Raw genomic sequence first — 57,671 nt, 5'->3', positions numbered from 1 at the left:
ATTGGTAAATGACCCGAATATAGACGCGGTATATATTGGAACGCCACATCCTTTTCACAAAGAAAATGCATTATTGGCGCTACGTGCAGGCAAAGCTGTCCTATGTGAGAAGCCTTTTACCGTGAATAGCGGAGAATTGGAAGAAGTGGTGGCCTACGCTAGAGATCATAAGCTGTTCCTGATGGAGGCCATGTGGAGTCGTTACATCCCGGCGATTGTGAAGGTTAGAGAATGGATCGCCGAGGGTAGAATCGGTGAAGTTCGCTTGGTGAAGGCAGACTTAGGATTTCGCACCGACTGGAATCCGGAAAGCAGATTGCTGAATCCGAAGCTGGGCGGAGGTGCGCTGCTGGATGTTGGGATTTATCCGGTTTCTTTTGCCTCGATGGTGTTTGGACCTCATCCTGAATCTATCTCCAGTACGGTGCATATTGGTGAGACTGGAGTGGACGAGCATTTCTCCATGCTGCTGAATTATGGCAATGGAAAAACCGCTTCGTTGAACGGTGGTATTCGTCTTAATACGCTGGAGGAAGCGCATGTGTTTGGAACAGAGGGCCGTATAATTGTTGAAGGGACATTAGTGAACCCGAAATCTGCTTCGCTTTATATAGGGGATGAGAAGGTAGAGAGCTTTGTGGATGATCGAGCTTCTATTGGATATTGTTTTGAAGCAGAGGAAGTAGGACGTTGTCTACAAGCAGGGCTAACAGAAAGCCCAGTTATGTCACTGGATGAATCGTTAGCGATTCTGAAACTGCTGGATCAAATACGTGCGCAGTGGGGTCTTAAGTATCCTGGAGAGTAAATTTTAAAAATAGTAATACCCCTCGGTTTATGTGCTACTAAGGTAGCTCCGAGGGGTGTTTGCTATATCGATCGAAGGTGGGCGTCTAGTTCTGACTATTGGCGTTTTTACTTTTGCCTGCTTGGACCCAGCCGGCCACTTCAACGGTGCGCTTCGCTTGATGAAAAACAGCATCACGGATCCGATCCTGCTCTTCGATCATTTTACCGTCTCCATCTACACTGACACTTGTTCCGTAAGGGTTACCTCCCGCACCGAATGTGACGGGATCAGTATAACCAGGTGCAGCGACAATCGCTCCCCAGTGATACATCGATGTGTAGAGTGCTAAAATCGTAGCTTCCTGTCCACCGTGTGGATTCTGTGCTGAGCTCATGGCGCTGACGACTTTGTTTACGGTTAGTCCCTTGCCCCAAATTCCTCCGGTCGTATCAAGGAACTGCTTCATTTGAGAAGCGATGTTACCGTAACGGGTTGGAGAACTGAAAATAATCGCATCGGCCTCCACAATATCATCAGGTGTTGCAACGGGGATATCTTTTGTCTTCTCAGCCAGAGCTTTCATGGCCGGATTGGCCGCGATTTTATCCTCGGGAACCAGCTCCTGCACCTTCAGCAGTTTTACCTCTACTCCCGCTTTCTCGGCGCTTTCCGCGGCCCATTGTGCTAGCTGGTAGTTAGTTCCTGTGGCACTGTAGTAGATGACGGCTAATTTAATTTTTGACATGCTGGAGTCATTCCCTTCGAGTGTAGTTCCATACTATTAATTACCCCATTGATGCTTTTATAACCCAAATCGATAATTCTGCTCTAACTGGACAGACAGATGTCCACTTCCCTTGTGTATACTGAACTCAATTACAGGAAATGAGGGAGAATAATGAATACTTATTTTGTACAAAAACCGAAAATGACCTTGGCTGGGGTTAGCATACGTACGACAAATGAAGTGGAAATGGGGCCTGATGGGGGCTTGTCACGGCTGTGGGAAACGTATTTTCAGAGTAATATTGCGGGGCAGATGGATACGGTTAAGCCTGAGTATATCTATGCCTTGTATACAGATTATGAGAGTGATGCGTCAGGAGCTTATACCGTTGTGATTGGGCATGAAGTCGCTGGGGAGAGATATTTAGCGGATAGTGGCATCGTTAGTGCGGCTGTTCCGGAGAGCAAGTATATGGTTTTTACGACGAAAAAAGGTCCGGTATTTGAAGTAGTCTCGCAAGCATGGGGGGAGATTTGGACGTATTTTAAGGGCTCTACAGAGATAAGAACTTATACGGGCGATTTTGAAATTTACGATTCACGGAATTTTGATCCTGCTAACACGCAGGTTGAGATTTATATTGCGATTGAGTAGATCGGGTGAAAGATATTTTAGCTAAAAGAAATGTTTCGTGGGGATTTGGGGGCTGCCGAGAGGCAGTTCCTTTTTTCGCGGATGAGCTGAATCCCTCGGGTGAGGGTGAAGGGTTACTCAACGATTAAAACGAATATATATCAATAGAAGGAATGAGTAAATACGCTTCATATTTAAATGCGGATGTGTCGTTAACCAGTAAACGGTAAAAATTTCGTACCATTCGCTGTGTTAGGCTGAAGTGGTGCAACAGAACGGTAAAAATCTCCCGCATTAGCTGCGTCTAGCCGAAGTTGCAATCTTCAAGGGCAGAAATGCCCTACATTTGCCGCAAAGAGCCCAAAAAGCAAGAAAGAGGGGCAGAAATACCCTTAATTTCCCCTAAAGAGCTCAAATAGCGAGAAAGAGGGGTAAAAATACCCTACATTTGCCGCAAAGAGCCCAAAAAGCAAGAAAGAGGGGCAAAAATACCCTACATTTACCGGAAAGAGCCCAAAAAGCAAGAAAGAGGGGCAAAAATACCCTACATTTGCCCCAAAGATTCCAAATAGCGAGAAAGAGGAGTAAAAATACCCTACATTTGCCCCAAAGAGCTCAAAAAGCAAGAAAGAGGGGTAAAAGTACCCTACATTTACCCTAAAGATGCTCCAAACCGTTTGGGAGGAGATGGAGCAAGTGGAGTGTAAATGAAATAACTTGTTGAGTGAACTGGATGAATTTTGATGGAGTTGAACTAAGGAAGTGTAGACGAAGTAGCTGGTTTAGTTAATATGTTCGATGGAGCATGACAGACCCAACATACAAATCACACACAAACCAAAACGAAACGGAGAACACCAAATGGGAAAACAATTCACGGCTATATTACCTGCACATCAGGAGTTTATTCTTCGGCAGCATCTTTTTTTCGTAGGGTCAGCGCCGCTTTCTGAAGAAGGGCATGTTAATCTTTCACCTAAGGGTCATGATTGCTTGCGGATTTTGTCTCCTAATCAAGTGGCTTATCTCGATATGACCGGTAGTGGTAATGAGACGAGCGCACATCTGCTGGAAAATGGAAGAGTGACGGTTATGTTTTGTGCGTTTGAAGGACCGCCGAATATTCTGAGACTGTATGGAACAGGGACAGTAATCCTGCCTGGTTCATTTGAATGGGAAGCACTGTACCCTATTTTTACACCTCTGCCTGGAGCTAGACAGATCATTTTAATTGATGTTCATAAGGTACAGACTTCCTGCGGATTTTCGGTCCCATTCATGAGTTATGACGGTGAGCGAGAGACGTTACAACGTTGGTCTATCCAAAAGGGCGAAGCAGGTCTGAAAGAATATAGACAAGAGAAGAACACCACAAGTATAGACGGGCTACCGACACCCCTTGGACAAAAAAACTAAGCGGACATGGTGATCCTAGGTTCATGTATATATAAAGTTTCTCATTCGTCACGATGAGCGATCTCTCAATTCGACTAAGCAGTTATCTCATATATTCTACTGTCCAAAACTCATACTACCCACGGATTCCACCACAAACACAGGTACATATTGCTCTCCCATGTCCGTTCCAACAAGCTGATAACCGTTCTGATATTGACCACTAACTAACGCGTTACCTGTAACGGAACCCAAGTCTCCTTGAAGCAAAATATAAACCCCATTCGAATAAGCCAGCATATTACCGAAGTTATCTGCGACGATTTCACAGTGAAAAGATACCTTTTCAAAAGGATGAAGCGCTACATCGGAAGCTGAAATTACCGCATACTCCTGAACAATCTCAGCAAATTGATAGCTGCCATCTACTTTACGATAACGTGCCGTCTGTCCAACGACACCGTCTCCGAGATCCGCGTTAGATACGAGTAAGGAATCATCGGACTGCAGTTCATAGCTATCTCCAGACACTGAAAACAACTGCGAAATACCATCCGATTTCATTTCATATGCTGTAAAAAGGGTACGTCCACCTTCGACCTCAGATTCAGCCAGAACCACGGGGGCACCAGAACCTGAAGAGGCAGCAAGCTGGTCATTAAAAGTTAGACTGCGCAGACTCTCGAATTTTGGTAAAATATTTCCAGTTAAAGTTATGACACTTTCGTCGCTATTCATTGCTGCATAATAGAGGACACCATTGCTATCCGTTCCAGCCACAATGACCTTCTTATCGTGTAGTCCCTTGCTGGAGATGATGTTCCCATATCTGCCTTGCTCTTCACCGCCCGGGAGAAGGCGCACAGGCTCGGCAATATTCCAAGCCAATCTTGTAGCGGCAATGATTGAAGAAGTATCCTCTAACGGAGCAAGATCACTGTATAGTTGAATAGCTTCAGCATATTGACCTTTACTGGTCATGCGCTTGGCATTTTTAAGTAGTTTAGCTTTACTAGTATCTACTAAGGTTAGTACTTTGGATGAAGTAATTCCTGCCGATCCTGCAAAATTACGATAAGCAACAGCATGCCCAGCAAAGGCGGTGATGTTATCGCTCTCTAGATCTTTGTTCAGGATGATCTTTCCGCTACTTTCTGCCTGCCCAAGTACCCATGGCGCTTCGTAACTATGCTGGCTGTAAGCATTCATCATGGAGAGGGTGCTCTCCAGCATGCCTGTAAAGTTTCCTGTGCCTGCTAAGGCTTTTAGTTTAGCTGTATCATGACTTTTGAACTTGGAGGCTAGCAACTCCTCCTTGGATGCAGCGCTTCCGTAATAGGCATCGGGAATCTGCAACAGATTCCATTTAAAAGTGTCTTCTTCACTCTTGTTTCCATCTTGGCTCTGAGCAAGTTCGGTAAGAAACTGCTCCTTAAATTCTCGGAAGTAGGTTGTGAACTGGTCAGAAATGCCTGAATCGGTCGATAACTGGCGATAATAGGATTCATAAGGACCACCGGGCTTCATATATGTAGCTTTTAAGCTGAGGAGAGTATCATAACTTTTCATAAATCCGGTGAAATCTTTAGTCGCAGCTTGTGCTTTAGTGGAAGATACCAAGGCATTCAAACCTTGGCGGATGGCCGTGATTGGTGACAGCTCATCAAGTCGCTTCGTAACCTTTTCTTCCATATAAAGAATGGAATGGTTTGCCGCCGCTAGGCGATACTGATTCTCTGCACTTATCAGATCGCCAGCAGCATAGAGACGGTCGGCTTCCTTGGTTATTTGTATTTTGTCGGCGATGAGAATAACCTTCTGTCCAAGCATCACAAACATGCTTATACACAAAATGATCATAAAGTTTCGCAGGGTTATTAATTGTTTGAACGTCATATAGAGTAGCCTCTTTTTCAAAATATAAGAAAGCATAGTTTCACATCATTCTTTATTCTTATATTTCACCGAGAAACAATTATGCCGTTTCTTCTTGAAATATAATAATGTCTATTGAACTTCCGGGTCCCAGCGGTATTTGGCTTCGCGAATGTCAGCTACTCTTTGGTCCAAGCCGTTCCACGGTTCATGGGGATTCGCAGCAATGAGTTTGGATAACCGCATAAAGCGGTCTTTAGGCAGATCTTGCACGTATCGGCCGATCATACTGGAATAGAGCAGGGCATAACGCTTCATTCTTACTGCAGCTCCGGCAACTCCCGTAAGGATGGTCATACCATTATTCATATGACGAATTTCTACTTCATAGTTCTTTACGTATCGTAGTGTACGATCTTTGATCAGATCAGGACGGACCTTAGCGATCTCGCCGATATATTCGGCTAGCAGCGGCTCGAAATCCTTAAGAAGAAGCTGCTCCAGTTCTAAATCCATATCCTTGCGAAGCAAAAATCCATGCAGCAAGGCGATACGCTGCCGTGCGATCCGGTCACCACGAAGCAGGATGGAGAGTTCGCGCAGCTTCTCGTAGGCAAGCACATCATCCTCACGGAGTACGGAGACAGCCTCCTGACGGTTGATCTCCAGTCCCTCTTTGATGATGCCAATCCCTCGTCCAAGCAGCTCGTTAAGAGAACGAAGATTCTCGTTCTGCCGTGCTTTTCGCTGCGTATAGTACAATAGTCCAGCGAGGAGAATCCCTCCGGCACCACATAACATCATCTGCTCTATGCTATTCCCAAAATAGACGGAGGCTAGTGTAAGCAGTAAGATGAATAGGAGGCGCGTATGCATTTTTCTTCCTGCAATAGATGCAGCTTGCTTTTCTACCGTAATTAGTGAGTCTTTACCGCATTTGGTGCATCGATCTTCACCGAGAGCGGTGTATTGTCCGCAGTGGCGACAAATACGAAGCTTGTCATAAGCATAACGCGGGGCCTTGAAAGGCCGGAAGGTAACGGGTCTTTTCTTATTCACGGCCTTTATCGCCTCCGTTCAAAGCGGCTAGCAGTCGATCGTTAATATCATCACGTGTCAGTGGTTTGCGCTGATGTGCAGCATAAATGGAAATCTGAATTACGGCAATTAGGAACGTAATCCCAAGAATGACGTATGAAATCATGGAACAGTCCTTTCTCATGGACGCCTTGCAGATCGGATGTCTCATAGAATGATCACTCTATGCATCATTGCTACTTTGGTCCGGCGGTCCTAAAGTTGAAGTTTACAAGGTTTAATTATATCATAATGGCATACTATTTACAGATTTTAGCGACAGTGCTGAAGCTGTCATATGTGCCTAATATAACACAAGAGGAGCCCTATTTATGCTTCGTAAATATCAAAGTATTAGAACAACCAAGACTCTCTTTCTACGTATCTTTCCGGCATTGCTCCTGGCTCTTTGTCTAGCTGCCTCGCCTTTTGCAGCTGTTAAGGCCTATGCGGCTACGTCGGCGCAATCTCACATTGATGCGGTGCTTCTTATCGATGTCAGTAACTCCATGAAGACTAGTGACAAGAACAAGGTCGCGAACGAAGCGATGAAAATGTTCATAGATATGCTATCCACTCAAGGTGATAAAGTAGGTATTGTTGCCTATACCGACAAAGTGCAGCGGGAGAAGGCCTTGCTGGAAATTAACTCAGAGACAGATAAACAGGATTTGAAGGATTTTATTGATGGACTGGACCGTGGAGCTTATACCGACATTGCTGTCGGTGTGGAAGAAGCTGTGAAGGTGCTCCAGAATGGTAGCGATCCGAAACATGAGCCAATCATCGTAATGCTAGCTGACGGCAATAACGATTTCAACAAAACAACAGGCCGGACGCAAAGCGAATCGGATAAAGAATTGAATGCAGCCGTGGAAGTCGCTAAAAAGAATGGCTATCCCATTTATACGATTGGTCTTAACGCAGACGGCAAGCTGAATAAACAGAAACTCGCTGATCTGTCCACTGAGACAGGTGGTAAAGCATTTTCGACGGACTCCGCAGATGATCTTCCGCAAATACTTAGTGAAATTTTTGCTAGTCATCTGAAGCTAAAGGTAGTACCTGTGCAGTCGATCACTGCAAATGGGGATTATCAGGATGTGACCGTTAACGTGCCTAACGGCAGTGTTTTGGAAGCCAATATCTCAATTATGTCGTCACAGCCTGTGACCGCGAAGCTAACTGATCCTTCAGGAAATACTGTCGCCATCCCGTCCAAGGATGTTGTGCTGTCGAAGTCTTCTACTTATAGCTTGATCAAGCTGTTGTCACCGCAAGAAGGAGATTGGAAGCTTCAGGTCAAAGGTGTGCCAAAGGATAAAATTGATATTAATCTAGTTTTTAACTATGATTTGGAGCTTAAGATCGATGCGTTGCCATCAGCAACCTATAAAAAAGGTGATAAAATTGATATTACCTCTCACCTGTTCAGCAATGGTACTCAGGTAACGCTCAGTAATTTGTATCAAGATATGAAGGCGGTACTGCTTGCTACAGATATTGATACAGGTGATGTACAGGAAATCGAACTGGATAACTCCGGGGATGTTTTTAAGGGCACCTTCGAGGTAAAAGAAAGCCATGACTATGAGCTGAAGGTTCGTGCAGAGGAAAGCAGTTTCTATCGTGAAAGTGCTCCTGTAAAAATCAGCGCGAAGGCAGGTGGCGCTGCAACTGCCAGTCCTTCGACAGGAACGGGCAAAGAAGAACCTCTGAAAGAAGCTTCATCCAATACCTTGTATTACATTATTGGTGGTATTCTTCTGGTGTTGGCAGCCGCTGCCGCATGGTATGTGCTGAATAAGAAATCGGCACGTGGTTTTGTTGGACAGCTGGTAATTGAGGTTAAAGACGGCAATACGGGTGAGAAGACCTACCCACAATATAAGAAACTTGCTGGATTCAGAGGCAAGTTCACCCTTCATCAGCTGCTGCAATTAGCGCCTGAGCTGAAGGAAAGCGAGAGCATTATTTTCACACCAGCTAAGAATGACCGATTGCTGTTACGTAGTGGAGAAGGTATTACTGTAGAGAGATCCGGACGTGCTGCGGATGCCTCGCGTGGTCTTGAGCTGAAGAGTGGTGACCGCGTTTCAGTGTCCCTGCACACGGTAGATAAGACGATTTATCTCGAATATTTAGTATAGAAGTGGTTTTGCAAGAAATCTGAAGTACAGCTTCCGCAAAACTTTTAGGAGGATAAAGCATATGAAACCAGTAGTAAGAGAGCATATACAGCAATTGGATGTATCACTAGGCGGGGGGATTGTCAGCGATAAGATCAGGGTGGATACGATTGATAATCCGATCCTGATTATTGGACTAGGCGGCACGGGCATTGATGCCCTGCTGCGTCTTAAATATCAGATTAACCGCCGCTTTAAGCTGCCGGAAGATCCGATATCCAAGAAGAAGCGGGACAAGCCGGATAATGTAGAGTTTCTAGCTTTTGAAACGAATGAACAGGATCGCGGAAAGAAATACAAAGGGATCGGACTCGATCCACAGAATGAATTTGTATTGCTGGCGAATGCTGAAATCGGCGGATTGCTGCAGAACCGCAGTATCCTTGATTCGTACATCACGGATTGGCTGTCACCCGAGCTGAGTATCACAGATGGTATGAACGGTGCCGCTGGTGTGCGGCAGGCTGGACGTCTGCTCTTGTTCACCAAGATTAATCAGGTTGTAGGAGCGATTGATAAGAAGATCAAGACCTTATCTGTAGGCACGAACAAAAAGCTGATGGTCTTCCTTTTGACAGGTCTGTCAGGGGGTACAGGTAGTGGAGCGTTCCTTGATATTGCCTATATCGTACGCGGTATTATTGAACGTGATTATGGATCAGCCGGTATTGACCGTGTGAACACACTGGGTTATCTCTTTACACCGGACGTGAACCTGTCTAATAAAAGTCTAAGTGAGCATACGCGTGAATATATTCGCAAGAACGGTTATGCGGCGCTAAAAGAGCTGGATTACTGGATGAATGTAGATAGTCGTGGGGAGCGATTCCAGCAGCAATACGGGAATATTTTGACGGTAAACTCTCCACTGCCTCCGTTTAATTTATGCCATTTGATCTCTGCAACGAATACCGAAGGTAAGCTGTTAGAGAATGCGTATGATTACTGTATGAACGTAACGGCTGAGAACATCACGAACTTTATGGCAAGTGAAGAGAAACAGTCTGGTGAAGAATTCGCCATCCATGACTATATCAGTAATATCCGCACCAATATTGCGCAGATGAATAAGACTTATCCAGCTAACTATGAGTACAACATTATCGGTGCCTCGTCTGCCGTGCTTCCGATTGAGGAAATGACGACTTATCTGGCTTTCCGCTTGTTTGATAAAATGGAAAAAATGTTCCAGCAGGCGCCTAATCAAGAGGATGTAGAGAAATTCGCACGTAAGCTTGGGATTGATCTCGACAGTATGATTAAAACCTTTGAATCGCGTGTGCCTGAGCCATTGCCAGGTTACGAGAACAGCGAACGTCTGAGTCATGCCAATGTAGTCAAGAATCAAGTGGTAAGTATGGATACAGAGCTGGAGCAGAACTTCCTGGCTCGTGCCCGTGAGGAATATATTAAATCGAAAAAGCAGCTGCCTGGCGAAATTGTTGGACGTTTCAGTGAAGAGCTGGAGCGCATCTTCCTGCACCCAGAGCAAGGGCCGTTCTACGTTTCCCGCCTGCTGTATACCGAGAAGGGCTTCTGTATTTTGAAGCTGATTCAGTCTTATATTGAGGCTTTACGTGAAAGCTTGCTGCGTTTGCCACGCGATATTGAGACGGCGCAGGACAGTGCGGATGAAAAGCTGAGCGATGCACGCAGTGCTTTTGTATCCAAAGAGAAGAAGAAAAATGCCTATATTGACGCTAAAATCAATGAGTATTGGCTGCATGCCGATGTAGAACGTACTGAGCAAATGATTCAATTTTATGAGGACTTATACGAGCTCTTAAACGATGAAAACAGCCGGATTTATGGTGTGTTTACGGAGATTCTTAGTGCGCTTAGCTCGATTTTTGCCAAGAATGGGGACATCCTTATCAATGGTGAAGAGCAAGCAGATTATAAAGGAAACAAAACTTATTATTGGAACATTGTTAATGTGCCGGATATTTCGGCGACGATCTCCAAAATCATGGATCAGAAGGACGGCGACGACTTGATTCGCGACTTCACCCGTGAAATGCTGAAGCATTCCGGACGTTGGGTTAAGGAACAGGAGATTGATATCGTTCGCTCGATTTCAGAGTTCCTTAGTGATAAGTTCGGGGATCTGATCACCCGTTCGATGGAAGATTTCCTTGTGATGAAATTCGGCCATGAAGAGCCGTTGGATAAGTTCGTAGAGCGGATTATTGCTGGTAAATTGGACGAAGAGGCTGTGCCTACCTTCCACCTTAGCAACAGCTCGGGCAGCTTGCATTTCCCATCATGGGGTTTCGTTTCCGTACCTGTTAAAGCACCTGGCATCCTGAAAGGGATTCGTAATTATCAGAATAATGCGCTTGGCAAATCACAATTTACAATCAAAGAAAGCCAAGTGAAAAACCGTATTTTCTGGCTTAACACCCGCAACGGTGTGCCACTCTTCGTATACACGCCGCTGCGGGTGTTTGAAGAGAACTATGAGCGGACCATTCTCGATAAGGAAGGGATCGGCCGCCATCTGGTGATGACGGATAAGAATAACTGGACGTATCTGCCTTCTCCGATTCCGGAAAAATCATGGGGTGACACTTACGTCAATTCTCGTGTACGTGATTATAACGCACGTGTGCGTGCAGACTTTGCAAAGGCGTTGGCAAGCGGAGTGATCATCGAAAAAGGTGTAGACGAGAACACAAGCAACAGATACTCTGTTGTGTTCACGAAACCATTTGATATGGATGCTCTATTGAGTGGATTTGATATGCAGTTAAATTCTTCACGTCCGAATCTCGGAGAAGTGAAGAAGGCGGCTGATGAACTTAAGAATCTGCGCGAGAAGGGCTTGGAACGCGAAGGCATTAAAGATATTTTTGGCAGCATTAACAAAGAAATGGCACAGGAGAATTTAATTCGTTCACCGCAGCTGATTTCTCGTGTTCGTGTTGAGCTAGCTAAATATGCTGAGCTGACTGCAAAAGCAACGGAGCTTGAAGGGCTGCTCCATCAATATCTGGACGAAGACAAGTGGATGGACCAATTCATCGAGGCGTTGTACACGGACAGCATTATCAAGAAAGGCGCACTCTACGTTTATGATCGTGATGAAGAAGAGGACGCTTGGGAGCCGTTTGCCAACTTGATGAAAGAACGTAGCTACGTGGAATATGCCGTGTACCGTCATTTCCGGGAGCTGGATGAGAAGAGCCGCAGCGTTCTACTGCGTAAGGCAGCTCGTCGTGCGAGTGAAATGACTGCCGCTGAAGACGTAACCCCATTGCTCTATAAGCTGGAAGGGCTGTATGTATCCTTCCTTGAAGCACGCGACAGCTTGGAGTATGAACGGGTAGAGTATGAGAGCGGCGATGAGATGTATAGTTTCTACAAGAGTATGACTAGCAAACTCGGCAGCATCCGCAGAAAGTTGAAATAGGCCTATGATCAAAACACTGGCATTATCTTATGGTGAACAATATGCGGTACAGGAAGAGGCACAGCGCAGTAAAGGGGATGGACGCAGCAGCATCCATTACCCTGCCCTGTTTCTGTTCGTAGGCGACAAGGTTGCTCCGGCCATCGGTCCGGTGCTGGATAGCTGCGAACGAAAATGGGATAACGCCGGCGGTGTTATGGCATTGCATGCTGTGTCAGGCACGAAGAGTGAGGACACAGACAGAAGTAAGAGGGGCTCTGATGCAGGAGGAAAAGACCGGGTGCTGGCCATGGCCTTGCCGGATATGGCAGGGTCAGATCCACGCACTGTGCGTCATGAACTTTACCGCAAGTTTCATGAGGATACACGTTATCTTGCTGAAATGAATAAAGTTATTCGGCGGCTGAGCAACAGTATAGCGGATTATGGACGGCTATATTCATCTTTTGACGTGATCCATCTCTCTATCATTACGCGGGTCGATGACCCGCTTAATGTATTGTTGCCAGAAATTACACTGCTGGCTCGAGCAATACTCAGCCAGTCCTTCAAGTCGGTACAGACGGATCTCTACGCTTTAATCAATGAGCGGGAGCAAGGGGATAATTTTGGATATTCCAGCTCAGTAGGGCTGGCTTTTCTGCGTGAATTGGACAGAATGCAAGCTACGGACTATACGTTTAATGCACCGCTACTTGTAACCGAGGATGGTCTGTCGATTCCAGTGAGTCATGGTCCTTCCGCTTTATTTGACCTTGTGTATCTGCTCTCCGATAAGAATGAGCGCGGCATGATGTCGGCTCACGGCATGGATGATAACTATGAGATCATCTCCCATATTAGCCTACTTAAGAATCGTGTCCGCCCGACTTCTGATCAAGCTACAGGACACGGTGGTTATAACAATATGACCTTCAAAAGCGGTATTAGAGGTAGCACAGGAAGACAAGGCTACGCCTCCGCAGGCTTTTCTGGCGTGAGAAGACCTAATGTCCAAATTGCCTTGGCCGTGCTGTATCACGCCTTCCGGCGTCTTGCAGCGGATATGCGTGAGGGTAGTCCATGGACTATGCGCGAGCGTCAATCTCTATTAGGGCTGGATCCTGATAGTTTGCGGGAGCATAGGGAGCAGCTAGTCCCAGAGAAAGACGGCCTTAGTGAAATGACGGGGCTAATGAGCCATGGACGTCCATCCTACAATGAGCTGAAGCAGTTGTCACTTCGTGAAGCTGAACAGCAGCTGTTCGGTGATGGGGGCGAAGCTTATTTCCGTAATAATTTTGTCGCAGAGTCTAACCGGAGAGTAGAAGGTATTCATCCTCTTCGTGGATGGCGCACCCTATTGGCGGCACAGGAAACAGCTACGCCAGCAGTAACATTCTATCAGCTTGCGGAGTGGACAGCTGATCGCGATGAGGGTGGCAGTGTGCTGCATGCTTTACGTCAGCATATGACTGGATTGCGTTCAGCACTTGTCTCCGCGCAGGATGAGCTTGAGGATCTTTATGCGGAAAGTGTGGAGCGCCAACCGTTCCAGCGTGTGCCGCTTTTTGACAAACGAACGGTACGCAACTTCATTCATTACTTATTCTCTGCGGTATATGGCAAAAAATATGAGCTATTATGTATGGAAAGTGAGCTTGCGCTGTGCAGTCGTTTGGAATCTGCGCTTGAGCAGCTTCACGTGGAATGTGTGGCCCGTGTGAAAGCTATGGAGACGCTCGAAGAAGAGTTACGTATTACTGTGATGGACAGCATTGGGCGAACGAACGAAACCACTGGCCAGAACGTGATGGAATACTATCGAGTTGTCACAGAAGATGTAATGAAAGAGATCGAGACCCGGCGTGGGCCAGGGATATTCTTTAGTGACAAGTACATGGGTAGCATTTCTAAGCTTTTAGAGCAAGGCAAAGAAGCGGTAGCGGAGCGTTTGATTGGCATTTGTCAGCGGGAAATATTAACGGCTGATCCGTTTGCTCTATCTTTCGAAGAAGAATTGCTGCGGCGTGCAAATGTTGCGGCTGCTTATGAGAACCGTCAGGTTCTATCCAAGGAAGAGTTGTTCAAGCGTCTGTACCATAATCTGGAGGATAGCGCGACGATCAATGTTCGTCTGTTCGAATACACGCAAGAGCATCGTCATGAGGAAAAATATTTCTTCGGAGACAGCGCATCTGAATTCCTGCGCTATGCATTTGGTGTGGATGAGACGACCCGCATTTATCGCTTAGGCTTTGTGCATGAACAGCGCAGGAGCGGAGTGGAGAAGTTAAATCTGATGGGTGGTTTCCATTTAGAAGACCTGCTCTATTACCGTAATGGTAAGGTTTATTATGAAACCTATGCTCAGAATGGCTATCAGCTTCATGGGGTGAGTGAAGAGCAGCTTCCCGAGATGCGCTGATGGCTGATGCGCCTAATGTGCTAACCTTTAATTAGAGTTCTGTTGTATTTGATACAATAGATTTAAGTAGATTTCTGGAATAGGGACATTTCTCCTTATTTCCAATGCACATTATGCAATAGAATAGAAATAGATGTTTCTTTTATTCCATTCTATTGCACAAAGTGCAATCTGGGGGATGATTACACATCCGGGCAGCCCGTTAATCGGGCTACATAACCCCCGAACAATGTTAAGGCCATAAGAGTACAATTCAGGTTTCTCCCGGAAAGGAAGTATAACGATGCAGAGAAAAATCAATCTGCTCCTGCTCTTCTTCAGTCTGATCGGCGGCGGGGTCGCCTTTCTTTTTGGCGAGTGGCTGCTAAGCTGGTACAACGATCTGCCTTCCATCTTGCTCGTTGGCATTTATTTTGCCATAGTAGCACTCGGTATCGGCATCGGTTGTCTGCTTGCAGAAATGATCTCGCCACGGCTGAACGGAGCCTCGTGGAAGCAGCGCTACCTAGGTTTATCCTGGAAGCTCCTGCCTCTGATGATTGTCCTTGCACTTGGAGTTGGAGCATTAACAGAATTCGTTTATGAGCTGAATTTTGGCGGTGCTAAACCGGTTAAAAATGTTGTAATGGCTATCGATGACTCTGGCAGTATGGCGCAGAGTGATCCTGATAACAGCCGATATTCAGCCGCTAAGGCGTTAATTGCGAGAATGGACAATGACAATCAGGTAGCGGTGGTGACATTTAATCACGAAGCTGTAGTCGTCCAGACGTTAACACCACTCTCGGATTCGCAGAATCGTGAGAAGGTGTTGACTGCCATTGATAATCTGAAACCAACTGAGGGTGGCACGAACATTAGTGGTGCGATCTCGGAAGCACTTAAGGAGATAGACAGTGACGGCAGAAAAAATCAAGGCGCTATGGTCATCTTGCTGTCGGACGGAGTGAGTAATTTCGACACCTCACGAGAATTACAGACCTATATAGATCGTGGCATTGCCGTAAATACCATTGGTCTGGGGATGCAGGATCCTGCCGGTACCCAGTTGCTGCAGGATATAGCGAAAATAACGGGCGGTCACTATTATGATGTGACAGATACGGCTCTTTTGGGTGATGTATTCCAGCAAATCTATGATCGTTTGGGAGATCGGACATTGCTTACGGTGCGTAGTGATGCTACGGCAGATAGTCCATACTATGCTGCAGTTCGTATTTTGTCGCTGATGTTAATCGGTGCTGCACTTGGACTCGGTCTTGGTATTATGTTTGATAACCGTCATTTAGCAAAAAGCTTCGGGATTGGCGGCGTAATCTCAGGGTTGTTCGCAGGGCTTATTCTGGAATTTGGACTTAGCGGGCACAATTTCACTGACGGCCTAATTCGCCTCCTTGCTGTTCTTATATTGGCTGCAATCATCTCATTATTTACAGGCGTCATTCCGGTAGGTGAAGGACGTATTTACCGTAATAGAAGAAATAATGCAGCTCCTAATCCACCGTCAGAAAGCTTTCCTGATCGACGGAGAAATCGGAATAGCAAAGGATTCTAGTAGTTGAAAGGGGTTTACAGTGATGAGGTACGCCGAGGATAATGCTTCCGCTCTGGTAATAACGGATGTGACATCTCAAGTGGATGAACGGTTCTGTACGCTGAGATGGCGCTGGCCGGACGGCGTGCAGGCGGTGTACATCCATAAGACCTCCGCAGAAGAGGCTTCTATTGGCACCGGGGATATTCCTCCGGTCGGAATGAAGCTCTACACTCGTGAGGAATACAAATCTAACAATGGATACCGTGATCGATTGGATGAGATCGGCCTAGTCTCCTATACCATATACGCTCGCCTTGCTGAGAACGGAGAGACACTGCTGGTGAGGCAAAGTGACGGTGCGAACCGTGTGGTGGTCAGTGCAGGCAAAGCCAGAATCTATTATTCCGTTCAACAAAAAAGAGGATTATTCGGAAAACAAAAGACCGTACATATGGCGATTACGGCAGAAGTTCCAGTGGCTCGAGATGTCCTCTGTTATGTTAAGAAACGGGGAGGACATCCGGCAGGGAAAGAGGATGGTATTCTCTTTCCCTTTGTACAGGATTTCGCCCCTGGACGCAATGTACTCCCGCCGATTGAGATCGGTAAGGATGATTTTGTACGCATCTTTTTCACCGACGGTCCTAAGTATGGGCTTTATTACGAGCTGGTGCCGGAGTAAGATCAGTCTATGCGTACAAGCGAGTGTTGGACAATGCCTGTCCATAGCAAGATACGCAGATACAACTTTTGGGAGGATGAGTAGATGTCTTTTTTTAGCCGTTTTATGAAAAAGAATCAGCCGGAGCCAAGGCCGCTTTTTTATGATATTGTGTGTCCGTATTGCTTCACTAAGTTCTCTCCGGAGGATGTAGTCTTTCGGGCTATGCATAGCCGAGAGGACGATGAGAATTACGCGCTGGGCGAGGATGATGCCTTGAATAAATACCGTGAGCGCTTTGGGCTCGATACGGTGGATGACATAGAAGCAATCATTAATCCGGCGGATATTCCGGAAGAATACCATCATTATACCGATCATGTGTTAACAGGGCTTACGGATCGTTATGGAGTGCTTACACGCAGACGGCTATGTCCATCCTGCCATAACGAGCTGCCTGTGACTGCAGGTAAGGTTCCAAGTAACATTATCTCGATTATCGGAGCTTCCCAAGTCGGGAAGTCGGTATATATGACCGCGCTGATTCATACCTTGCAGCATACGACAGCAGGTCATTTCGATGCCGCTTGTATGCCGCTCAACGCGGAGATTAGCCGTAAGTTCCGTACGCTCTATGAAGAACCGCTGTTTGAACGCGGGGATCTGCTAGCTTCCACACAGAAGGAGAAAATGCAGGAGCCGTTTATCTTTCAATTTGTTTTTAAGGATGAAGAAAAGCCGCCGCTGACACTTGTGTTCTTTGATGTAGCGGGTGAGGGCATGGTGGATCAGGATTATCTCGGACTACACGGTCAACATATTAAGAACTCTGCCGGTATTCTGTTTATGGTCGATCCGCTGCAAATCCGTTCGATCCGTGAGAAGATTCATATTAACATCGGTGATCGCCCGGGCGAATGGGTCTCGCAATATGACGAGCCGCGTGATGTTGTGCTGACGATGTTCGGTGATTTTATTGCCTATCAGGAAAAGAGCAAAACTGATATTCCAACAGCAGTCGTTCTTGCGAAAAGTGATATGCTGCATTCACTGAAGGATGAGGATGGCGATTACATTAAGTCCAACAGTAATGTGTTCAATAACTATGTCCATCGCAAAACATTGAATATGGATGAATTCCATAACATCGACGGAGAAATCCGCAGATTTATTGGTAAGGTGGACAGACCTTTTAAAGATACGATGGATGTGTACTTCTCGAATACGGGCTATTTTGCGGTATCTGCGTTGGGCAGTAATCCTGTGAATCAGAAGATTGAGGGTGTAGTAAGCCCGATTCGCGTAGACGAGCCGTTTATTTGGCTGCTGCATAAGCTGAAGTATATTGAGGGGAGCGACGGCCCGTGAATGTTTTCTCAGGGTCTAAGATCGCCCAACAAATGTATACCCGCGAACGCCGCGGATTATTTCGTTCCACTGAAGGTTTTGATACAGTAGCGAAATCGGACAGTCTGGACAATAATTTTATCAAAAAAACACTGCATCCCTTCTGTCTCTACGATGCTCCAGCAGAGCTGGCCGCGCGTGGGGAGAAGGATGAGTCTCTATATCCTAGTGCGCTGCACCTGTTCCATGCAGAGAATGGCGACACGGTTCTTGGGACGAGTCGTTATCAAGCGACGGATTTTACGGGCCAGCGGAGCGCCTTTTTTGCACATAACTTTGTAGTTCCAGCCTCACGTTCAGAGGAGATTATTCAGAGCTACGGCGACTTTCTGCATGCTGATTTCGCAAAAAGTTATGAAGGAGAGCTGGGCGGAACCTTGCCGGAGCTGTCTGCTATTCCAGTTATACGTACGGATCGCCGACCTGATCCTATAGCGGGATTACGCTTGCTAGGGATTGATGAAGGGATATTTAAGGCATTGCTGCAAGCGGTGATGCTCTCTGTGGCAGGTAAGAAAAAAATCTATATCGCTCTAAATGTACCTATCACGGAGCTGTCCGCACGTGCGGTGGAGCTTACAGAGATTTTATATAGCGTGCTGCCGTATGAATTCCGCCGTAGATTAGGCGTGATTACGTATGCGAATGAACCGCAAAGCCGTAAATATATTCATCTTAGCTTTGTGGAAAAAGGCTCGCTCCGTCCCGGTGATCGCAGCATCGAGAAGGACTTCACATTCGATTTGGTTTCGGGTCGGATGGGGAATGTAGATTTTGGCGAGTCCCGTCAGCCGTATGCTGATCTGGTTTGGAAGCTTTTACTTCTGAATCCAGGGGATCTCGACGATTTCGTAAGTTTTGCTGATCAGATCCTTCGCGGAGAAAGTCCTGAGCATAAACTATCGCTCGCTCTCTATAATGAGTTAGCCGTATTTTATGAGATTGAGCAGGGGAATGAGCACTTATATACAGAGAACAAGAGCGCGGTGCTGAGTGGTTTACTCTCTTATCTTAAAGCGGAGGGGGCGATTCATTCCAGAATCCGACTGAATGATATTTTCTTGGAGCGGTTCGACCGAGAATTTGATTTAGTCCGGCAAAGGAATGTCCCGGATCCTGCAATTATGGAGTGCTTTAAGGATTATTTTGTGCTCAAGGATCATAATTACAAAGTCAGAATTGTTGATTATTTCATTAATGGTATGCTTCATAGCGTGGAAGCGGGACGCAAAGATGTTCTCAATGCAGCTTACGGTATCATTGAGAGTAATGATGAGCTAAGCGCTGCTTTTTTTCAACGGGTAATGTCTGAAGCGTATTTCCGTAAGCAGTTATTAGAACCTTATATGGAATCAAGACTAGTTGCTGCATCTAAATCTGTGGACATTCTGAATTTTGTACTCCATTGGGGCCGTTTTCTGCCGGCTGCGTTAGAGCAACCTTTTGCTCAGGATGCAGTAAGGGATTACTTGCTAGAAAAGCTACAACTGGAGACTGATCCGGTTGCTGCGGTGGCGGAAATTCATGGCACTGTAGATAAAGCGGAGAAAGATCGACGTAGAGGGACAGGCGTATCTCCTAAAGTACTCTCGCTCATGCAGGATCTGGCAGCATCTGCAGACAGATTCTTGCTGAACCGGCTATCCCTTACTGAAATGACGCAGGAGGACTTACTGGAGGTTGTTTTCTTACGTTATGGCAATGTCGTGGATTGGCAGCCGCCACTAGATAGAATTAGCAAGCAGAAAGAAAATGCGCTCCGCGCTGCTTATCGCTGGTTTGGTGAAGAGAAACCGAATGAAGAGATTTTTGCAGGCTTATCTCCAAAGGAACTGGACGATGTACAGCTGCTCGGTCGCCGTTTACTGAAGGAAGCCCGAGTGCTAGAGCCTTTTGAACGTCTGCCTCTAGCTTTCTACTACACCAGTCAGCGCGAGGGTGGTCCACTGGATTATGACGCACTCTTGGAATTAGTAAAGCATAAAGCCGGTACCGATAAGGATGTTATCTATCGATTCTTTGCATGGTCTCAAGGAAACTCTTTATTTACGATATCGAATAAAAAGCTTTATCCGGGCTACCGCCGGGCGATTCTGAAGTATTTCCAGAGCAGTGACCGCGAAGCCTTCAAGAATCGTGAGTTCCGTAAAAGCTATGTTGCTACAGCACGCCCTGCTCTTCAAAATGTGTACAATGAAGCTCGCTCCCAGCTCGCTTCCCCGCTGGCGCGCTGGATCAGCCGCAGTCGATTTCGACTCCTGATCTCCGGTTCCATCACGGGCATTCTGGTGATTATCGCAATTATCGTATTCAGTATGCTGCGTCCGGATGATCCAAAGACGGCTCTGCCGGGGACAAGCCCTGAGCCGACACCCGTTCAGAGTGCAGGCAATGAGCTGCCTCCGGCTTCAGTATACTTGAAGGATCAGAGCGTCGAAGGAGATAAGGGGAGCAGCATATTGGTGTTCACGTTTGCCAAAGCTGATGATTGTGTGCAATTTAATCCGCCGGAGATTAGTCTGATGACTTCTTCCAATGTGGTGGATAAGAGCTTTAAAGTCGCTGCTAGCCATGGAACTTGTCCAGTTCCGTCAGCGGATGCAACAGGCACTACTTCTGAACCGGCTGAAGGTGCGGACGCTGCTAACGCAGGAGCCGATGCCACACCGTCTCCAACGCCTTCATCTGATGCGGAGAATAACACAGTTGATCCATCCGCGACAGCTGTCACAGAAGGGGTACAGCCATCCTATCAGGTGGAGGTTACCTTAGAACCGGGAGCGACCATCGTAGAGAAAAGTATGATCAAGGCGGGAAGATTTACATTGATTGTAGATCCCGCTCCAAAGGATACACTGGGTGTTAACGCAAGTGCTGAACCTTCTCCAACTGCAAGTCCGGAAGGAACAGCTGAATAAAGGAATTTCTGAACAGCAGAACAATACCGAAAGGTTGGTTCTGCTGTTCTTTTTTTTTGTTACTCATACAAAGCTTTTCTATAGACATGCTATGTATTAATAGATATGATTATGAAAATAAGGTTATACCGCCCTTTCTAGGGGCGGTCTTTATGTTGTGCGCTCTTATTTTATGTAGTATCCATTCCTTTATAGAAAGAGGTTGAACAATGAAGAAAATAGTCACCTCCAAGTTTTTTGTACTTGGACTGGCCATATTCATGGTCATTTCAATTTTAGGAACATCCCTTGCTCCGGCAGGAACCATCTTCGCAGAGGCGGGTGTTAGCACCGGACTAGATGAATCTAGCGATGCAGCTGCTCAGGCAGAGCGGATTAATGTTGCGGATGCGACCTATACAGCTGCAGAATTTATTCTAAAGGGTGGCGTGCAGTCGGATTGGCAAGCGATTGGGCTGGCTCAAGCGGGATACAAACTGCCAGCAGGTTACCGTCTAGCTCTTGAGAAAAAGGTGAAAGATGCAGAGGGGAATTTCGCGAACGTAACGGATTATGCGAGAATTGTACTCGCAGTAAGAGCGGTAGGTGCTGATCCTACCAACTTTGCTGGAAGCGGAACAACACCTGGCTATAACTTTATAGAGAAGATCTATAATCATGACAAAATCAGTGGACAGACACTTAATAATCCAGTATATGCTTTGCTCGCACTGGACTCTGGTAAATATAACATTCCATATAACGCGAAATGGACAGCGGATAAGCTCATTGCTGAGATTCTCTCCAAGCAAAATCAAGATGGCGGCTTTGCCTTAACGACAGGCGCTAGTGAGCCAGATATGACAGCGATAGCTTTGACCGCTCTAGCGGCACATAAGCGTAATCCAGAAGCTTACACAGCAGGGCTACAAGCCGTATCTTGGCTCTCTAATGCTCAGGATAGTCATGGAGGTTACGGAGATAGTGCTGAGAGTGCTGCACAAGCTATTCTAGGTCTCACATCCTTCGGTGTAGATCCAAGTGGATTAGAATATACCAAGAATAAAGTGAATCTGATCGGTAACCTGCTGAGCTACCGTCTAGCTGACGGAAGCTTCGCTCATAGCCGTGGCGGAAGCAGTAATATTCTAGCTACTGAGCAAGGCCTTCAGGCGCTTGTAGCCTACAATCTACTCTATAAAGGCAGTAACAGTAAGTTATACGATTTTTCTAAGTCATCCGTTCAGAATGCCTTAATCTATGCACCTGTTACTGTAGAGGGTCCTAAGAGTACTTTAGCACAAGGATATGGATATGCTAGCAACGTGCTTGGTGCATTAGAGAAATTGGCTCTTCAGACGAATTTGCCGATCACGAATCCTTCCGGTGCATATGTCACAGGAATTGGAAACATTCCGGCCGGAAGCTACGGCGGCTATGACGGATGGATGTATGCCGTATCCCGTAACGGTCAATGGATCAACCCTGATGTTGGAATGAGTGATTTTGCGCTTAAAGATTCAGATCAGGTCTTGGTTTATTATGCTGGAGATGATACTAAACTTGTAGATTCGGTAACGGTGTCCAAAGCAAGCCTTAAAGAGGGCGATTCTTTTACTGTAGTAGTGACTAGTAAGACATGGAAATGGGATGCTGTAACGAATACATCCTCCCCGGTAACTGCCAAAGCATCTGGCGTTCAGGTCCAAATTGGAAATCGCATCGTAACAACAAATGCTAAAGGCGAGGCGTTATTCTCAGGGAATGTTCCAGCAGGTGATTACAAGCTGACTGTAACAGGCTATCGTGAAGGAAAAGCGCCATCGATAGCTAAATATACTCAAGATCTAAAGGTAATTCCTAAGAATGTAACGGCTTCACTTACCGTTGAGGGTCCGCAAGGACTGATCGGTGAGGGGACTTTAAAGGCTTCCAATGCGCTTGAAGCTTTGCAGCAATTGGGGTTATCCAATGATTTTAAAGTAGATATCACGAAATCGTCGTATGGTAATTTTGTATCGGGCATTCATGGAGTTACTCAAGGCCTCTATGATGGCTGGTGGAGCTTCGTAGTATGGCGTAGCGGTGAATGGATCTATCCAAGTGTGGGTATGGACGCTTTTGAATTACAGGAATCCGACCGTGTTCTTGTATATTATGCCGGAGAAACCACACAGGTTGTTGATACTGCGGTTGTATCCTCTGCACAGCCGAAGCCGGGTGAAGCTTTCACAGTAACAGTTTCTCAGAAAAAATGGGTGTGGAATAAGGATACCTTTACTTCCGATCCAGTGACTTCTCCAGCCGCTGGCGTGCAGGTCTTGATCGGTGATCAGAAGGCGATCACAAATGCTAAGGGTGTAGCTGCATTTGACCAAGGTCTACCAGCGAATACCTATACGATCATTGTTACCGGATATGTTAAAGATAGAGTGCCTAGTGTGGCGCGTTATACTCAGTCACTAAACATTGCTTCAGATGTTATTGCTCCTGTTAAAGCTACGGCTACCATTTCAGTCGTAGGGGATAACAAGAAGGGTACGATTCTGAACAGTACAACAGTATCGCTAAAAGAAGGTGAAACGGCTTATAGCTTATTGATTAGTCAATTGGGCGATAAGGTAGTATCATCCGGAAACGCTGGAAGTAAATACGTGAAATCTATAGATGGTTTGTCCGAATTTGATGGCGGACCTAGCAGTGGATGGAAGTATAAGACGAATAGAGATGCTGATCCAAGTATCAGCGCGGACAGCTACATTTTAGAGAACGGTGATATATTATATTGGTACTATTCATCGGGTGAATAAGTACGATTGATTATTCGTTAGGCGGACACTACGATTCGGAGTATTAGCGGATCGAGTGTCCGTTTTTGTTTTCGTTCGTTGCATTATTTGACAATAGAAACTTTTTTTCGACATTTTATTCATGATTTTATTTAAAAATCATCACACTATTCGCCTTTCTTACCGATAAAAATAGATAGTTAGTAAGATCATGTGAAGGCGGAGTGCAGATGAAGAATATGAAAGTGAAATTCAAAATTGGGATTCTATTGGTATTTTCTGTAGTCATGTTGAACATTGTGGGGGTAACTGGCTTTATCACCATGGACAAAATGGCTCAAAAAACAACAGAGACGTATAATGAAAACTTGTTGCCTGTTTCTTACGTGGGACAAATGCGTACAAACAATCGGGCCATTGAAGCTTTTCTCTTGGAGCGCTTGATGAGCGTTGATGTAAACAAGAACAAACAACTGAAAGAGAGCATTACGGAGAAAGTTCAGGAAAATAATAATCTTTTGAACAAGTTGAAGACCGTCCAGTACAATGATAGTGCGGTAGTGAATAAAATAAAGGAATATGAGTCCTCCTTAACAGACTATCGTGCACAAAGAGATAGTATTATTCAGGTTGCGGATAGCAAAGGTAGTCAAGAGGCCTTTCAAGTATTCACAGGTGAGTTTAGTAATTCTCGTGAGAAAATGATCAATATGCTTAAAGGAATAAGCGATTCGCTGCTAAAGGGAGCTGGAGATCATAATTCAGAGTCTACGGCTACCGCTAAGAGCATGAAGACTAAAAGTATAGTGCTGATATCGTTCTCTTGGATCATTTGTATCGTGCTTAGTGTTGCAATCATTCGACTGATTACGAAACCTCTTAAGGAACTGCAAGGTTTAATGAAGCGGGCGGAAAATGGGGATTTAACCGTCACAGCAACATATACCGCTAAGGATGAAATCGGCCAAATTAATAGCTCATTTAACAATATGCTGGAGAGCTTACGGAAGATGATGCAAGGCATTGCGGAGAGTGCAGAATTGTTATCAGCCTCATCGCAAGAGATGAGCGCTAGTGCTGAGCAGACCTCGCTGGCTTCGCAAATGATCGCCGAAGCTTCTGGAGAGATTGCAGCGGGGTTTGATGAACAGACGGAAAGTATTAATCGTACCTCTCAGTCTATACAAGCTATGACCAATAATATTTCGGCCGTAGAAAGTAGCAGTTTTGAAATGTCCGACCTTATGGGAGTCGCTTCTGGTTCAACAGATCAAGGGGTAATCGCCGTAGATAACATCATTGAACAGATGAAGGAAATCGACTCCGGCGTAACTCAGAGCCAAGAGATTATTAGTAACCTTGGGCAGCTGTCTCAGGATATAAATACAATTATTACTACGATTAACGGAATTGCAACACAGACGAACCTGCTGGCGCTTAATGCTTCTATTGAAGCAGCGAGAGCTGGAGAACATGGACGCGGCTTTGCTGTAGTTGCCGGAGAAATTCGGGGTCTTGCAGAAGCGACACGAAACAGTTCACTGAAAGTAACGGATATTATTACGCATATTCAAAAGCAAACTGAAAGAGCAGTAGAATCAATGGCTTTCGGCTCCGAGCTAGTCTCTCACGGCGTAGCTCAAAGTCAGCTCGTATCTCAAGCGTTTCATGAGATTCAAAGTTCTATTAAAGAAGCTACGCTGCAGACGGAAGAGATTAGAGAGGCAGTTGCACATGTCTCCTTAGAGTCACAAGGTGTAGCGGCAGCAATGGAACAGGTCAATGCAATATCCAATAAAGGGGCAGTGGGTGTTCAGGACACCAGCGCAGCTAGTCAGCAGCAACTGTCTGCTATGGAGGAAATGTCCGCATCAGCTCAGTATTTAGCGGTGCTGGCGGAAGATCTGCAGAAGACTTTAGCGCGATTTAAATTATAACGCGAAATGAAAAAAAGGACGTCCCAGAGCCATTTAGGCTTTGGAGACGTCCTTTTGTGTGTTATTGAATGGAGTTAAGCATACCAGCCCCATACGAAGATGAAGAGCGTACCAAAGATCGTAACTAAGCCAACGAATAAGGCATAGGCGATATTGAGGTAGAGTTCTTTCTTGGTATCAGCTGATTCTCCAATATGCATGAACAGGAAGAGCTGCAGGGAAGCCTGAATGAGCGCTGTAATAAGCAGGATAGCCATGTTCGCACTATTAGATAGATCAAGGTAGATTACAGCAAGTGCAGCCACAGAAAGGACAAGAGAGGCTAAGAAACCCATCACATGGCGAATTGGAAACAGTTGCTTCATCATGCTACATCAGTCCTTTCAGATAGACGAAGCTGAAAATAAAGATCCAGACAACGTCCAAGAAATGCCAGTACAGCGAGAAGATAAAGGATTTATTGGCCGTAGCCGGAGTAATACCTTGACGCTTCAACTGGATTAAGATAGCCGCACCCCACAGGAACCCGAACGATACGTGAGCTCCGTGTGTTCCCAGCAGTACAAAGAGACTGGATAGGAATCCGCTGGTTTGAAGTGTAGCCCCTTCGTGAACATAAGTGACAAACTCCATGATTTCAATACCAAGGAAGCCGAGACCCATGAGTAGGGTTAGTCCGAAAAAGACCATCATAGCTTTCTGATAACCATGCCGCATAGCATGAACTGCAAGACCGATCGTAAATGAGCTTGTCAACAGCAGTAATGTTTCGATCATCACGGGACCAATTTCAAAAAGGTCCGGCCCGCTAGGGCCGCTGGCAAAACGGTCAACCATTACAAAGTAAACAGTGAACAACGTAGCGAACAGTGCAATCTCTGCTCCTAGAAAGACCCAGAAGCCAAAGATTTTATTACTATTCTCTTCTGTTGAGTATTCAAGCGGCTTAGACGCATCTATTTTCATATTGTCTCACCCCGCAATTTCTTTTCAGTAGCAATAACTTCTTCTGCAGGGATGTAGAATCCATGATCCCGATCGAAGGACATAGCAGCTAGAACGATGAGGATACCTACTCCAGAGAGAATGGCTGGAATCCAGAGACTGAATACCAGAGAGAATCCTGCAATGAAGAAGATAACACCCAGAATAAATGGTTTGCCTGAATTGCTAGGCATATGAATCTTAGTAATCTTGTCTTCGTATAGAGGTACGTTGTCTTGTTTAGAGAACCAGTAGGCATCGCGTGTTTTTACGGTTGGAACCACTGCGAAGTTGTAAGCTGGAATCGGACTTTTCGTTGCCCACTCCAGTGTACGTGCATCCCATGGATCTCCATTTGTATCTCTTGGTTCATAACGTGTACTCCAGTAGATGTTATACACCAGAATTACAAATCCGACTGTAAGACCTATCGCCCCTATGAACGAGACCATACTGAGCGGACCAAATCCGGTATCCGCAGAATAAGTGTATTGTCGACGTGTCATTCCCTTAAGTCCGAGAAGGAACAGTGGGAAGAACGATACGTTAAAGGAAATAATAATCCACCAGAAGGCATGTTTACCAAGACGTTCGTTCAAACGGAAGCCGAATACTTTAGGGAACCAGTAGTGGAAACCTGCGATAACGGCGAATACAGCACCTGGAATGAGAACGTAGTGGAAATGTGCTACCAGGAACATTGTATTATGGTACTGATAATCGGCGCTGGCCATGGCCAGCATGACACCTGTTACCCCACCAATCGTAAAGATCGGGATAAACGCGAGCGAATATAGCATCGGCGTCGTAAATGATATTCGCCCTTTTCGTAAGGTGAATAGCCAGTTGAATATTTTCACACCTGTTGGAACGGCAATGGCCATTGTAGTAATCGAGAAGAAACTGTTAACCATAGCGCCTTGACCCATTGTATAGAAATGGTGAGCCCATACTAAGAAGGACAAGAGGGAGATGATCAACATACTAAAGACCATGGATGTATATCCATACAGGTTCTTTTTGGAGAAGGTGGCGATAATTTCACTATAAATACCGAAGGCGGGTAGTACAACGATATATACTTCTGGATGTCCCCATACCCAGAAAAGGTTGGCCCATAACATATCCATACCGCCGTTGGCCATCGTGAAGAATTGAGAGCCGAATAACCGGTCGAACATCATCAAAGCGAGCGCAACCGTAAGCACTGGGAAAGCGAATACGATAATTACGTTCGTGATTAGAACGGACCATGTAAACATTGGCATTTTCATCAGCTTCATACCAGGAGCACGCATCTTCAGAATCGTTACAATAAAGTTAACGCCTGTGAGGAGTGTACCGATACCCGATATTTGTAGCGCGAGCGAGTAGTAGTTGTTACCCACCGTTGGGCTGAACTCTATACTTGCTAGTGGGAAGTATGCAGACCAACCAGCATCTGGTGATCCCCCGATAACAAACGAAATGTTAAGCAGCATTGCTCCGAAGAAGAAGAGCCAGAAGCTGACAGCGTTAAGACGTGGGAAGGCAACGTCTCTGGCACCGATTTGTAGCGGTACGATAACGTTCATCAGACCGATAATAAACGGCATGGCCATAAAGAGGATCATGATCAAGCCGTGTGTTGTAAATACCTCGTTGTAATGCTGTGCGTCAAGAAATTTCATGTCTGGGGCTGCGGTTTGCAACTTCATCATAATAGCGTCAACGCCGCCGCGGAAAAGCATTAGTAGCGCAGCAAGGATATACATAACCCCGATACGTTTGTGGTCAACGGTAGTTAACCATTCGCGCCATAAATATCCCCATTTTTTAAAATAGGTTAGGCCGACGATAATCCCGATTGTTGCTAAAACAATACTTGCCATAGCCCCGTAAATCAGGGGTTCGCCATGGACCTTAAATTTATCCCAATCCATTAGGAAACGCTCCTTTCAAGTTGCTCAATTAACATGGACTAATGTCCTTCATGTGTAGTGCTCTGTTCATCCAGTTCTGGATTAGGTTCGCTGTTAAATTCTGTCTCGCTAGATGGTGCAGGAGACGGATGAATTTCTTTATTATCCTGATGTTCCATAGTTCCATTATCCATATCCATTTCTTTACCATTATTACTCATATGGTCGCCATGTTCTCCCGGAGGAGGGCTAAAGGATAAGTGAGTGTTGGTGTATGTTTTGCGTCCGACATATTCCATTTTCAAAAGATTTTTGAATTCGTCTTCAGTTAATGGACCTGCTGTTTCTTTAACATCTTTTACCCATTCTTGATAGTCCTTATCAGTCATCGCAAGGGCTTCGAACTCCATGTGGGCAAAACCCTTACCATTAAAGTTCGCATTTCTTCCGGTATAAGAACCTACAGTATCCGCTGAAAGATGCAGAGTGGTAAGCATGTCACTCATCGCATATTTCTGTCCTCCCAATTGAGGGATCCAGAGACTTGAGATCGTACCGAAAGAGTACAATCTGAACTCGACAGCGCGGTGAACTGGAATGTTCACGTAGTTTACGGTTTCAATACCTTCCTCAGGATAGCTGAAATGCCATTTCCAGTTGGAGGAGGAAGCGTAGATTACAAGCGGTTTCTGATCTTTATAATCCGCTGCAACGTTTTCTACATCTACTGTCGTTTTGACAGTGACCACGGAGAGGAATGCCACGATAATAATCGGGATTGTAATCCAGATGGCCTCCAACCATTTGTTTCCTTCCTCGTGAGGAGGAATATAATCTTCATTACTTTTCTTAGCGCGGTACTTCAAAAGTACAAAGACATATAAGATGTAGACAACTGCTAGAACACCGAGCATCATAACAATGGAGAGGATGATCGTGTCAGACAGAGTTCTCGCAGCCGGCCCCTTCGGATTCAGAACAGCGATTGAACTGCATCCTGGCAAGAGTAAAATTAGGCTGAGAAATAAAGCGTATAACGGTCCCTTTTTGTTCATGCTTAAGCTCCTTCCTTCAATACTTCTATTAATTAACCCTCATCATTACCTTCATATATAGTAAGAACTAATGAGAAAGAAAGCAAAAGACTTATTTTTCCATATAATCCATAATAGACCTTAATAATGGCGATCAAGTTAAATATGTGTGATCAATTTGTTACAAGTTCCTAATGATATGATAAAGATCACTGTAGCCACGCTGTTTAATGGTTATTTATTTCTGTTCAAACTTTGTTCAATAATTTACTAAAGTTGCTAATTTGGACACATCTATTTTGTGCAAAAGGATTGGAATTTAACCATTTTTTGTTGGTGTGACAGGATTTGGCCGAAATCCGTATTTGACGAATTTTGTCGAAATATCTGCAAGTCTTAAAAAGGGTAACAAATTATTCTGTATTAAGTTACAATCTCTCAAATTTCTATCTATTAATCTATGATAATGTTATAGGTAAATATACGAGATGGGAGATTTTTTGAGATGTTTAAAAAGAAAGTGTGGCTATTATTTGTAGTATTATTCGTATGTACGGGTTTGGTGCGAGAGATAGATACAGTGAATGCAGCGGGTGCAGCAGGATCCCTGAAATTAGGGGTAAACGATAAATTAACTAAAATTGATGCAGTGTCGATAAAGGATACATATTATGTTTCACTGCGTGATTTGTCCCTAGAACTGAATCTGAATCTTACCCTTCAGGGTGTTGGCATTCATGTTCAAGGGAACAACGGTTCCATCGAACTGCTGAATGATCATGCAACAGCTCTTCTCCCTAATGGAAAGACTATTCCGCTGAAAACATTTGTGGAAAATGGTAGAACGATGGTTCCTGTGAAGATGACCTCTCATCTTGGATTTTCAATTTCGTTTAAGCCAGCTCAATCTTTATTAAGAGTGTATAATTCCGGGGCTAAATTAGACGATGCTGCATTCGTGAATCAACATAAAAAGGCTTTGCAACAAAATGTACCTACAGGGACGACAGGCACAAAGGGGAAAGTTGTATATCTTAGCTTTGATGATGGCCCATCCGCTACAACCTCTCAACTACTTGATATCTTGGCGAAGTATGATGCGAAGGCAACCTTCTTCATGTTAGGAAATAACATGAACGCACACGCGTCTCAAGTGAAACGCTTAGTGAAAGATGGACATGCACCTGCTTTGCACGGCATGACACATGTGAAAGATAAATTTTATGCTTCTCCAGCTTCTGCGTTGAAAGAGATGAATGACGATAATGCAATTCTGAAGAAGATTACAGGTCAAAGTACAACACTGATTCGTACACCTTATGGTAGTAAACCTTATTTAACAAAAGCTTATAGAGATAAGATACTAACTCAAGGGTACCATCTGTGGGATTGGAACGTTGACTCTGAGGATTGGAGATATAAGAACGATAGTAATTCCATCTATAATACGGTTATGAGAGAAGTTCATAGTCTGAAGAAGAGCAGCCCGGTGATTCTAATGCATGATCAAAAGGCTACACTTAAAGTTCTTCCACGCATCCTAGCGGCGCTGAAGAAAGAAGGCTATGCGTTTCATATTATTACTTCAGATATGGAGCCTAACAATTTTTGGAACGATAAGCGCTAAATCTGATAGTGAAATTAAATCATTCATATTGTTGAGACGGCAGATTTGATCTGTCGTCTTTTTTTTGTTGTCTGAAATCTTTGTAGATTTGACACATGTGGGCTTCTCTAATCTATCGACGTAGTTAATTTGTCATGTTATCATGATACTCTGATAACGTATTAGCGAACTAAAGCACACAGCACTGTGTCAACGATGGGGGATAAAAGAGATGAAGAAAAATGCACTTTTAGTTTTATTTATGATCATGGTTATTGCAGCTTTATCAGGCTGTTCGTCTTCTGGGAGTAAGGATGGAAAGCTGTTGATCGGGATTGATGATAAGTTCGCTCCGATGGGCTTTAGAGATGAGAACAATGAAATTGTTGGGTTTGATATCGACTATGCCGGAGCTGCAGCTGAGAAAATGGGCAAAGAAATCACTTTTCAGCCTATTGACTGGTCAGCTAAGGAGTCAGAACTGAATAGCGGGCGCATTGATATGATTTGGAATGGTTATACCATCACAGATGAACGTAAGGAAAAGGTGTTATTCACTAAGCCCTATCTTGAGAATAGTCAGGTTGTAGTCGTATTAGCGGATTCCTCTATTTCAAAGCTTGAGGATTTGGCTGGTAAAGAGGTAGGACTTCAAAGTCTGTCTTCCGCTGCCGATGCATTAAATGCTAATCCGATTAAAGACCAAATTGCTAATCTGTCGGAATTTCCGGATAATGTGCTAGCGCTCACAGATTTGAAGACTAAGCGCCTGGACGGTGTAGTCATTGATGAAGTGGTAGCCAGATATTATATGTCAAAAGAGCCTAATACCTTTAAGCTACTAGATGAATCGCTTGCTCCTGAGCAGTACGGTATTGGAATTAAGAAAGGCAATGAGGCACTACTGGAAGAACTTCAAAAGGCTTTGGATGAAATGAACAACGACGGAACGGCTGAGAAGATCTCCACGAAGTGGTTTGGTGAGAATAAGGTATTAAAATAGAAGGTCAATATACAGAGTTTATTGGAGAAATGAAAATGGATTATATAATACAAATTTCCGGGCCGATGTTAGAAGGCGCGCGTACAACTATTTTATTGTTTCTTATTGTTATTTTGGTGTCGATTCCGCTCGGGTTCCTAGTCACTTTGATGGCGAAGAGTGTGATCAAGCCCGTGGCTTGGATTGCACATACCTATATCTATGTCATGCGGGGAACACCACTTTTACTACAATTGTTATTTTTTTGCTTTGGTTTACCACAGATTCCGGTGATCGGGGAATATCTGGTCATGGACCGCTTCGTTGCAGCGAGTCTTGGATTTATTCTTAACTATGGAGCCTATTTCGCGGAGATCTTCCGTGGGGGTATGCTCTCCATTGATAAAGGGCAGCATGAAGCAGCCAAAGTACTCGGACTGAGTAAATGGCAAACGCTGCGCAAGGTAATTCTAGCTCAAATGTTTAGGGTAGCTTTGCCAGCCGTGGCCAATGAATCGATTTCCTTGGTCAAAGATACGGCTCTGCTGTATGCCGTTGCTGTACCTGAGCTACTGAACTATGCCAAAACAGCAGTAAATCGAGACTTTACTGTAACCCCCTTTGTAGTGGCGGGAGTGATTTACTTACTGATGACGCTGGTGCTCACTTTATTCTTCAAAGCACTGGAGAAACGTTTTAAATTCGAGTAGAGGGACTGTCTGAATATGAGTAACATGATAGAAGTAAGTGATTTACAGAAATCCTTCGGCAAATTGGATGTGTTGAAGAAGGTTAGTTTCAATATCCAGGCGGGAGAAGCCGTCGCTGTTATCGGGCCTTCAGGTTCAGGTAAGAGTACGATGCTGCGTAGTCTAGTACAACTAGAGGAAATTACGGGTGGAAGCATCTTCATCCAAGGCAAGCCGCTCGTGGAGAATGGAAAATACACTAGTGGAGCAAGTATTCGTGAGATCACGGCGTCCATGGGAATGGTGTTTCAACACTTTAACCTATTTCCACATTTAACGGTGCGGGGCAATCTAGAGCTAGCTCCAAGGATGTTGAAACGGGAGAGCGTGAAGGAGATTACGGCTAGAAGTGAGAACTTACTTTCTAAGGTAGGACTTGCTGAAAAAGCGGATGTGTATCCTGCAAAGCTGTCGGGTGGACAAAAGCAACGGGTTGCTATTGCGAGAGCATTAATGCTCAACCCTGATATTCTATTGTTCGATGAACCTACTTCCGCACTTGATCCTGAACTCACGGGCGAGGTACTACGCGTCATCCGTCAACTTGCTGAGGAGAATATGACGATGATTGTTGTCACTCATGAGATGAACTTTGCTCGTGATGTGGCTGATCGTGTGATTTTCATGGACAACGGTGAGATTACGGAGTCTGGAACACCAGAGCAGATTTTTGATCATCCACAGCAGGAGCGCACTCGAATTTTTCTGAATCAAGAGACGAGAGTATGAATACCGCCTCAGGCTAATAAAGTGTCTATTCATGAGAAAAAGTCCCCACAGTGTTTTTATAACTGTGGGGGTTTTTGCGTTGACATAAAGATTAAACTGTATTAATAATAGTAGTACAGTTAATACACATCATCATGAACTAAGGGAAGACAGTGAAAGGAGGATGGTTATGTTCGAATTGGACGTTCGCAGTCGCAAGCCGATTTATGAGCAGCTGACCGATAAGGTCAAGGAGATGATTTTACATGGTATTTTGCAGACTGATGAACAACTGCCTTCGGTAAGGACATTATCCCAGCAGCTAACCGTGAATCCCAATACGATTCAGAAGGCTTACCGTGAATTGGAACGTGAGGGGTATATCTATTCACTGCAGGGGAAAGGGAGTTTTGTAGCCCCAATGAAAAAAGAACAGAATGAGATTAAAAAAGCCGAAGTACGTGCTGAGTTGCTTAGACTGATGGCGGAAGCGGTATACCTTGGGTTCACCGCAGCTGAGATTAGTTCATTGTATGAGCAAGTGGAGAAGCAGAGAGAAGGAGGGAAAAGTGATGATTGAGATTCGAGGCGTCAGTAAGTTATTTCAAGGGGAGAAGGCAGTAGACGATATCTCTTTAACGGTACGTAAAGGGACGATTTATGGGCTACTCGGCTCTAATGGCGCGGGTAAAACTACGCTGCTGAAGACCTTGGCGGGCATTTTCTCTCCAGATAAAGGGACCGTGAAGGTGGAGGGTGAAGCGGTATTCGAACATCCGACGACTAAGCAACGGGTTATTTTTATGCCGGATTCTCCTTACTTTTTTCCGCAATCCACCATGCTGCAAATGGCAGCCTTCTATCGCTCGATCTATCCGAGCTGGAATCAGAAGCGTTTTGATGATTTGGGGACCGTCTTTCAGCTCGATAAGAAGCGCAAGCTTAGTCGTTTCTCCAAAGGGATGCAGCGGCAAGCGTCATTCTGGTTATGTTTAAGCTGTATGCCGGATGTGCTTATTATGGATGAGCCGATTGACGGGTTAGATCCGGTAATGCGACGCCAGATCAAAAACCTGCTATTTCAGGAGGTTGCTGAACGCGAGCTGACGGTAATCATTTCTTCACATAATCTTCGTGAGATCGAAGATCTGTGTGATCATGTTGGAATTATGCATGGTGGGAAGATGCTGATTGAGAAGGATCTGGATGATCTTAAGGCGGATACACATAAGATTCAAGTGGCCTTCCGGGATGAACGGCATGAAATTCCGTTAGCAGCGAAGCTGCAAATATTACATCAAGAACGCCGGGGGAGCGTGAACCTGTACATAGTAAAAGGGGATCGTGAGCGAATTAAAGCGACTTTTCAAGTGTACGAGCCATACGTATTCGATTTGCTTCCATTAACGTTAGAAGAGATCTTTATTTATGAAATGGGGGATGTCGGATATGACGCGCAGCCGATACTACTTTAATAGCAGTATTATTCGCCAGAATTTCCGCCAGCATGGCTGGATAGGGATTATATATGCAGTTGGCCTAATGTTCGCACTTCCATTGCAGCTGTTTATGAGTATCGATCCAAATGCAAAACCGCAGGAAATCGATCATTTATTCCGCATCTCTGGTAATGTGCAAGCATTGTTCATTATTACGATCCCTGTTGCTGCTGGACTCTTTTTATTCCGATACCTTCAGGCAAAATCTCCATCAGATCTATGGCATAGCCTGCCTTTACGCAGAGAGCATTTATTTACGGCTCATCTGACAAGTGGACTTACCTTACTGTTGGTGCCGGTTTGGTTAACTGCAGGGGTGGTTGCGGTTGTTAAGCGATGGAGTGGTAATTTTTATATTTTTCAGGGCGCAGATATTTGGCAATGGTGTATCACAGTTAGTATTCTGACTTTGTTCCTCTTCTGCTTTAGTGTTTTTGTGGGAATATGCACGGGCCAATCTATTCTTCAGGGAATTATCATTTATATTTTGCTTATTCTTCCTGTTGTACTGATCTCATTAATCAATAGCCACTTAGTCATGTATCTTTATGGTTATGCAAATGCAAATGTAAACTTCCGTGATTCTAGTTTGCAGATGTGGTCTCCGTTTGTTCATATCGTGTATTATTTTACCGGCAAACCATTCACCAATACAGAATTATGGATTTATGGGGTATTGGCACTTCTATTTATTGGGTTGTCCTATCTATTATACCGTAAACGTAATACGGAAAAAGCGGGTCAGGCTATTGCTTTTGGATATTTCAACCCGCTGTTTAAAGCAGGGTTTATGTTATGTACTATGCTTATTTCCGGGAATTATTTTGCGCAAATGAAGCAACAGCAAATGGGCTGGGTGATTAGTGGTTATGCCATCGGAGCCATTATCGGTTATGTTGCAGCGGAAATGATTATTCGGAAAACATGGCAGATTATGACGCGTAAAGTGTTAGCAGAGTTTGCGGTTTATGCAGTAATGCTGGGGTTACTTCTGTATATCCCGATATCAAGTGTTACCGGGTATGAAGCTAGAGTACCATCCGGTGATAAGATTAGTGGTGTGTATATGGGATCTAACTACCGTTGGTATACCCCCACGGATGATTTGCACACTACTACACCCTATATGGGGCAGGACCCTTTTTCTGATGATAAAGATTATATAGAAGCTGTCCGTAAACTTCATCAAGCGGTAATTTCGGTACGTCCAGAACATACCTCACAACAATACGCTTATGAATATTTTACCATCGCCTATCAATTGGAGAACGGTCACAAGCTAGTGAGGGAATACTGGATCCCTAATAAGGGGTTTGAATCAGAGCTCAAGGCGGTTAAGGATACCGAAGCTTACAAGTATGAAAAGTATAATTTAGCTCTCTTAGACAAAGACCTGGATTATATGTGGGTTACTAACAGGAATAAAAAAGTAGCCATCTCTGATCCTCAGGAAATTTCAGAGCTAAAAGAGATTATCAAACGCGAAATTTCGAATATGTCCTACGAAGTACAGATAGATAAGGACGGAAAACCTGATGTGGCTAATATCCAAGTAGAGGTAAAGGTAAAAGAGAACAGTAATCAAATTTCTACAGATTATGGTTATTATTTTCCGTGGAAGTCTTCTTTCCATGAGCTTGAAAAGTGGATGAACGAAAAAGGCTATGCCGATAAAATACGAATAACCGCTGAAGATATCCAATCGGCAGAGATTGTAAAAGACGACTTTTTGGATAAGCAAACACCTAAGAATCCTACGAGTCCTGAACAAAGAGTAGTGCTTGCACGTGAAAAGAATCGTACAGTTGTTACGAAGGATAAGGCACTATTAACGGATATTTTAGATCATCGTTTCAATTATGGAGTCGAGAATGGCAACTACATTGTGAAGCTGCTGTATAAGGAGGGTTATAGTGATTTCGTTATGTTAAAAGCGTCCGATATGACGGCTGAATTGAAGGTATTGCTGAAATAAGCTGAGAATAAGGTAAGTAAAAGATTACAGAAAAAGACTACTGGTTGACAGAAACTGGATAGTTGGATTATGCTTTTGGAGATAGGTTAAGGATGAAATGGTACTGAATAAAATATAATTTGACTTGGGGGTAAGGACAGATGAATAACAATATGAATAATCAGCCATCGTATAATGCTTATCCATATTTGCGTCCATCTGTTACCTTGGCTTACAGGTCAGCCTTAGAATCAGTGTATTCATTTCCGGTGAATCAACAACGCTATATTAACCGGTAAGGAGTTCTGTATTTAGGTGAAGCCCGGCCATGGACGATGGAGTCCATGGTCTTTTTTGCATATTTAGAAGGTTTAAGGGAGGGGTTAATATGTCGGAAATACATCAATCGATCATTCAGCAGCTTCGGACCATTGAATCTGAAGAACAAGTCCGCATTTTGTATGCGTGTGAATCGGGGAGCCGGGCTTGGGGATTTCCATCCAAAGATAGTGATTATGATGTTAGATTCCTATACATACGGAGACCTGAGGCGTATTTATCTATTTTTGAGCACAGGGATGTAATAGAACGGCCGATCAGTGACATGCTTGATATTAACGGTTGGGACTTGAAGAAGGGGCTTAATCTATTTCGGAAATCTAATCCGCCTCTGCTGGAATGGTTAGAATCACCGATTCGCTATGAAGAAAAATACGCTGTAGCCGAAAGTATCCGTGAACTCTCGCCACAAAGCTTTTCGCCAAAATCATGCATTTACCACTATTTGAACATGGCGCGAGGAAATTACCGGGATTATCTGCAAGGCAGTGAGGTTAAAATCAAGAAATATTTTTACGTATTAAGACCACTCTTAGCATGCGCTTGGATTGAAAAATACAACGAAGTGCCGCCGCTCGATTTTAATGTGCTTGTACAGGATTTGATTCCACAAGATTCAGAATTACAGGAAGCTGTGCAGAGCCTGTTATTTCGTAAAATGTCCGGTGATGAACTAAATCTGGAGCCGCGCTTGGATGTTATCAATATTTATTTGGAGGAGCGAATTGCTCATTACGAGGCGGTTGCTTCTGCTTTTGAACAGAGTGTTGGTGTTATGGATGAAGCGTTAGATGTCTTGTTCCTATCAGCACTGATAGAGGTCTGGGGAGAAACGGGGCAATGGAACTGGTAAGTTCACAATTCAATAATTGTTAATTAAGGAGAGATGAAGCTTATGCATTTGATTATCAAGGCGACGGGGTCAGGAGCAGGGATGTTGTCCCATCTGCTGGCTAAAAACCCGCATAATTTATATGACAGGAGCGATAAAGAAGCTAGAGTGCGTATAGTATTCACTGCAGCTACCGACGAAGAGACAGCGGCCGTTATCTATGTCACACCAGATCCAATAGCTCTAGTTAAAGGAAATACAGCTCATAATGACATCACACAATATATTAACGATCGGGAGTTTGTTACGAGCAGCCGGTTCTGCTCTTATATCCGTCCAGCGCTAGGTACAGCTCTTAATGGAAAGCCTAAGGAAGTATTTTTGCCTTGGGTAGATCACAAATTTCAATTGGAGCTGTCCTTTGGCCCAGTAGCATCGAACCTGCCTGATCACACGATTGAGGAACTGTTTCATGCACTTGGCTACGAGCTTGAGCTTGAAAGAGGAGATGCAGTGTATTCTTTTGATTTAAAAAGCCGCAGTTCTGCACGATACATTAGGCTGCGGGGAGAACAGACTCTGCAAACGGCCCTTCGTCAACTGTTCATTCTGATTCCGGCATTAGATGATGATAAGCATTATTTTATCAGTGATGATGAGATTGAAAAAATCAGGCGTTATGGCGAAGGTTGGTTGGATAGTCATCCGTTGCGTGCGTTAATTCTCAAGCGGTCACTACGATTTGCTAATCTTATTAAGCAATTTGATGGTGAGGAATCCACCCCTTCTTCTGAAAAAGTGGCTATTACTCCTGCTGAGATTTCAGCTGAGCCTAAAATTAGATTAAATGATCTGCGTTATGCGGCGATTGCAGAAACAGTAGAAGGGTTGGCCTTCAAGAGTAGTATTGTTGACTTTGGTTCCGGTGAAGGAAAACTTTCGGCAAGACTCGGAAGTGTGCCGGGCGTTAAGCAGATTTGGGCGGTTGAGCCTTCGGCAAACTCACAGTTACGCGCAATAGACCGCTTCTCGAAGCTTGAAGACCGAGAAGGAGTTACCGTGCCGACGCCTGTTACAGGTTCTTTGTTCTACTTCGATGAATCGCTGCGGAACAAGGATATTATGATTCTATGTGAGGTTATTGAGCATATCGACGAATATAGGCTGGCTCGAGTGATGGAGACTATTCTGGCGGAATATAGTCCTAAGGTATTGATCCTGACTACACCGAACAAGGAGTATAACGAGGTGTATGAGATGGAATCGGAAGAAATGCGGCATAGTGATCACCGTTTTGAATGGGGACGAGCAGAGTTCTCCGAGTGGTGTATGCGCTGGACGAGCTCCTTTGATTATTCGGTTGATTTTAAAGGAATTGGCGAGGGTTCTGACGCTTTTGGATACCCGACGCAGATGGCGATATTTAGGAAGGAGGGAGCAGTGTAATGACTACAGAAGAGCAAAAAGAAAAGCAACGAACCATTCTTTTTCCGCATGCAGGAATTATTGTATTGGTGGGTCCCTCCAATAGCGGCAAAAGTACTTTACTGCGTAGATTAGTAGATGAAGGCACGTTGTTGCAGACAGAAATCGTCTCATCGGATGATTTCCGTAGCATGCTTGGCGACACTGATTTTATGGATTGGAAGAATCGTCCCCGCGAAGAAGCAGATATTATTTTTAATGATTATCAGTTGCTCTCAAGTCTAGCCTTTGAAGCAATGAATTCAGTCATTGCCATGCGCTGCCGACTTGGAAAACTGACGGTGGTGGATGCTACACATCTGCAAGAGGAATACCGTAAGCAATATTTAGATTTAGCAGATAAGTATAATGTTCCATGTATGGCCTGGGTGCTCGATGTTACAGAGGAAACGCTGCTGGAGCGGGATGTACAGCGTGAGCATCCACGAGGACGCCAGCGGGTCAAGCAACAATATGGACAGTTCAAGCGTTCGCTACGGAGTGTTAAGGACGAGGGCTTTGCCTCGACTTATTTTTTGAAAAATACGGAGTCAGTACTTTTTGAACGTAAGCAGAACCCGCTTTGGGTTGAAATCGATAAAGGACTTGATATAATCGGCGACATTCATGGTTGTTATGAAGAGATGATCGAGCTACTCGAAAGATTGGAATATAAGGAAGACGAGAAAGGATTGTACAAACACCCCGAGGGTAGGCAGTTAATTTCTGTGGGGGATGTGATGAGCCGGGGCCCGGAATCGCTGAAGACGATGAGGTTTTGGAAAAAGCATGTAGATGCTGGAATCGCCCGCATGATCGACAGCAACCATGGCTGGAAAATCGCCCGCTACCTGGATGGTCGCAAAGTTACATTAAGTCACGGAGACGAGAATATCGCCGCTGAGCTGGAGGCGTTTGCGCTAGAAGCAGGCGATGAGGAAGCAAAAAGGCTTAGGGATGAACTTAAACAGTTTCTTTTGTCCGCGCCTAGCCACTTGTTGTTTGGCCGCAATGGCGTGCGGCGGGTCGTAGTTACCCATGCCGGAATTAGCGATGAATTTATCGGCAAGCAGTCCAAACGGATTCAGGACTTCTGCCGATATGGGGACACTGATGGAATGGATGGCAAGGGTGCTCCTGTAAGGAAAGAATGGTATGTCGAACACGAATCTGGGGAGATCATCGTCTGGGGGCATGATCCTAGACCTTTCCCAACCGTAGTAAAAAATACAGTGAACATCGACCAGGGTGCTGTATTTGGCGGATCTTTAACTGCGTACCGTTACCCTGAAGGAAAATTTGTTAGTGTTAAAGCGAAACGCGATTATGCAGGTGATCCGGACAGTCCGTTAATACGTTGGGAGCGGGGGAGATTCTCACCGCCTAACCTGCGTAAATTCGTGGAAGGCTACTCAGTCCAGACTGACCTTTATGGTGAAATAACTGCGCGCGGAGAATTCGTTAAAGCGGCCATAGACACGGTCTCCCACTTTACGGTTCCACTTGAGGAACTGGTATATATCCCACCGACCATGAGTCCGCCGCCTTCAGTGTCTATAGATGAGAACTATCTGGAGCATCCGCGTGAAGCTTTTGCTTATTTCCGCGCACAAGGTGTGAAGACAATGATCGCGGAGAAAAAGCATATGGGCAGCCGGGCCATCCTATTGTTATTCCGGGATGAAGAGGCGGCATTACCATATGTGGGCAGGCCGTCGTTAGGCACGATTTATACACGTACTGGCCGAGCTTTTTTTGACAGGGATACTGAATCTGAAGTGTTACGTAGGCTGAACGCGGATCTCGTGCAGGCGAATTATTTTGCGAAAAATAACACGGATTTGCTGCTCCTAGATGCGGAGATCGTACCGTGGAACTTGAAAGCGCGTGAGCTGATTTCCTCCCAATATGCACATGTGGCTGAAGCAGCACTGTTAGATCGGGAGCATCTTTTGGAGAAGCTGCGTGAGGCTGAAAGATCAGGGCGAGATGTTACCTCGTGGATACAGGAAATGGAGGAGAAGCTCCAGAATGCTCATCTTTTTAAGGAAGCTTTCCAAAAGTATTGCTGGGACGTAAGTGGATTAGAGGGGATTAAGATTGCTCCCTTCCACACGCTTGCGCATAGCGGACAAACTTTCTTTGAGCACAGCCATCTTTGGCATATGGAGCATAATCGTGAACTAGCGGAGTTGTCACCTTTATTTATGGAGACTGAATACCGCACGGTTTGTAATGAAGCGGACGAGGAACAGATAATCCGTTGGTGGGAAGAGATGACGGAGGATGGGCATGAAGGGATTGTTATCAAACCGGAAACGTTTATAACACGTAATGGAGATAAACTGGTTCAGCCTGCACTCAAGGTGAGAGGGCGTAAATATTTGCATATTATCTATGGAATAGATTATTTACAGCCGGACAATCTTGAACGCTTCAAGCAGCGCAAAACAAGCAAAAAAGAGCGAAATGCCTTAATGGAATGTGCGCTTAGCCGGGAATCGGTGGAACGTTTTATTCGTAAAGAGCCGATAGAACGCGTACATGAATGTGTGCTTGCTGCGCTGTCTTTGGAGTCTGATCCTGTAGATCCACGGCTGTAGAGAATAGAATAGAAATGAGTTATGAATTGAGGTAGAAATATAATGTTAAGCAATGCTACAGAAGTGTCGTTAAGTAAATTTATGACTAAATTGCTCCGGCATACTCCAGAGCAGTATGGCCTTATTTTGGATCCTGAGGATGGTTCCTGTACATTGGACGATTTGTTGTCCGTACTTGTGAAAGCTCCTAGATGGTCTGAGGTGACTGTGGGAGATATTCAGCAAGTGGTTGCAGGCTGCGAGAAGCAACGATTTGAAATCAATGGAGATCGAATCAAAGCTCGGTACGGGCATAGTCATACCAAAATTTCCTATGATCCGGGAACTCCGCCATCTACGCTTTATCACGGAACTCATACTGGCGTTCTCTCAGTTATTTTGGAAGAGGGACTCCAATCAATGGGACGCCAATATGTTCATTTATCCGAAGGGACACATTTTGCCAGTCTGGCCGGAAGCCGCAGAGGGAAATTGATTCTGCTGACTGTTGATACGATTAGTGCTGGTCAAATGGGTGTAACTTTTTATTGTGCGGGTAATGAGGTATGGCTGGCGGACCCAATTCCGGCTTCCTGTCTTAATGTGTATACCCCATTGTAGAATTAGAACATCGTTTGGTTAGGAGGCATACTCACATGGATGGAATTTCAGATCACCTAGATCACGGATTACAGATTGTATTTATTGGTTTTAACCCGAGTATTCGTTCAGGTGAAGTGGGGCACCATTACGCGAATCCAAGAAATAATTTCTGGAGAATCTTGCACAATTCAGGACTTACTCCTCGGCTATACGACGCGTCTGAGGACGGGGAACTACTTAAGCTGGGTTATGGTTTTACGAATATTGTTTCCAGGCCTACACGCGGAATCGACGATATTACCCGTGAGGAATATAATGAGGGCCGCGAATTGCTTCGCTCCAAGCTGGAATTGTATCGCCCACAGGTCGCCTGTTTTGTAGGAAAAGGTGTATATACAGAGTTTAGTCGTAGGACTAAAGCAAACTGGGGATTTCAAGGGGATGTACCTCCGAAGGTAGACGGTGTACGTGAATTTGTAGCTCCCTCTTCCAGTGGATTAGTGAGGATGCCTATGGAGGAGATCATAGGGATTTACCGTAGGTTAGCCGAGTTTACGCAAGAAAGCGACAGATGAGATGATGTGTTTGGCTGCAGAGTTATGGGCTTGAAGAAGTATGAACTTCAAACAATAAACGAGCAAGTTTCCAGATTGGAAACTTGCTCGTTTTTATTACTTCAATGGACTAGCCGATGCGATTGTTCTTGTACGATACTAATCCGCAAATAATACATCAAGTCTCGATCAACAACAGAATGATAGAGGATAAGGATAGACAAACGCTGATCAAGCATAACACGGCAACGACTTGCTTCTGGCTCAAACCTGCACGAAGCAGCCGGTAATGAGCCTGGGTAGCGTCGGCCTGATAAATGGACTTGCCTTGGATAAAGCGTTTGACGACGACAAAAATATTGTCGAAGATCGGAACGCCCAGCGCCAGAATCGGGATGAACAGCGACAGGGCCGTAGCTTGCTTAAACGCGCCGTCGAGTGCGATTACCGCAAGGATGAAACCTAGAAAGGTAGCCCCGGCGTCGCCCATAAAGATTTTGGCAGGCGGTTTGTTATAGCGTAGATAAGCAATGGTGACACCGACGAGCGCAATCGCCATAATCGCAGAAGAGGATTGCCCCTTAGTTAATGCGACAATAAATAGTGTTATGGCCGAAATAGCAGTTAAGGCACCAGCCAAACCATCCATACCATCCGAGAAATTAATGACAGTGGTTACGCCGAAGATCCAGATAATCGTCAATAGAAACTGTAATACAACGGGTAGAACGATATAATCCCCTGAGAAAGGGTTGTAGAAGCCTGTAAATGCGTTGCCGGAAAGATAAACAAGAACAGCCGCACTAACCTGCACAATCATTTTGGGCAGTGCCGGGAAATCCTTACCTTTTGTTTTGTACCAATCATCTATGGTGCCTATGGTCAGCAGCAGTACGCCCCCTGCAAACAGCGCGACGGTTTCCATGGAGAATTCACGGGCAAATACCAGATAGGTAATGAAAAATCCAATGAATATGGCGTAACTGGCCGTAAGCGGTATAGGCTCTCTATGAATTTTACGCTCAACGTCCTGACGAGGCTTGTCCACAAAATCAAGTCGGAAAGCTAGTCTGCCGAGCGGCGGAATTAGAAAGTAGACGATAGAAAAAGACATTAGAAACGATAAAACGTATAATATGACGCTCACCACCGTTTTCTTTTTAAAATAACACAATTCGCTTAAAACTACCTTAAAAAAGTAAATTTTTGTCGTCTGACTGATAAGTTGACTTGATTGTATCACTGTAGTACCTTTTTGAGAAAAGAGTTTTGGGGGATATTTATGAAATACGACGTTATTTTATTCGATGCTGACGATACATTGTTTGATTACGGAATGGCAGAAAGTCACGCGTTATCTAACGCATTTCTACATGTTGGGATGCCCACAGGTGCTGAGGATTATGCTGCCAGTTATCAGGAGATTAATCATGCGCTGTGGCGTGATTTGGAGCAGGGGAAGATTAGTTCTGCGGCATTACGCGTGGAACGGTTTAATCGGTTATTCGCTACGAATGCGCTGGAGCTAGATCCTGAGGCGTTTAGTGAAGCTTATCTACGTTTCTTAGGCGAGGGAACCTTTCTGATCCAGGGAGCGATCGAGCTGTGCGAGGAGCTTGCCGGCTGTCGATTAGCAATCATTACGAACGGAATTAAAGAAGTGCAGACTTCCAGAATTCAAGGATCATCGCTTAGTGAAACATTTGAGCAGATCATTATTTCAGAGGAGGCTGGTTGTCAGAAGCCGGAGACAGGGATTTTTGATTATGCTTTTGCCAAATTGGGGATTTCGGATAAGGAAAAAGTACTGATTGTAGGGGACTCCTTAACCTCTGATATTCAAGGCGGAATCAATTATGGGATCGATACTTGCTGGTTTAACCCGCTCGGTAAAGAGAATACGTCGGGTGTTCAACCGAAATATGAAATTCGAGTTCTGTCGGAGCTCTTAGACATTGTAGGCAAGACAACGGATCTTCAATAAAAAATAAGGTGTGAGCGCATCAGCGACTCACACCTTTTATTAAGTGAGCTGAAGAATCTTATTGCCGAGTATCCAGCGGCTTCAGATAAGCTTCGATTTGCTGGCGTTTCGATTCCAGAAATGGTGGCAGTGCAAGAGATTCGCCCAAACTTTCCATTGGCTCATCTGTTGCAAAGCCTGGCCCGTCTGTAGCTAGCTCAAAAAGAATGCCGTTAGGCTCACGGAAGTAAAGGGAGCGGAAGTAGAAACGATCCACGAATCCGGAGTTAGGAAGCTGAGCTGTGCGTATATGCTCGACCCATTGCTTCAATTCCTCCTCGTTATCCACGCGGAATGCGACATGGTGCACACCACCTCGTCCCAGATGTTCCTGCTCTAGATCATTACGTTCCTCTAGGTGAACCTCTGCACCTGATCCGCCTTCTCCAGTCTCAAATACAATCACATCTGGCTGGCCCGCAATGGTTGAAGGATAAGTGCTTTTGCGGCGGAAGCCAAGCAATTGCTCCAGTACAACCGCCGTATGCTCTGCACTTTCTACTGTAAGATGTGCAGGACCTAGGCCAACAATCCCATATTCAGCAGGTACCGGGCTTTTAGCCCAAGGGATGCCGCCGGCAACACCATTATCATTTTCGTCGGATACTAGAATGAAACGTTGCCCTTCGTGATCACGGAAGGCTAAAGTCTGGCGGCCACCGATTGTTTGAATCGTTTCATGCTCTACGTTAAGCTCGGTGAAACGCTGCTCCCAATAGGTAAGTGCAGCATCATTTGGCACTCGAAGGGAGAGCGCGGAGATGCTGTTATTGCCTGCACGGTTGCGGCCCGCCATCGGGAGTTCGAAGAAAGTTAATTCGGTTCCGGGATTACCCTTCTCATCACCATAGAATAAATGATACACTGAAATATCATCCTGGTTTACTGTCTTTTTAATGAGACGCAGTCCAAGTACTTCGGTATAGAACCTAAAGTTTTCTTGCGCTTTACCTGTAATTGCGGATACGTGATGCAGTCCTTTTAATGTTAATGTCATGTGTAATTACCTCCGTGTAAATGCTAAATGTGAGTAAGTTATATTGTGATCTTTTAAAGATTTAGTGAGTATTATTAAGTTACTATAATTTTAATAGTAAAATGCGATTTTTGCAAGTAGATGTTTATGCATCATAAAATCCAGTTCATACATAAGGAGAGTGTACAATGCACACAACTACTAGTTTGATGAAACAATTGCAGGAGCTAAAGCTTGATCCACACGGGACTATTCTGGTCCATTCGTCATTAAAAAGCATTGGGGAAGTAGATGGAGGCGCGAACACAGTACTGGATGTACTCAGTGAATATATGAAGGATGGACTGCTCGTATTGCCAACTCATACATGGGCTTATATTAATGCAGACAATCCAAGGTTCTCTGTTCAAGATTCCCCATCTTGTGTAGGGATATTACCGGAGTTATTCCGTAAACGTCCAGGTGTTATTCGCTCTTGGCATCCGACACATTCTGTAGCGGCTTTAGGTGCAGATGCTGAGGAGTTCACTACGGGGGATGAACGCTGGGATACGCCGTGCGCCCGTGGTTCAGCATGGGGCAAGCTACTTGATCGAAAGGCGGAAATTTTACTGCTGGGAGTCGATCTTCGGCGGAATACGTTCATCCATGGCATTGAAGAGTGGGTCGATATTCCAGGCAGAATGACGGATACCCATGAGGAGCTATATACGGTGACGCCGGGTGGAGATGAAATCATGGTGCCTTCTCGCAGACATTGTGGCCTCTCTTGGTCGGAGCATTTTTGGAAGGTGGAGCGTGAGCTTGAAGAGGGCGGTGCCATGCGCAAGGGTAACTTTGGAGACGCGTTAGTCAGGGTATGTGGGACGGTAGAAACGACGGATATCCTAAGCCAGATGCTGACAGAGAATCCGGACCTTTTCTCGGATAATGAGCCACTGCATGGGGAGGACAAGCCGGTACCACTTCCAAAGACTAGGGCGTGAGCAACCTTAGAAGAGGCTAATTGAATGCCGATAAAGCATTTTTCAAACCACACAATCTGGAAGCCGCTATCAATGTATGGTATATTAATCTCACTAAAACATAGTAAGGAGATTGGAAATGGAAAAAACTTTGGTTTTTGGACACAAAAATCCGGATACGGATACCATTTGTTCTGCAATTGCTTATGCTGCACTCAAAAAGGAATTGGGCTGGGATGCTGAGGCCGTTCGTCTGGGCGAGGTTAGTGGTGAAACGCAATTTGCGCTTGATCATTTCGGAGTCGCTTCTCCTCGTCTGGTAGAGAACGTAGCTGGTGAAGCAAATCAGGTTATTCTTGTTGACCATAACGAACGCCAACAAAGTGCGAATGACATTGATCAAGTGCGCGTGGTTGAAGTTATCGACCATCACCGGATCGCAAACTTTGAGACTGCACATCCGTTATACTATCGTGCTGAGCCAGTAGGCTGTACAGCTACTATTCTTAACAAGCTGTATAAAGAAAACGGAGTTGCTATTCCTAAAGAAATCGCCGGATTGATGCTGTCTGCGATCATTTCTGATTCCTTGCTGTTTAAATCACCAACTTGCACTGCGGAAGATGTAGCTGCAGCACGTGAGCTTGCTGAAATCGCTGGTGTAGATGCAGAAAGCTACGGTCTCGACATGCTGAAGGCTGGAGCTGATCTTAGCGACAAGAGTATCGCTCAACTGATTTCCTTGGATGCAAAGGAATTCAAAATGGGTGAATACAAAGTTGAAATCGCTCAAGTGAACGCGGTAGATGTTAATGATGTTCTCTCCAAACAAGCTGAACTGGAAACTGCACTTACTTCCATTATTGCTGAAAAAGAATTGGATCTGTTTTTGTTTGTAGTTACAGATATCCTTAATAATGATTCCGTAGGTCTGGCTCTGGGTCGAGTTGCAGGTGCAGTAGAAACGGCGTACAATGTTAAGCTTGATGACAATAAAGCACTTCTCAGAGGTGTAGTATCCCGTAAATCGCAAATCGTTCCTGTTCTTACAGAAACAATTGCTAAGCTGTAACACATTTTGACAATTGCACTCTATTCGGTGCAGTAGCATTCATATAAGAGCCACGTCATCCATTGAAAGTTATAAGGGTGACGTGGTTCTTTTTGTTTTACGACACATTCTGCTACAATACTTTGAGAGGTAAGAGTAACAACCAACATCTGGAATATAACAAAGAGATAGGGGATATTTAGAATGGAATTGTTTGCAACACTCGAGCAGGACGATTACGAGGAACTGTTATTTTGTCAGGATAAAGCATCAGGATTAAAGGCAATCATCGCCATTCATGACACGACATTAGGGCCCGCACTGGGTGGAACACGGATGTGGACCTATGCTACAGAAGAGGAAGCGATTGTTGACGCGCTTCGATTAGCGAAAGGGATGACGTACAAAAATGCAGTATCCGGCCTAAATTTAGGCGGTGGGAAAACGGTAATTATAGGGGATCCCAAGAAGGATAAGAATGAAGCGATGTTCCGTGCTTTTGGAAGATACATACAGGGCTTGAATGGACGTTACATAACAGCCGAGGATGTTGGCACTACAGAAGAAGATATGAACATTATTTATCAGGAGACAGATTATGTTACAGGTACATCTCCTACTTATGGTTCATCGGGCAATCCGTCACCAGCGACGGCTTACGGCGTATACCAAGGGATGAAGGCAGCGGCCAAAGCAGCGTTTGGCAGTGATTCGCTCGAAGGAAAGATTGTAGCCGTTCAAGGCGTTGGGAATGTGGCTTTTTCGCTGTGTAAGCATCTTCATGAAGAGGGCGCTCAGCTTATCGTAACCGATATTCATAAAGAAGCTGTGGGGCGTGCAGTAGAGGCTTACGGCGCCAAAGCAGTCGATCCCGCAGATATTATCAGTACAGACTGTGATATCTATGCTCCATGCGCACTCGGAGCAACGATCAATGATGAGACCCTCCGGGTAATTAAGGCGAAGGTGATCGCTGGCGCAGCCAACAATCAGTTAAAAGAGGCCTATCATGGCGATACTCTGCACGAAATGGGCATTGTATATGCTCCTGATTATGTGATTAATGCTGGTGGCGTTATTAATATTGCGGATGAACTGAATGGTTATAATAAGGAACGTGCGTTTAAGCAGGTTTCAAAAATTTACGATAACATCACCCGCGTGCTGGAAATCTCACGTCTAAATGGAATTCCTACTTCTGTTGCGGCAAATCAGCTTGCAGAGGAGCGGATTTCCTTATTAAGAAATACTCGTAGTACTTTCTTGCGTAACGGTCAACATGCTCTTAGCAGAAGATCACTACGGGGATAAGTTGCATAGGTACTTAAATTAGTCTTTCACAAGCAAAAACGCCGTTGGCGTCCTTTAAGGACGCCAACGGCGTTTTTGCTTGTTATTGTACCTTTTGTGGTTCTGGGTAAGTGACGCCCAGGGTGTCGACGGTTACTTTCTTCATCACTGGTGGTTCTTCTGGACGATCTGAACTGTCTGTTTTCAAGCCAACAATGGATTTAACCACGTCCATGCCTTCGGTAACTTTACCAAAAGCGGCATAGCTTCCATCTAGACTAGGATAAGCTGCATCCATAATAAAGAACTGGGAACCGGCAGAATCTGGAGCCTGCGATCTTGCCATGGACAGAACACCTTCCGTATGCAACAGGTTATTAGTAAACCCGTTTCCAGAGAATTCTCCAGCGATGCTATATCCTGGGCCACCCATACCGGTACCATCAGGGTCACCGCCCTGAATCATGAAGTCAGGGATCACTCTATGGAATATGGTGCCGTCATAAAATCCTTTTTGAATCAGTGAGATGAAGTTGTTAACAGTGTTAGGGGCAACTTCAGGATAAAGCTCGGCTTTGATGATGCCTCCGTTATCCATCTCAATAGTCACAATGGGGTGGCTTGCTGTAGCTGAAGGGAGTCCTTCGTTAGCGCCAGCATTTGTCTCGCTGCTTGCGTTATTTCCTGCTGCTCCACTGCTGCTTCCATTATTACTGCTGGCATTGTTATTGGTAGGCTTATTACCGCAACCTGCTGCAATAACCATCACCAGGCATAACATGACCATTAGGATAGCAGATCTTGCTCGTGTAGACTTCACTAATCAATCTCTCCTTTTTCTTGAATAATCTCGTAGGTACTTCTCATAATAACCTCTTTGTCCCTTTACATGCAAAGGTCAGTTATGACATGTGGGATTGGCACATTCTCAAAAGAGGTTTACAATAATAGGAATGTTTCCGCGAGAACATCAAGAAAGGATGTGTAGATCATGCGCTTTTCATGGAAACGGAACTTGATCGTGCTTTGGGTGGGTGTCTTTTTTTGTAGTACGGCGTATTCGATCTCTATTCCGTTCCTCTCTATTTTTTTGAGTGACGAGCTTGGGGTTACGAATCATTTGGAAATTTGGTCTGGGGTTAGCTTTGGCATAACCTTTCTAGCCAGCGCTTTAATTTCTCCCTACTGGGGTTCCCTCGCCGACAAATATGGTCGGAAGCCGATGCTTATTCGCTCGGGCTTCAGTTTGGCAGCCTTATATCTGATTAATTACTTCGTGCATGATCCTTACGTCTTTCTGATCGTGCGCGTACTACAAGGATTGCTTGCTGGATTTGTTCCGGCTGCGATAGCCATGGTGGCTACGAACACACCTGAGGATAAGACCGGTTATGCGCTGAGTATTATGTCTACAGCCGGAGCAACGGGCAGTATCATTGGTCCATTGATCGGCGGTGTAGTGAGCTTTTACACAAGCAATCGGGTTGCTTTTTTATTCTCAGCAGGTATTGTACTCGTTTCGGCACTTATTGCTACTTTTTTTGCTAAAGAAGAGAATTTTGACCGATCTGCTCCGAGGTCTCATGTAAGTGATGATATCAAGGAAGCGCGAAGCAATCGCGCATTTATGACTTTGCTATCGCTGGCGGGGATAAGCACCTTTTCTGTTATGATTCTGGAGCCGCTTATTCCGATACATCTGCTAGACATGGGAATCGCCAAAAGCAGCGCCTCGCTAAGCTCAGGAATTGTATTCTCCGCTGTGGGTATTGCTACTGTGCTAATGGCTCCGCAGTGGGGGAGAATCGGAAGCCGGAAGGGCTTCGGGATGATCTTGTTCATTGGATTAATCGGTGGAGGTATCGGTAATATTCTGCAATTCTTTGTTACAGGGTATGTGGAATTCGCCGTTCTTCGTTTTGCCTACGGCTTGTTCTATGCAGGTGTGCTTCCATCTGTAAATGCAATGATTGTACAAGTGATTGAGCCCGGGTTTCGCGGACGTGCTTTTGGTCTCAACCAAGCGGCATCTCAACTCGCGACAATGGCCGGGCCTATTATAGGCGGTTTACTTGGGGCTTTTATCCAGATCCGCTGGGTGTTTGTGATCAATGGGGTGATGCTGCTTGTAGCAGCGGTATTGGTTAAGACCCGTAAGCTGGATTCCCAAATTGCAGCAGCGCGTTCAGCAGAATAACCGGCAGCTCAAGAGTAACCCTTACGGAGGAAAGTGCTCATATTGAAAAACAAATAAAGCCGCCGGATCCTAGCCCGGCGGCTTTATATAGTCTAATCTCCCTGTGATCCATTTAAGACGTCCGTTCCAGGCATGCCATCTACTGGTGGTGAAGCAGGGTCGATGATGGATCCAGGATACACCTCATCTGCATCAGGAATATCTTCCAATGGCGGATCCTCCTCTTCCATTTCTAGCAGCTCCTCGTCCTCAGCATTATCGCTACTTGTTAGTCCTGCCGTTTCAGCGGCGAGGAATGCATCGGATTCCAGTAAGTCATTTCTTTCGAGTGTTTCCTCAGGTTGGTTTAAACCAATATCCGCCGCCAAATATTTATCGCCAACCAACACGGGGTCGGCATCTTCATTGACAACATCCTCTACATCAATATCAGCTTGTATATAACGTTCATATGCAAAATCGGCTTCAGTTTTATTAGGTGTATCTTCCATAGCCGTTCACTCCCTCGGTAGGTTAAGATTTGGACTTCTCATATGTATCTTTACCCGATTGCCTATGATCGAATCGTTTTATAAATAATCAGGGAAATAACGCCGATAAATAACGTCTTTTTTCGAGAAAATTTACAAGAATAGGCAGGAATAGTGCGAAGGTTGTCGAAATTAAGAATCATATATGATCATTTAAACAACTAATGAATTACTGAGGTGCTACGATGAAGTTGCCAAAACCAAAGATAGCGGCTACTTTGCTATTATTTCTATTGCTAACAGCAATAGTGCCTTACGGTGCGGCGATAGTGAGTGCTGGATCATCAGACTCTGCGCTGCCAAGTTGGGAGATTAGATTTGGAAATACAGAAGCAGAGACTGTCGAAGAAGCTGTAGCAGCTTCAGATGATGAATGGATTCGCGTAACGCCTCATAATCACAAACCAGAGATGCCAAAAGGTACATCCTCAGCGTGGCTCCGGTTTTCTTTGCCGCAAATGAGCGAGAAATCCGCGTTATTCATTAATAAGGTATATGGAAATAGCGTCAAAGCTTATGTGAATAACGCGTTAGTATATGATTCTGAGAATAAATACAATTTCAACGGCAGCAAAATTCTAATTCCTTTATCCACAGAAGATGGAGGAAAGGAACTATACATATGGACACACGGAGGAAGCAAAGATTTAGGAATAGAAGGCGAAATAAGAGTAGATCGCTACAGTGAGCTGTTGTCCATTTATGTGAAGCAGGGCTTAATGGATATCATCATTGGGATGACGTTTATCTTTATAGCTATTGTCCTGTTTATTTGTTCATTATTCTTGAGAAAAGGATTTTTTACGGCCGGATTTTTGTTGGTGTTAATTCTCTTATCCATTGGAGTCATAGTGGTTACGTATTCTTCGTTTTTGCCGATCATCCTCGGAGATTATGGGAAAATCGTGCTTGTATTCTTTGATTTAGCATTGTACACCTTGTTGCCATCAGTAACCTTTTATTTTGAGAAAATATTCGGTTCAGGGAAAAAACAAATCGTCACCCGATTCCGTAAGTTTCAATTGGTTTATTCTATATTCTGTCTTTCACTAATGGTTATTAATATCCTTCTGTCGTATCAGCTGGAAGACTTTTATAGATTCATGACTGCTGATATTCTAGGCATCATTATGATTGTGCAATTTATATTATTGGTAAGCTTAGCGTTTATTCATACTTATCGCGGCAATGGGGATGCTATTGTTTTTACTACAGGATTTACAATCTTTGCATTTATATCTCTTGTCGAATTGATCGTATACTACATATCCAGAGAATCCTATCAATTATATTGGTGGAAGTGGGGGATGATGGTTTTCGTATTATCCTTAATCGTCATTCTGGGGAGAAGGTTTACGAGAAACCATGAACAACTCGTTGAATATTCTCGTAAGCTTGAGACGTTTAATAATGATTTACAGCGTTCCGAGAAAATGGAGATTATAAGTGAATTGGCAGCTTCTGTAGCGCATGAGGTACGGAATCCTTTACAGGTAACCCGTGGTTTCCTTCAGATCCTAGGAGAACGCTCAGATTATAAGGAGAGGGAGTATATGCAGATGGCTATCGCAGAACTGGATAGAGCTACGGTTATTATCTCAGACTTCCTTACCTTTGCTAAGCCAGGGCTAGAGACCATTGAGAGGCTTAATGTATCCGAGGAGTTACGGCATGTGTCGGGTATTCTCGCTCCGCTTGCGAATTTGCAAGGGGGAGTCATTGAACTCAACCTGCAGTCGGAACTCTGCGTAATTGGATCATCTGCCAAATTTAAACAAGCGTTTATTAATATTATAAAAAATAGCATCGAAGCTTTGCAGGATAATGGACTTATTAGAGTTACTGCCTGGAAATCCGAAGCCCATGTAATGATTAGTGTACGTGATAATGGAGAAGGGATGAATGGTAGTGAACTGGCCCGATTGGGTGAGCCCTATTACTCTAATAAAACAAAAGGAACAGGACTTGGACTTATGGTAACCTTCCGAATAATTGAGGCGATGGAAGGGACAACTGAGTTTCATAGTGAGAAGGGGGAAGGAACGGAGATTATCATTAAATTGCCAACGGCTAGAAAAAATTAGGAGAATTTAATGATTATTCCGTTTTTTAGAAGGAAAGGGTAGCATAGTGAGCGAAGTAGTAACACACAGAATATTGTTTCTGAAACTTCCTTCTGAGGTGCCTATATGCGCTTGATGGTTAAAATACTCCACATTACAATCACCCTTTCACTCCTCCTGATAGGTTGTGGCTCTATTATTGTATCGGCAGCGAACCCAAATCCATCCCAAGAAATTACAAAGTGGCAAATGAAATGGGGGGATGAAACAGGAAATGCAGGACAAGAGATTCCGTGGAGTGAAGGCCAGCAAAGCTGGATGAACGTAGATTCTAAGAAGGAACTCCCAGAGTTACCTTCAGGAGTATCCTCTTCTTGGACCCGCATTTCCTTACCCGATTTAAGTTATGTGTCTCCTTCGGTGTATATCGATACTTTATATGCTCTTCATGTGAGAGTGTATGTGGAGGATCGTTTGATCTTCGAGGAAAATCGTAAATATATCAAGGATAACTATTCTTTGCTGTTGCCTTTAAGTAAAGAAGATAACGGGAAAACACTATATATCTGGACAGAAACCATGCAAGACAGAATTGGAATTAAAAAAAGTGTAATGATCGGTGAACATAGTCAATTAATTAATGAATATATTGAGAATGGACTAAGTGATGTGATTTTGGGCTGCGCATTTTTTCTGGTGGCTATCGTTCTATTTATAAGTGCTCTATACATAAACAGAGATTATTTCTCCAGTGTTGCTTCACTAGCAGTGGTTATAGCGGCTACCGGAATCCTTTCTATAACCTACTCCCCCTTCATCTATACCTTTTATAATAAATTGGGGCCAATTAGTAACGTTTGCCTAGACTTAGCCCTTTTTTCACTTCTCCCAGCGCTTACCTTTTTATTTGAGAAATTATTCGGTAGTGGTAAATTCAGTATCATTCGAAAATTTCGTCAATTTCAAGTACTTTACTCTTCTTTTTGTTTGTTATGTCTTTTAATCAATCTCCTATCAAATAATCGCTATATTGAGTTCTATTATTTTATTTCTACCACCATTATAGGGGTTATCTTTATCCTCCAATTCATCCTGCTGATCGCATGTGTGGTTATGTTCTCTCTTAAAGGAAATAAAGATGCTATTGTGTTTGCCATTGGATTTGGAACCGCTGCGTTTACTGTAGTTGCAGAGCTATTATGGTATTACATCCAAAAAGGGAATTATGATTTGTTCTTGTGGAAGTGGGGGCTAGTTGCTTTCATTATTTCCTTGATCGTAATTCTGGAACGAAGATTAGCCTATAACCATCAACAGGTTGTTAATTACTCTAGAGAACTAGAGCGTTTCAACAATGAATTGGAGCGTTCGGAAAAAATGGAGATCATTAGCGAGCTTGCTGCATCCGTAGCTCATGAAGTAAGAAACCCACTACAAGTCACCCGGGGATTTCTTCAGCTGCTTAGCGAGAAGTCCGTTAACGAAGAGCAAATTTATATGTCAATGGCCCTAAGTGAACTAGATCGTGCATCCAATATTATTACAGATTTCTTAACCTTTGCTAAACCAGAATTTGAGACAATCTCTAGTCTGAATTTATATGATGAATTCAAGCATATTGAGAGTATTATGCAGCCCTTGTGTCACATCAATGGAGGAAAAATGATTCTGGATGTATCCGGCCAATTATGGGTAAAAGGAAATTCCTCGAAATTTAAGCAGGCGTTCATTAACATTATCAAGAACAGCATTGAATCATTCAGTGAAGAAGGGTTCATTTATATGTCGGTGTACGGTGAAGATAATAAAGTGATTATTCACATCAAAGATAACGGGGAAGGAATGGACCCTGATGTTCTGCACCGACTCGGAGAACCATATTTCACCAAGAAAAATAAAGGAACAGGTTTAGGATTGATGGTCACCTTCCGCATCATTGAAGCTATGCAAGGTGAAGTGAGATTTACAAGCAAAAAAGGAGTAGGAACCGAATCCATTACCATACTGCCATTGGCAGAAGCTCCGGATGATTCCTACTCCCTATGAGGTTAATCCTGCTGTCTTACCAAGAACCGCGTGGTGCTGCGGTTGCTTTCAATACATCTGATGATGGACTTGGTGGGATTACAAGATAGAATTCATTTGAACCTTCTTCAACGGCTTTCAAGGTAACGCTGTCGGGAATGATTACGCCTAGCGCTTCTTGGAGAGCTGCTTTTGGATCTGCGAGTAGTCTTTGCTTAAAACTTGGATCTTCCCATGCCTTTTGAATGACTTGATTTCTAAGAACTGCTTCTGACAAAATAATCACCCTTTCCAAAATGTATATATTTACCTTTAATAATATAACATAGCAATTGTGCTAATACTATTCTTTTTATTACAAAATAATAGAATTATTTTATATTTTTTGACAAATAATAAAACAAGCCTCCACCTTGTAAAAGCTGCTTTTCTGCTTCGATAGAATCTGAGATCTGTTGTAAGTTCGTCACCAACATGGAGTGGAATGCTAGGAGATGAGGTATATCTAAGCTGGAAGCCATTACTTTGCGATGCGTATCCTGCGCTAGCTCAGCATAGGTACGTAGTCCGTTTGCTGTAAACAGAAAGAATTCGACCTCTTTTGATGTGAGTGTGGTTGCTTTATCAGTGGATAGATAGCTTCGTGTGAGTGAGAGGAGACAATTATAGCTGCCTTCTGATAAATCTACGTTCCAGTCTTCATAGTCGTCAAGCATTTGCAGTGTAAGTAGAACAGAGTCGATCATTTCCTCAGACTGCGGTACAAGAGAATCCTTACCAGATAGCAGAAGGGCAGCGGTACTGGATAGTTTGAGCGGACTGGCTTTATAAGGGATCTTGATCCGATCATTAAGAAAATAATCACTGGTGGTTTCATTACTAACACTGTCTGCCCATTGAGCGATATAACGATTGAACGATGTCCAGAAAGAGGAGTCATTCGGAAATAAAAGTCTGTAGATATTCAAAAATTCAACATAGAGTAGGTTCGCTAAAGGTAATCTTTCGTATGTAGAGGATTCTTTGC

At 44.5% G+C, this 57,671-nt stretch carries 45 protein-coding genes (2 of these 45 only partly in view); 31 read left to right on the top strand and 14 right to left on the bottom strand.

Annotation, left to right across the window (positions count from 1 at the left end):
* Positions 1 to 808, top strand: the 3' portion of a protein-coding gene (locus NSQ29_RS23005) for a Gfo/Idh/MocA family protein (RefSeq protein WP_445253180.1). Its footprint begins 191 nt before the window's first position; only the last 808 of its 999 coding nucleotides appear in the window; its start codon lies off the left edge, out of view; its stop codon occupies positions 806 to 808.
* A gap of 85 nt (positions 809 to 893) precedes the next feature.
* Here the strand turns inward: NSQ29_RS23005 and wrbA are convergent, their stop codons facing one another.
* On the bottom strand, positions 894 to 1,535 hold the full coding sequence (gene wrbA / locus NSQ29_RS23000; RefSeq protein WP_341126167.1) for an NAD(P)H:quinone oxidoreductase type IV: 642 nt from the start codon (positions 1,533 to 1,535) through the stop codon (positions 894 to 896).
* A gap of 153 nt (positions 1,536 to 1,688) precedes the next feature.
* Between wrbA and NSQ29_RS22995 the strand changes: the two genes are divergently transcribed.
* Positions 1,689 to 2,171, top strand: coding sequence for a GyrI-like domain-containing protein (locus NSQ29_RS22995; RefSeq protein ID WP_341126166.1), 483 nt, complete (start codon positions 1,689 to 1,691; stop codon positions 2,169 to 2,171).
* 840 nt (positions 2,172 to 3,011) lie between these two features.
* Positions 3,012 to 3,566 (top strand): pyridoxamine 5'-phosphate oxidase family protein, encoded by a 555-nt coding sequence (locus NSQ29_RS22990; protein WP_340974232.1) that lies wholly within the window; start codon positions 3,012 to 3,014, stop codon positions 3,564 to 3,566.
* 96 nt (positions 3,567 to 3,662) lie between these two features.
* On the opposite strand, the gene NSQ29_RS22985 is transcribed toward NSQ29_RS22990, so the two are convergent.
* The 3 genes from NSQ29_RS22985 to NSQ29_RS22975 form a co-directional block, all read right to left on the bottom strand.
* Positions 3,663 to 5,441: a hypothetical protein gene (locus NSQ29_RS22985; RefSeq protein WP_340974233.1), complete on the bottom strand. Its 1,779-nt coding sequence runs from the start codon at positions 5,439 to 5,441 to the stop codon at positions 3,663 to 3,665.
* Positions 5,442 to 5,552: 111 nt separating this feature from the next.
* Entirely contained in the window at positions 5,553 to 6,479 is a 927-nt protein-coding gene (locus NSQ29_RS22980; RefSeq protein ID WP_149646435.1) for a hypothetical protein, read from the bottom strand.
* A complete protein-coding gene (locus NSQ29_RS22975; RefSeq protein ID WP_155288085.1) occupies positions 6,472 to 6,642 on the bottom strand; it encodes a hypothetical protein in 171 nt (56 codons plus the stop codon). The genes NSQ29_RS22980 and NSQ29_RS22975 overlap by 8 nt, the downstream gene beginning before the upstream one ends.
* Positions 6,643 to 6,829: 187 nt before the next feature.
* Between NSQ29_RS22975 and NSQ29_RS22970 the strand changes: the two genes are divergently transcribed.
* The 9 genes from NSQ29_RS22970 (at position 6,830) to NSQ29_RS22930 (ending at position 25,733) form a co-directional block, all read left to right on the top strand.
* A complete protein-coding gene (locus NSQ29_RS22970; protein WP_341126165.1) occupies positions 6,830 to 8,647 on the top strand; it encodes a vWA domain-containing protein in 1,818 nt (605 codons plus the stop codon).
* A gap of 61 nt (positions 8,648 to 8,708) precedes the next feature.
* Positions 8,709 to 12,098 carry a tubulin-like doman-containing protein gene (locus tag NSQ29_RS22965; protein ID WP_341126164.1) on the top strand — a complete coding sequence of 1,130 codons (3,390 nt, stop codon included), beginning with the start codon at positions 8,709 to 8,711 and terminating at the stop codon, positions 12,096 to 12,098.
* A gap of 4 nt (positions 12,099 to 12,102) precedes the next feature.
* On the top strand, positions 12,103 to 14,505 hold the full coding sequence (locus NSQ29_RS22960) for a transcription initiation factor TFIID (protein WP_341126163.1): 2,403 nt from the start codon (positions 12,103 to 12,105) through the stop codon (positions 14,503 to 14,505).
* A 283-nt stretch (positions 14,506 to 14,788) separates the two neighbouring features.
* Positions 14,789 to 16,060, top strand: a complete 1,272-nt coding sequence (locus tag NSQ29_RS22955) for a vWA domain-containing protein (protein ID WP_341126162.1) — start codon at positions 14,789 to 14,791, stop codon at positions 16,058 to 16,060.
* A 22-nt stretch (positions 16,061 to 16,082) separates the two neighbouring features.
* Complete coding sequence (locus NSQ29_RS22950) at positions 16,083 to 16,724, top strand: hypothetical protein (protein WP_042185104.1); 642 nt, start codon at positions 16,083 to 16,085, stop codon at positions 16,722 to 16,724.
* A gap of 84 nt (positions 16,725 to 16,808) precedes the next feature.
* Positions 16,809 to 18,071, top strand: coding sequence for a TRAFAC clade GTPase domain-containing protein (locus NSQ29_RS22945; RefSeq protein WP_042124368.1), 1,263 nt, complete (start codon positions 16,809 to 16,811; stop codon positions 18,069 to 18,071).
* A complete protein-coding gene (locus NSQ29_RS22940; protein WP_341126161.1) occupies positions 18,068 to 21,028 on the top strand; it encodes a GAP1-N2 domain-containing protein in 2,961 nt (986 codons plus the stop codon). The genes NSQ29_RS22945 and NSQ29_RS22940 overlap by 4 nt, the downstream gene beginning before the upstream one ends.
* Positions 21,029 to 21,237: 209 nt before the next feature.
* The gene (locus tag NSQ29_RS22935) at positions 21,238 to 23,817 is read left to right on the top strand and encodes a DUF4430 domain-containing protein (RefSeq protein ID WP_341126160.1); all 2,580 of its coding nucleotides are present in this window, start codon (positions 21,238 to 21,240) and stop codon (positions 23,815 to 23,817) included.
* Positions 23,818 to 24,026: 209 nt separating this feature from the next.
* Positions 24,027 to 25,733, top strand: a complete 1,707-nt coding sequence (locus NSQ29_RS22930) for a methyl-accepting chemotaxis protein (RefSeq protein ID WP_340974243.1) — start codon at positions 24,027 to 24,029, stop codon at positions 25,731 to 25,733.
* A 74-nt stretch (positions 25,734 to 25,807) separates the two neighbouring features.
* On the opposite strand, the gene qoxD is transcribed toward NSQ29_RS22930, so the two are convergent.
* From qoxD to qoxA, 4 genes are read right to left on the bottom strand one after another with little or no spacing between them, the layout of a single operon-like run.
* Positions 25,808 to 26,101: a cytochrome aa3 quinol oxidase subunit IV gene (gene qoxD, locus NSQ29_RS22925; protein WP_179085737.1), complete on the bottom strand. Its 294-nt coding sequence runs from the start codon at positions 26,099 to 26,101 to the stop codon at positions 25,808 to 25,810.
* A 1-nt stretch (position 26,102) separates the two neighbouring features.
* A complete protein-coding gene (gene qoxC / locus NSQ29_RS22920; RefSeq protein ID WP_076283869.1) occupies positions 26,103 to 26,699 on the bottom strand; it encodes a cytochrome aa3 quinol oxidase subunit III in 597 nt (198 codons plus the stop codon).
* Positions 26,696 to 28,639 carry a cytochrome aa3 quinol oxidase subunit I gene (qoxB, locus tag NSQ29_RS22915; RefSeq protein ID WP_042185110.1) on the bottom strand — a complete coding sequence of 648 codons (1,944 nt, stop codon included), beginning with the start codon at positions 28,637 to 28,639 and terminating at the stop codon, positions 26,696 to 26,698. Before qoxB ends, qoxC begins: the two co-directional genes overlap by 4 nt.
* Before the next feature lie 38 nt (positions 28,640 to 28,677).
* The gene (gene qoxA / locus NSQ29_RS22910; protein ID WP_076283870.1) at positions 28,678 to 29,673 is read right to left on the bottom strand and encodes a cytochrome aa3 quinol oxidase subunit II; all 996 of its coding nucleotides are present in this window, start codon (positions 29,671 to 29,673) and stop codon (positions 28,678 to 28,680) included.
* 484 nt (positions 29,674 to 30,157) lie between these two features.
* Between qoxA and NSQ29_RS22905 the strand changes: the two genes are divergently transcribed.
* The 12 genes from NSQ29_RS22905 to NSQ29_RS22850 all read left to right on the top strand — a co-directional run bounded on the left by NSQ29_RS22905 (position 30,158) and on the right by NSQ29_RS22850 (position 43,545).
* Positions 30,158 to 31,279, top strand: a complete 1,122-nt coding sequence (locus tag NSQ29_RS22905) for a polysaccharide deacetylase (protein ID WP_076283871.1) — start codon at positions 30,158 to 30,160, stop codon at positions 31,277 to 31,279.
* Between the two features lie 211 nt (positions 31,280 to 31,490).
* Entirely contained in the window at positions 31,491 to 32,261 is a 771-nt protein-coding gene (locus tag NSQ29_RS22900) for an amino acid ABC transporter substrate-binding protein (RefSeq protein WP_341126159.1), read from the top strand.
* A 29-nt stretch (positions 32,262 to 32,290) separates the two neighbouring features.
* Positions 32,291 to 32,950, top strand: a complete 660-nt coding sequence (locus NSQ29_RS22895) for an amino acid ABC transporter permease (protein ID WP_042185116.1) — start codon at positions 32,291 to 32,293, stop codon at positions 32,948 to 32,950.
* Positions 32,951 to 32,965: 15 nt separating this feature from the next.
* Positions 32,966 to 33,718, top strand: coding sequence for an amino acid ABC transporter ATP-binding protein (locus NSQ29_RS22890; RefSeq protein ID WP_445739172.1), 753 nt, complete (start codon positions 32,966 to 32,968; stop codon positions 33,716 to 33,718).
* 169 nt (positions 33,719 to 33,887) lie between these two features.
* Positions 33,888 to 34,277, top strand: coding sequence for a GntR family transcriptional regulator (locus tag NSQ29_RS22885; protein WP_076283874.1), 390 nt, complete (start codon positions 33,888 to 33,890; stop codon positions 34,275 to 34,277).
* The gene (locus tag NSQ29_RS22880) at positions 34,270 to 35,172 is read left to right on the top strand and encodes an ABC transporter ATP-binding protein (RefSeq protein ID WP_076299122.1); all 903 of its coding nucleotides are present in this window, start codon (positions 34,270 to 34,272) and stop codon (positions 35,170 to 35,172) included. The genes NSQ29_RS22885 and NSQ29_RS22880 overlap by 8 nt, the downstream gene beginning before the upstream one ends.
* A complete protein-coding gene (locus NSQ29_RS22875; protein WP_341126158.1) occupies positions 35,147 to 37,171 on the top strand; it encodes a hypothetical protein in 2,025 nt (674 codons plus the stop codon). The genes NSQ29_RS22880 and NSQ29_RS22875 overlap by 26 nt, the downstream gene beginning before the upstream one ends.
* A 367-nt stretch (positions 37,172 to 37,538) precedes the next feature.
* A complete protein-coding gene (locus NSQ29_RS22870; protein WP_341126157.1) occupies positions 37,539 to 38,342 on the top strand; it encodes a nucleotidyltransferase domain-containing protein in 804 nt (267 codons plus the stop codon).
* A 42-nt stretch (positions 38,343 to 38,384) separates the two neighbouring features.
* Complete coding sequence (locus tag NSQ29_RS22865) at positions 38,385 to 39,767, top strand: 3' terminal RNA ribose 2'-O-methyltransferase Hen1 (RefSeq protein ID WP_341126156.1); 1,383 nt, start codon at positions 38,385 to 38,387, stop codon at positions 39,765 to 39,767.
* Positions 39,767 to 42,388 carry a polynucleotide kinase-phosphatase gene (locus tag NSQ29_RS22860; protein WP_340974253.1) on the top strand — a complete coding sequence of 874 codons (2,622 nt, stop codon included), beginning with the start codon at positions 39,767 to 39,769 and terminating at the stop codon, positions 42,386 to 42,388. Before NSQ29_RS22865 ends, NSQ29_RS22860 begins: the two co-directional genes overlap by 1 nt.
* A gap of 42 nt (positions 42,389 to 42,430) precedes the next feature.
* The gene (locus NSQ29_RS22855; protein WP_340974255.1) at positions 42,431 to 42,988 is read left to right on the top strand and encodes an RNA 2'-phosphotransferase; all 558 of its coding nucleotides are present in this window, start codon (positions 42,431 to 42,433) and stop codon (positions 42,986 to 42,988) included.
* A gap of 35 nt (positions 42,989 to 43,023) precedes the next feature.
* Positions 43,024 to 43,545, top strand: a complete 522-nt coding sequence (locus NSQ29_RS22850; protein ID WP_042185130.1) for a mismatch-specific DNA-glycosylase — start codon at positions 43,024 to 43,026, stop codon at positions 43,543 to 43,545.
* Between the two features lie 157 nt (positions 43,546 to 43,702).
* Here the strand turns inward: NSQ29_RS22850 and NSQ29_RS22845 are convergent, their stop codons facing one another.
* Positions 43,703 to 44,638 (bottom strand): MraY family glycosyltransferase, encoded by a 936-nt coding sequence (locus NSQ29_RS22845; protein ID WP_042124401.1) that lies wholly within the window; start codon positions 44,636 to 44,638, stop codon positions 43,703 to 43,705.
* 168 nt (positions 44,639 to 44,806) lie between these two features.
* Here NSQ29_RS22845 and NSQ29_RS22840 point away from each other — a divergent pair, with 168 nt between their 5' ends.
* Complete coding sequence (locus tag NSQ29_RS22840; protein WP_341126155.1) at positions 44,807 to 45,508, top strand: YjjG family noncanonical pyrimidine nucleotidase; 702 nt, start codon at positions 44,807 to 44,809, stop codon at positions 45,506 to 45,508.
* Between the two features lie 58 nt (positions 45,509 to 45,566).
* On the opposite strand, the gene NSQ29_RS22835 is transcribed toward NSQ29_RS22840, so the two are convergent.
* Positions 45,567 to 46,544, bottom strand: coding sequence for a ring-cleaving dioxygenase (locus tag NSQ29_RS22835; protein ID WP_341126154.1), 978 nt, complete (start codon positions 46,542 to 46,544; stop codon positions 45,567 to 45,569).
* A 167-nt stretch (positions 46,545 to 46,711) separates the two neighbouring features.
* Between NSQ29_RS22835 and NSQ29_RS22830 the strand changes: the two genes are divergently transcribed.
* From NSQ29_RS22830 to NSQ29_RS22820, 3 genes are all read left to right on the top strand, one after another.
* Complete coding sequence (locus NSQ29_RS22830) at positions 46,712 to 47,509, top strand: AAC(3) family N-acetyltransferase (protein WP_341061217.1); 798 nt, start codon at positions 46,712 to 46,714, stop codon at positions 47,507 to 47,509.
* 118 nt (positions 47,510 to 47,627) lie between these two features.
* Positions 47,628 to 48,560: a manganese-dependent inorganic pyrophosphatase gene (locus NSQ29_RS22825; RefSeq protein ID WP_341126153.1), complete on the top strand. Its 933-nt coding sequence runs from the start codon at positions 47,628 to 47,630 to the stop codon at positions 48,558 to 48,560.
* Positions 48,561 to 48,743: 183 nt separating this feature from the next.
* Entirely contained in the window at positions 48,744 to 49,850 is a 1,107-nt protein-coding gene (locus NSQ29_RS22820) for a Glu/Leu/Phe/Val family dehydrogenase (protein WP_341126152.1), read from the top strand.
* A gap of 82 nt (positions 49,851 to 49,932) precedes the next feature.
* Here NSQ29_RS22820 and NSQ29_RS22815 read toward each other — a convergent pair whose 3' ends face one another.
* On the bottom strand, positions 49,933 to 50,616 hold the full coding sequence (locus tag NSQ29_RS22815) for a peptidylprolyl isomerase (RefSeq protein WP_076299216.1): 684 nt from the start codon (positions 50,614 to 50,616) through the stop codon (positions 49,933 to 49,935).
* A gap of 204 nt (positions 50,617 to 50,820) precedes the next feature.
* Here NSQ29_RS22815 and NSQ29_RS22810 point away from each other — a divergent pair, with 204 nt between their 5' ends.
* Positions 50,821 to 52,026, top strand: coding sequence for an MFS transporter (locus NSQ29_RS22810; RefSeq protein WP_076283887.1), 1,206 nt, complete (start codon positions 50,821 to 50,823; stop codon positions 52,024 to 52,026).
* A gap of 92 nt (positions 52,027 to 52,118) precedes the next feature.
* Here the strand turns inward: NSQ29_RS22810 and NSQ29_RS22805 are convergent, their stop codons facing one another.
* Positions 52,119 to 52,517: a hypothetical protein gene (locus NSQ29_RS22805; protein WP_076283888.1), complete on the bottom strand. Its 399-nt coding sequence runs from the start codon at positions 52,515 to 52,517 to the stop codon at positions 52,119 to 52,121.
* A 224-nt stretch (positions 52,518 to 52,741) separates the two neighbouring features.
* Between NSQ29_RS22805 and NSQ29_RS22800 the strand changes: the two genes are divergently transcribed.
* Complete coding sequence (locus NSQ29_RS22800; RefSeq protein WP_340974262.1) at positions 52,742 to 54,640, top strand: ATP-binding protein; 1,899 nt, start codon at positions 52,742 to 52,744, stop codon at positions 54,638 to 54,640.
* A 105-nt stretch (positions 54,641 to 54,745) separates the two neighbouring features.
* Positions 54,746 to 56,665: a HAMP domain-containing sensor histidine kinase gene (locus NSQ29_RS22795; RefSeq protein ID WP_341126151.1), complete on the top strand. Its 1,920-nt coding sequence runs from the start codon at positions 54,746 to 54,748 to the stop codon at positions 56,663 to 56,665.
* A 16-nt stretch (positions 56,666 to 56,681) separates the two neighbouring features.
* Here the strand turns inward: NSQ29_RS22795 and NSQ29_RS22790 are convergent, their stop codons facing one another.
* Both NSQ29_RS22790 and NSQ29_RS22785 read right to left on the bottom strand, forming a co-directional pair.
* Positions 56,682 to 56,921: an NHLP leader peptide family RiPP precursor gene (locus NSQ29_RS22790; protein WP_170880314.1), complete on the bottom strand. Its 240-nt coding sequence runs from the start codon at positions 56,919 to 56,921 to the stop codon at positions 56,682 to 56,684.
* Positions 56,922 to 57,015: 94 nt separating this feature from the next.
* Positions 57,016 to 57,671, bottom strand: the 3' portion of a protein-coding gene (locus tag NSQ29_RS22785) for a hypothetical protein (protein ID WP_341126150.1). It continues 280 nt past the right edge of the window; the window shows 656 of its 936 coding nt (coding positions 281-936); the start codon falls outside the window, past its right edge; its stop codon occupies positions 57,016 to 57,018.

Source organism: Paenibacillus sp. FSL F4-0236 (genome assembly GCF_038000135.1).
Classification (GTDB): domain Bacteria; phylum Bacillota; class Bacilli; order Paenibacillales; family Paenibacillaceae; genus Paenibacillus_AQ.
The sequence above is the reverse complement of the archived record's forward strand: the minus strand, read 5'-3'. Positions and strand labels throughout refer to the sequence as shown.

Coding starts and splice junctions, on each gene's coding strand:
- wrbA (WP_341126167.1), bottom strand. CDS start 1,535: ATGTCAAAAATTAAATTAGCCGTCATCTACTACAGTGCCACAGGAACT.
- NSQ29_RS22995 (WP_341126166.1), top strand. CDS start 1,689: ATGAATACTTATTTTGTACAAAAACCGAAAATGACCTTGGCTGGGGTT.
- NSQ29_RS22990 (WP_340974232.1), top strand. CDS start 3,012: ATGGGAAAACAATTCACGGCTATATTACCTGCACATCAGGAGTTTATT.
- NSQ29_RS22985 (WP_340974233.1), bottom strand. CDS start 5,441: ATGACGTTCAAACAATTAATAACCCTGCGAAACTTTATGATCATTTTG.
- NSQ29_RS22975 (WP_155288085.1), bottom strand. CDS start 6,642: ATGAGAAAGGACTGTTCCATGATTTCATACGTCATTCTTGGGATTACG.
- NSQ29_RS22970 (WP_341126165.1), top strand. CDS start 6,830: ATGCTTCGTAAATATCAAAGTATTAGAACAACCAAGACTCTCTTTCTA.
- NSQ29_RS22965 (WP_341126164.1), top strand. CDS start 8,709: ATGAAACCAGTAGTAAGAGAGCATATACAGCAATTGGATGTATCACTA.
- NSQ29_RS22960 (WP_341126163.1), top strand. CDS start 12,103: ATGATCAAAACACTGGCATTATCTTATGGTGAACAATATGCGGTACAG.
- NSQ29_RS22955 (WP_341126162.1), top strand. CDS start 14,789: ATGCAGAGAAAAATCAATCTGCTCCTGCTCTTCTTCAGTCTGATCGGC.
- NSQ29_RS22950 (WP_042185104.1), top strand. CDS start 16,083: ATGAGGTACGCCGAGGATAATGCTTCCGCTCTGGTAATAACGGATGTG.
- NSQ29_RS22945 (WP_042124368.1), top strand. CDS start 16,809: ATGTCTTTTTTTAGCCGTTTTATGAAAAAGAATCAGCCGGAGCCAAGG.
- NSQ29_RS22935 (WP_341126160.1), top strand. CDS start 21,238: ATGAAGAAAATAGTCACCTCCAAGTTTTTTGTACTTGGACTGGCCATA.
- NSQ29_RS22930 (WP_340974243.1), top strand. CDS start 24,027: ATGAAGAATATGAAAGTGAAATTCAAAATTGGGATTCTATTGGTATTT.
- qoxD (WP_179085737.1), bottom strand. CDS start 26,101: ATGATGAAGCAACTGTTTCCAATTCGCCATGTGATGGGTTTCTTAGCC.
- qoxC (WP_076283869.1), bottom strand. CDS start 26,699: ATGAAAATAGATGCGTCTAAGCCGCTTGAATACTCAACAGAAGAGAAT.
- qoxB (WP_042185110.1), bottom strand. CDS start 28,639: ATGGATTGGGATAAATTTAAGGTCCATGGCGAACCCCTGATTTACGGG.
- qoxA (WP_076283870.1), bottom strand. CDS start 29,673: ATGAACAAAAAGGGACCGTTATACGCTTTATTTCTCAGCCTAATTTTA.
- NSQ29_RS22905 (WP_076283871.1), top strand. CDS start 30,158: ATGTTTAAAAAGAAAGTGTGGCTATTATTTGTAGTATTATTCGTATGT.
- NSQ29_RS22900 (WP_341126159.1), top strand. CDS start 31,491: ATGAAGAAAAATGCACTTTTAGTTTTATTTATGATCATGGTTATTGCA.
- NSQ29_RS22895 (WP_042185116.1), top strand. CDS start 32,291: ATGAAAATGGATTATATAATACAAATTTCCGGGCCGATGTTAGAAGGC.
- NSQ29_RS22890 (WP_445739172.1), top strand. CDS start 32,966: ATGAGTAACATGATAGAAGTAAGTGATTTACAGAAATCCTTCGGCAAA.
- NSQ29_RS22885 (WP_076283874.1), top strand. CDS start 33,888: ATGTTCGAATTGGACGTTCGCAGTCGCAAGCCGATTTATGAGCAGCTG.
- NSQ29_RS22880 (WP_076299122.1), top strand. CDS start 34,270: ATGATTGAGATTCGAGGCGTCAGTAAGTTATTTCAAGGGGAGAAGGCA.
- NSQ29_RS22875 (WP_341126158.1), top strand. CDS start 35,147: ATGACGCGCAGCCGATACTACTTTAATAGCAGTATTATTCGCCAGAAT.
- NSQ29_RS22870 (WP_341126157.1), top strand. CDS start 37,539: ATGTCGGAAATACATCAATCGATCATTCAGCAGCTTCGGACCATTGAA.
- NSQ29_RS22865 (WP_341126156.1), top strand. CDS start 38,385: ATGCATTTGATTATCAAGGCGACGGGGTCAGGAGCAGGGATGTTGTCC.
- NSQ29_RS22860 (WP_340974253.1), top strand. CDS start 39,767: ATGACTACAGAAGAGCAAAAAGAAAAGCAACGAACCATTCTTTTTCCG.
- NSQ29_RS22855 (WP_340974255.1), top strand. CDS start 42,431: ATGTTAAGCAATGCTACAGAAGTGTCGTTAAGTAAATTTATGACTAAA.
- NSQ29_RS22850 (WP_042185130.1), top strand. CDS start 43,024: ATGGATGGAATTTCAGATCACCTAGATCACGGATTACAGATTGTATTT.
- NSQ29_RS22845 (WP_042124401.1), bottom strand. CDS start 44,638: ATGTCTTTTTCTATCGTCTACTTTCTAATTCCGCCGCTCGGCAGACTA.
- NSQ29_RS22840 (WP_341126155.1), top strand. CDS start 44,807: ATGAAATACGACGTTATTTTATTCGATGCTGACGATACATTGTTTGAT.
- NSQ29_RS22835 (WP_341126154.1), bottom strand. CDS start 46,544: ATGACATTAACATTAAAAGGACTGCATCACGTATCCGCAATTACAGGT.
- NSQ29_RS22830 (WP_341061217.1), top strand. CDS start 46,712: ATGCACACAACTACTAGTTTGATGAAACAATTGCAGGAGCTAAAGCTT.
- NSQ29_RS22825 (WP_341126153.1), top strand. CDS start 47,628: ATGGAAAAAACTTTGGTTTTTGGACACAAAAATCCGGATACGGATACC.
- NSQ29_RS22820 (WP_341126152.1), top strand. CDS start 48,744: ATGGAATTGTTTGCAACACTCGAGCAGGACGATTACGAGGAACTGTTA.
- NSQ29_RS22815 (WP_076299216.1), bottom strand. CDS start 50,616: ATGGTCATGTTATGCCTGGTGATGGTTATTGCAGCAGGTTGCGGTAAT.
- NSQ29_RS22810 (WP_076283887.1), top strand. CDS start 50,821: ATGCGCTTTTCATGGAAACGGAACTTGATCGTGCTTTGGGTGGGTGTC.
- NSQ29_RS22805 (WP_076283888.1), bottom strand. CDS start 52,517: ATGGAAGATACACCTAATAAAACTGAAGCCGATTTTGCATATGAACGT.
- NSQ29_RS22800 (WP_340974262.1), top strand. CDS start 52,742: ATGAAGTTGCCAAAACCAAAGATAGCGGCTACTTTGCTATTATTTCTA.
- NSQ29_RS22795 (WP_341126151.1), top strand. CDS start 54,746: ATGCGCTTGATGGTTAAAATACTCCACATTACAATCACCCTTTCACTC.